The sequence below is a fragment of the Pseudotabrizicola sp. 4114 genome (assembly GCF_031457365.1).
Taxonomy (GTDB): Bacteria; Pseudomonadota; Alphaproteobacteria; order Rhodobacterales; family Rhodobacteraceae; genus Pseudotabrizicola.
The window spans coordinates 1-56394 of the sequence record NZ_JAVDWP010000006.1 but is presented as its reverse complement, the minus strand read 5'-3'; the positions used below and the strand labels follow the sequence as shown (position 1 = coordinate 56394).

At 64.0% G+C, this 56394-nt stretch carries 54 protein-coding genes, 1 pseudogene and 3 riboswitches (1 of these 58 only partly in view); of the genes and pseudogenes, 25 read left to right on the top strand and 30 right to left on the bottom strand.

What is annotated here, in order from left to right; genetic code table 11:
• The 8 genes from J2X53_RS14745 to J2X53_RS14710 all read right to left on the bottom strand — a co-directional run.
• Nucleotides 1-361, bottom strand: the beginning of a protein-coding gene (locus J2X53_RS14745; RefSeq protein ID WP_349038257.1) for an amidohydrolase. 491 nt of this gene lie to the left of the window's left edge; only the first 361 of its 852 coding nucleotides appear in the window; the start codon lies at nt 359-361; its stop codon lies beyond the left edge, outside the window.
• A gap of 15 nt (nt 362-376) precedes the next feature.
• The gene (locus tag J2X53_RS14740; RefSeq protein ID WP_349038256.1) at nt 377-1222 is read right to left on the bottom strand and encodes a fumarylacetoacetate hydrolase family protein; all 846 of its coding nucleotides are present in this window, start codon (nt 1220-1222) and stop codon (nt 377-379) included.
• 11 nt (nt 1223-1233) lie between these two features.
• The gene (locus tag J2X53_RS14735) at nt 1234-1971 is read right to left on the bottom strand and encodes an SDR family oxidoreductase (RefSeq protein WP_349038255.1); all 738 of its coding nucleotides are present in this window, start codon (nt 1969-1971) and stop codon (nt 1234-1236) included.
• Nucleotides 1972-2027: 56 nt separating this feature from the next.
• On the bottom strand, nt 2028-3536 hold the full coding sequence (locus J2X53_RS14730; protein ID WP_349038254.1) for an altronate dehydratase family protein: 1509 nt from the start codon (nt 3534-3536) through the stop codon (nt 2028-2030).
• Between the two features lie 7 nt (nt 3537-3543).
• On the bottom strand, nt 3544-4338 hold the full coding sequence (locus tag J2X53_RS14725; protein ID WP_349038253.1) for an SDR family oxidoreductase: 795 nt from the start codon (nt 4336-4338) through the stop codon (nt 3544-3546).
• Between the two features lie 71 nt (nt 4339-4409).
• Entirely contained in the window at nt 4410-5357 is a 948-nt protein-coding gene (locus J2X53_RS14720) for an ABC transporter substrate-binding protein (protein WP_349038252.1), read from the bottom strand.
• 67 nt (nt 5358-5424) lie between these two features.
• The gene (locus tag J2X53_RS14715; RefSeq protein WP_349038251.1) at nt 5425-6423 is read right to left on the bottom strand and encodes an ABC transporter permease; all 999 of its coding nucleotides are present in this window, start codon (nt 6421-6423) and stop codon (nt 5425-5427) included.
• Complete coding sequence (locus J2X53_RS14710; protein WP_349038250.1) at nt 6420-7940, bottom strand: sugar ABC transporter ATP-binding protein; 1521 nt, start codon at nt 7938-7940, stop codon at nt 6420-6422. The genes J2X53_RS14715 and J2X53_RS14710 overlap by 4 nt, the downstream gene beginning before the upstream one ends.
• Nucleotides 7941-8194: 254 nt before the next feature.
• On the opposite strand from J2X53_RS14710, the gene J2X53_RS14705 reads away from it, so the two are divergent.
• From J2X53_RS14705 to J2X53_RS14685, 5 genes are all read left to right on the top strand, one after another.
• On the top strand, nt 8195-9097 hold the full coding sequence (locus tag J2X53_RS14705; protein ID WP_349038249.1) for a GntR family transcriptional regulator: 903 nt from the start codon (nt 8195-8197) through the stop codon (nt 9095-9097).
• Between the two features lie 472 nt (nt 9098-9569).
• Nucleotides 9570-10658: an ABC transporter substrate-binding protein gene (locus J2X53_RS14700; protein WP_349038432.1), complete on the top strand. Its 1089-nt coding sequence runs from the start codon at nt 9570-9572 to the stop codon at nt 10656-10658.
• Between the two features lie 94 nt (nt 10659-10752).
• On the top strand, nt 10753-11625 hold the full coding sequence (locus J2X53_RS14695) for an ABC transporter permease subunit (protein WP_349038248.1): 873 nt from the start codon (nt 10753-10755) through the stop codon (nt 11623-11625).
• Complete coding sequence (locus J2X53_RS14690; RefSeq protein ID WP_349038247.1) at nt 11622-12404, top strand: ABC transporter permease; 783 nt, start codon at nt 11622-11624, stop codon at nt 12402-12404. Before J2X53_RS14695 ends, J2X53_RS14690 begins: the two co-directional genes overlap by 4 nt.
• A complete protein-coding gene (locus J2X53_RS14685; RefSeq protein WP_349038246.1) occupies nt 12404-13465 on the top strand; it encodes an ABC transporter ATP-binding protein in 1062 nt (353 codons plus the stop codon). Before J2X53_RS14690 ends, J2X53_RS14685 begins: the two co-directional genes overlap by 1 nt.
• A gap of 131 nt (nt 13466-13596) precedes the next feature.
• Here J2X53_RS14685 and J2X53_RS14680 read toward each other — a convergent pair whose 3' ends face one another.
• From J2X53_RS14680 to J2X53_RS14650, 7 genes are all read right to left on the bottom strand, one after another.
• The gene (locus J2X53_RS14680; protein ID WP_349038245.1) at nt 13597-14757 is read right to left on the bottom strand and encodes an iron-containing alcohol dehydrogenase; all 1161 of its coding nucleotides are present in this window, start codon (nt 14755-14757) and stop codon (nt 13597-13599) included.
• A gap of 4 nt (nt 14758-14761) precedes the next feature.
• The gene (locus tag J2X53_RS14675) at nt 14762-16141 is read right to left on the bottom strand and encodes an aldehyde dehydrogenase family protein (protein ID WP_349038244.1); all 1380 of its coding nucleotides are present in this window, start codon (nt 16139-16141) and stop codon (nt 14762-14764) included.
• A 96-nt stretch (nt 16142-16237) separates the two neighbouring features.
• Entirely contained in the window at nt 16238-17605 is a 1368-nt protein-coding gene (locus J2X53_RS14670; protein WP_349038243.1) for a glutamine synthetase family protein, read from the bottom strand.
• 90 nt (nt 17606-17695) lie between these two features.
• Nucleotides 17696-18748: a TRAP transporter substrate-binding protein gene (locus J2X53_RS14665; protein WP_349038242.1), complete on the bottom strand. Its 1053-nt coding sequence runs from the start codon at nt 18746-18748 to the stop codon at nt 17696-17698.
• Nucleotides 18749-18808: 60 nt separating this feature from the next.
• Nucleotides 18809-20152, bottom strand: coding sequence for a TRAP transporter large permease subunit (locus J2X53_RS14660; protein WP_349038241.1), 1344 nt, complete (start codon nt 20150-20152; stop codon nt 18809-18811).
• Complete coding sequence (locus J2X53_RS14655) at nt 20152-20658, bottom strand: TRAP transporter small permease subunit (protein ID WP_349038240.1); 507 nt, start codon at nt 20656-20658, stop codon at nt 20152-20154. The genes J2X53_RS14660 and J2X53_RS14655 overlap by 1 nt, the downstream gene beginning before the upstream one ends.
• Before the next feature lie 3 nt (nt 20659-20661).
• Nucleotides 20662-21429, bottom strand: coding sequence for an N-formylglutamate amidohydrolase (locus tag J2X53_RS14650; protein ID WP_349038239.1), 768 nt, complete (start codon nt 21427-21429; stop codon nt 20662-20664).
• A gap of 174 nt (nt 21430-21603) precedes the next feature.
• Between J2X53_RS14650 and J2X53_RS14645 the strand changes: the two genes are divergently transcribed.
• Nucleotides 21604-22473, top strand: a complete 870-nt coding sequence (locus tag J2X53_RS14645) for a MurR/RpiR family transcriptional regulator (protein WP_349038238.1) — start codon at nt 21604-21606, stop codon at nt 22471-22473.
• 43 nt (nt 22474-22516) lie between these two features.
• Here J2X53_RS14645 and J2X53_RS14640 read toward each other — a convergent pair whose 3' ends face one another.
• Entirely contained in the window at nt 22517-23014 is a 498-nt protein-coding gene (locus tag J2X53_RS14640) for a copper chaperone PCu(A)C (RefSeq protein ID WP_349038237.1), read from the bottom strand.
• Between the two features lie 72 nt (nt 23015-23086).
• Nucleotides 23087-23452 carry a hypothetical protein gene (locus J2X53_RS14635; protein ID WP_349038236.1) on the bottom strand — a complete coding sequence of 122 codons (366 nt, stop codon included), beginning with the start codon at nt 23450-23452 and terminating at the stop codon, nt 23087-23089.
• A gap of 175 nt (nt 23453-23627) precedes the next feature.
• Nucleotides 23628-23815: riboswitch (cobalamin riboswitch) on the top strand.
• A gap of 59 nt (nt 23816-23874) precedes the next feature.
• Here J2X53_RS14635 and bluB point away from each other — a divergent pair.
• The 3 genes from bluB to cobD are packed head-to-tail and all read left to right on the top strand — an operon-like array spanning nt 23875 to nt 26385.
• Nucleotides 23875-24564 (top strand): 5,6-dimethylbenzimidazole synthase, encoded by a 690-nt coding sequence (bluB, locus tag J2X53_RS14630; RefSeq protein ID WP_349038431.1) that lies wholly within the window; start codon nt 23875-23877, stop codon nt 24562-24564.
• Nucleotides 24561-25427: a propanediol utilization protein gene (locus tag J2X53_RS14625; RefSeq protein WP_349038235.1), complete on the top strand. Its 867-nt coding sequence runs from the start codon at nt 24561-24563 to the stop codon at nt 25425-25427. Before bluB ends, J2X53_RS14625 begins: the two co-directional genes overlap by 4 nt.
• The gene (gene cobD / locus J2X53_RS14620; protein WP_349038234.1) at nt 25420-26385 is read left to right on the top strand and encodes a threonine-phosphate decarboxylase CobD; all 966 of its coding nucleotides are present in this window, start codon (nt 25420-25422) and stop codon (nt 26383-26385) included. The genes J2X53_RS14625 and cobD overlap by 8 nt, the downstream gene beginning before the upstream one ends.
• A gap of 2 nt (nt 26386-26387) precedes the next feature.
• On the opposite strand, the gene J2X53_RS14615 is transcribed toward cobD, so the two are convergent.
• Entirely contained in the window at nt 26388-27833 is a 1446-nt protein-coding gene (locus J2X53_RS14615; RefSeq protein ID WP_349038233.1) for a cobyric acid synthase, read from the bottom strand.
• A 276-nt stretch (nt 27834-28109) separates the two neighbouring features.
• On the bottom strand, nt 28110-28751 hold the full coding sequence (gene cobO, locus J2X53_RS14610; RefSeq protein WP_349038232.1) for a cob(I)yrinic acid a,c-diamide adenosyltransferase: 642 nt from the start codon (nt 28749-28751) through the stop codon (nt 28110-28112).
• A gap of 46 nt (nt 28752-28797) precedes the next feature.
• Nucleotides 28798-29038, top strand: a riboswitch (cobalamin riboswitch).
• An 85-nt stretch (nt 29039-29123) separates the two neighbouring features.
• Between cobO and J2X53_RS14605 the strand changes: the two genes are divergently transcribed.
• From J2X53_RS14605 to cobJ, 7 genes are read left to right on the top strand one after another with little or no spacing between them, the layout of a single operon-like run.
• Nucleotides 29124-29480 carry a DUF1636 domain-containing protein gene (locus J2X53_RS14605; protein ID WP_349038231.1) on the top strand — a complete coding sequence of 119 codons (357 nt, stop codon included), beginning with the start codon at nt 29124-29126 and terminating at the stop codon, nt 29478-29480.
• A 1-nt stretch (nt 29481) separates the two neighbouring features.
• A complete protein-coding gene (gene cobW / locus J2X53_RS14600; protein ID WP_349038230.1) occupies nt 29482-30516 on the top strand; it encodes a cobalamin biosynthesis protein CobW in 1035 nt (344 codons plus the stop codon).
• A gap of 9 nt (nt 30517-30525) precedes the next feature.
• The gene (cobN, locus tag J2X53_RS14595; RefSeq protein ID WP_349038229.1) at nt 30526-33762 is read left to right on the top strand and encodes a cobaltochelatase subunit CobN; all 3237 of its coding nucleotides are present in this window, start codon (nt 30526-30528) and stop codon (nt 33760-33762) included.
• Nucleotides 33762-34904 carry a precorrin-3B synthase gene (gene cobG / locus J2X53_RS14590; protein ID WP_349038228.1) on the top strand — a complete coding sequence of 381 codons (1143 nt, stop codon included), beginning with the start codon at nt 33762-33764 and terminating at the stop codon, nt 34902-34904. Before cobN ends, cobG begins: the two co-directional genes overlap by 1 nt.
• Nucleotides 34904-35533: a precorrin-8X methylmutase gene (locus J2X53_RS14585; RefSeq protein WP_349038227.1), complete on the top strand. Its 630-nt coding sequence runs from the start codon at nt 34904-34906 to the stop codon at nt 35531-35533. Before cobG ends, J2X53_RS14585 begins: the two co-directional genes overlap by 1 nt.
• A gap of 14 nt (nt 35534-35547) precedes the next feature.
• Nucleotides 35548-36288: a precorrin-2 C(20)-methyltransferase gene (cobI, locus tag J2X53_RS14580; RefSeq protein ID WP_349038430.1), complete on the top strand. Its 741-nt coding sequence runs from the start codon at nt 35548-35550 to the stop codon at nt 36286-36288.
• Complete coding sequence (cobJ, locus tag J2X53_RS14575) at nt 36285-37022, top strand: precorrin-3B C(17)-methyltransferase (protein ID WP_349038226.1); 738 nt, start codon at nt 36285-36287, stop codon at nt 37020-37022. Before cobI ends, cobJ begins: the two co-directional genes overlap by 4 nt.
• Here the strand turns inward: cobJ and J2X53_RS14570 are convergent.
• The gene (locus J2X53_RS14570; RefSeq protein WP_349038429.1) at nt 36995-37744 is read right to left on the bottom strand and encodes a cobalt-precorrin-6A reductase; all 750 of its coding nucleotides are present in this window, start codon (nt 37742-37744) and stop codon (nt 36995-36997) included. The two genes, cobJ and J2X53_RS14570, sit on opposite strands and share 28 nt — an antisense overlap.
• A gap of 1 nt (nt 37745) precedes the next feature.
• On the opposite strand from J2X53_RS14570, the gene cbiT reads away from it, so the two are divergent.
• The 7 genes from cbiT to cobF all read left to right on the top strand — a co-directional run bounded on the left by cbiT (nt 37746) and on the right by cobF (nt 43960).
• Nucleotides 37746-38924, top strand: a complete 1179-nt coding sequence (cbiT, locus tag J2X53_RS14565; protein WP_349038225.1) for a precorrin-6Y C5,15-methyltransferase (decarboxylating) subunit CbiT — start codon at nt 37746-37748, stop codon at nt 38922-38924.
• Nucleotides 38921-39289, top strand: a complete 369-nt coding sequence (locus J2X53_RS14560) for a cobalamin biosynthesis protein (RefSeq protein WP_349038224.1) — start codon at nt 38921-38923, stop codon at nt 39287-39289. Before cbiT ends, J2X53_RS14560 begins: the two co-directional genes overlap by 4 nt.
• The gene (gene cobM, locus J2X53_RS14555) at nt 39286-40068 is read left to right on the top strand and encodes a precorrin-4 C(11)-methyltransferase (protein ID WP_349038223.1); all 783 of its coding nucleotides are present in this window, start codon (nt 39286-39288) and stop codon (nt 40066-40068) included. Before J2X53_RS14560 ends, cobM begins: the two co-directional genes overlap by 4 nt.
• Nucleotides 40065-41417 carry a cobyrinate a,c-diamide synthase gene (locus J2X53_RS14550; protein ID WP_349038222.1) on the top strand — a complete coding sequence of 451 codons (1353 nt, stop codon included), beginning with the start codon at nt 40065-40067 and terminating at the stop codon, nt 41415-41417. The genes cobM and J2X53_RS14550 overlap by 4 nt, the downstream gene beginning before the upstream one ends.
• The gene (cobA, locus tag J2X53_RS14545; protein WP_349038221.1) at nt 41414-42133 is read left to right on the top strand and encodes a uroporphyrinogen-III C-methyltransferase; all 720 of its coding nucleotides are present in this window, start codon (nt 41414-41416) and stop codon (nt 42131-42133) included. Before J2X53_RS14550 ends, cobA begins: the two co-directional genes overlap by 4 nt.
• Nucleotides 42134-42196: 63 nt before the next feature.
• A riboswitch (cobalamin riboswitch) is annotated at nt 42197-42418 on the top strand.
• A 32-nt stretch (nt 42419-42450) separates the two neighbouring features.
• Nucleotides 42451-43122 (top strand): energy-coupling factor ABC transporter permease, encoded by a 672-nt coding sequence (locus J2X53_RS14540; RefSeq protein WP_349038220.1) that lies wholly within the window; start codon nt 42451-42453, stop codon nt 43120-43122.
• Nucleotides 43123-43189: 67 nt separating this feature from the next.
• Entirely contained in the window at nt 43190-43960 is a 771-nt protein-coding gene (gene cobF, locus J2X53_RS14535; RefSeq protein ID WP_349038219.1) for a precorrin-6A synthase (deacetylating), read from the top strand.
• A gap of 66 nt (nt 43961-44026) precedes the next feature.
• Here the strand turns inward: cobF and J2X53_RS14530 are convergent, their stop codons facing one another.
• Genes J2X53_RS14530 through J2X53_RS14495 form a run of 8 tightly spaced genes read right to left on the bottom strand, consistent with a single transcriptional unit; the run spans nt 44027 to nt 52028 of the window.
• Nucleotides 44027-45106, bottom strand: a complete 1080-nt coding sequence (locus J2X53_RS14530) for a chemotaxis response regulator protein-glutamate methylesterase (RefSeq protein WP_349038218.1) — start codon at nt 45104-45106, stop codon at nt 44027-44029.
• Nucleotides 45107-45113: 7 nt separating this feature from the next.
• Nucleotides 45114-45965, bottom strand: coding sequence for a CheR family methyltransferase (locus J2X53_RS14525; RefSeq protein ID WP_349038217.1), 852 nt, complete (start codon nt 45963-45965; stop codon nt 45114-45116).
• Nucleotides 45962-46477 carry a chemotaxis protein CheW gene (locus J2X53_RS14520; protein WP_349038216.1) on the bottom strand — a complete coding sequence of 172 codons (516 nt, stop codon included), beginning with the start codon at nt 46475-46477 and terminating at the stop codon, nt 45962-45964. Before J2X53_RS14520 ends, J2X53_RS14525 begins: the two co-directional genes overlap by 4 nt.
• A 55-nt stretch (nt 46478-46532) precedes the next feature.
• Nucleotides 46533-48764, bottom strand: a complete 2232-nt coding sequence (locus J2X53_RS14515; protein ID WP_349038215.1) for a methyl-accepting chemotaxis protein — start codon at nt 48762-48764, stop codon at nt 46533-46535.
• A 13-nt stretch (nt 48765-48777) separates the two neighbouring features.
• On the bottom strand, nt 48778-49284 hold the full coding sequence (locus tag J2X53_RS14510) for a chemotaxis protein CheW (RefSeq protein ID WP_349038214.1): 507 nt from the start codon (nt 49282-49284) through the stop codon (nt 48778-48780).
• A gap of 12 nt (nt 49285-49296) precedes the next feature.
• The gene (locus J2X53_RS14505) at nt 49297-51291 is read right to left on the bottom strand and encodes a chemotaxis protein CheA (protein WP_349038213.1); all 1995 of its coding nucleotides are present in this window, start codon (nt 51289-51291) and stop codon (nt 49297-49299) included.
• On the bottom strand, nt 51292-51657 hold the full coding sequence (locus tag J2X53_RS14500; protein ID WP_349038212.1) for a response regulator: 366 nt from the start codon (nt 51655-51657) through the stop codon (nt 51292-51294).
• 8 nt (nt 51658-51665) lie between these two features.
• On the bottom strand, nt 51666-52028 hold the full coding sequence (locus J2X53_RS14495; protein WP_349038211.1) for a hypothetical protein: 363 nt from the start codon (nt 52026-52028) through the stop codon (nt 51666-51668).
• Between the two features lie 99 nt (nt 52029-52127).
• Here J2X53_RS14495 and J2X53_RS14490 point away from each other — a divergent pair, with 99 nt between their 5' ends.
• Both J2X53_RS14490 and J2X53_RS14485 read left to right on the top strand, forming a co-directional pair.
• Nucleotides 52128-53705, top strand: coding sequence for a hypothetical protein (locus tag J2X53_RS14490; protein ID WP_349038210.1), 1578 nt, complete (start codon nt 52128-52130; stop codon nt 53703-53705).
• Nucleotides 53706-53821: 116 nt separating this feature from the next.
• On the top strand, nt 53822-54334 hold the full coding sequence (locus tag J2X53_RS14485) for a heme-degrading domain-containing protein (RefSeq protein ID WP_349038209.1): 513 nt from the start codon (nt 53822-53824) through the stop codon (nt 54332-54334).
• Between the two features lie 12 nt (nt 54335-54346).
• Here the strand turns inward: J2X53_RS14485 and iolB are convergent, their stop codons facing one another.
• Together iolB and iolE are read right to left on the bottom strand one after the other, a co-directional pair.
• Nucleotides 54347-55153 carry a 5-deoxy-glucuronate isomerase gene (gene iolB / locus J2X53_RS14480; RefSeq protein WP_349038428.1) on the bottom strand — a complete coding sequence of 269 codons (807 nt, stop codon included), beginning with the start codon at nt 55151-55153 and terminating at the stop codon, nt 54347-54349.
• A gap of 75 nt (nt 55154-55228) precedes the next feature.
• Nucleotides 55229-56083 (bottom strand): annotated as a pseudogene (gene iolE, locus J2X53_RS14475) (myo-inosose-2 dehydratase); the annotation flags it as partial.
• Nucleotides 56084-56394: the final 311 nt, after the last annotated feature.

The following is a 56394-nucleotide window of genomic DNA, read 5'->3' as shown; positions in this document are numbered from 1 at the left end:
CCTCCATCACATGCAGAATACGGCGGAAGCCTTTGACGTGGAGCGTTTCGCATTCGTCGAGCCACGCCTCAAAGGCCGCGTCATGTTCGGGGCGGCACGAGGCAACCTGCCCCAACAAACCGCCCGAACCCGCAACAGCTGGGCCGACAAGGCCCGCAATGATGCGGGCCTCGGTCTTGTAATCCGCGTCATCGACGCCGGTTTCCATGAACAGACTGCCGATCACCCCTTTGCCCGCCGTCCGCGCGGCATAATCGGCCGGGCTGAAATCGCGATCAGCCAGCGCGGGAATGGCGCTGGTCCAGCCATAGCCCAGCTGATCCCGCAGGATCAGGTGCTGGTGGGTGTCGATCAGGTCCATCCGTGGTCTCCCGGTTCAGGTGTCGGCGATGACATCCTGGCGCTGCTGGCCCAGCCCCTCGATCCCCAGTTCCACCACATCGCCGGCCTTCAGATAGCGCGGTGGTTTCTGCCCCATACCCACGCCGGGCGGCGTGCCGGTCGAGATCACATCGCCGGGGTGCAGGGTCATGAACTGCGACAGGTAGCTGACCACATGGGCCACGCTGTAGACCATGGTCTTGGTGGAACCGTCCTGCACGGTCTGGCCATTGACCGTCAGCCACATTGACAGGTTCTGCGGGTCGGCAACTTCGTCGCGGGTCACCAGCCAGGGGCCGAGCTGGCCAAAGTTGTCGCAGCTTTTGCCCTTGGTCCACTGACCCGCGCGTTCGGTCTGAAACGCGCGCTCGCTGACATCATTGGTCACGGCGTAACCAGCAACGTGGTTCAGCGCGTCAGCCTCCGAGACATACTTCGCCTTCGTCCCGATGATGACAGCCAGTTCCACCTCCCAATCGGTTTTCTCGGAGGTGCGGGGGATGACGATCGGGTCATTCGGGCCGACGATGGCGCTGGTGGCCTTCATGAAGATCACCGGCTCTGGCGGGACCGGCATGCCGGATTCGGCGGCGTGGTCGGCGTAGTTCAGGCCGATGCAGATGAATTTGCCGGTGCCTGCGACGCAGGGGCCAAGGCGGGCGTCGGCAGAGACGACCGGCAGGCTGCCCACGTCGATGCCGCGCAGGGCGGACAGGCCGACATCAGACAGCACGGCGCCCGCAATATCGGGCACGATGCCGGTCAGGTCGCGGATGGTGCCATCGACATGCAGCAGACCGGGACGTTCAGCGCCGGGAGCGCCATGACGGAGAAGTTTCATATCAGATCCTTTCAGGTATTCGACCAGCCGCCGTCGATGACATTGGCTGTGCCGGTGACGAAAGCCGATTCGTCAGAGGCGAGGAAGAGAACAAGGGCCGCGATATCTTCGGCCTGTGCGAGTTTGCCCGAAGGCTGGCGTGCGAGAAAGGCCTTGCGCCCGGCCTCATAGTCGCCTGTTGCGGCCATGCGCTCTTGCAGCGACGGGGTGTCGACCGTGCCGGGGCAGACCGCATTGCAGCGGATGCCCTTGGTGATGAAATCGGCGGCGATGCTTTTGGTCATGCCGATCACGGCGGCCTTTGTGCTGGAATAGACAAAGCGGTTGGGCACCGCGATGACCGACGACGCGACCGAGGCCATGTTGATGATCGAGCCGCCGCCGCCGTCGATCATGGCGGGCAGGAAGGCGCGGCACATGCGATAGGCGGCGGTCACGTTCAGATCAAAGCTGAATGCCCACTGATCCTCGTCGCTGTCCAGAATGCTACCGTTTGCGACAAAGCCCGCGCAGTTGAACAGCACATCGACCCGGCCAATCTCGGCGGCAATGGCGGCGATGGCAGCGGGATCGCGCACGTTCAGCACGCGGGTTTCAATACCTTGCCCCGCCAGCGTGGCCAGTGCATCCGCGTTGATATCGGTCGCGATGACCTTGGCGCCTTCGCGCGCCATGGCAAGCGCCGAGGCGCGGCCAATGCCCTGCCCCGCTGCCGTGACCAATGCGGTTTTTCCGTTCAGCCGTCCCATGAAATTCCCTGTCTTTTACCCGTCGTATCGCTGGCGCTGTCGTGCCGACAGCACTGTCACATCACCGCGCCGATCTGCCAAGGCACGAATTCCGCGCCGCCAAAGCCAAGAGCTTCGGATTTGGTGACCTCGCCGCTGGCGACGCGGAGGAACAGCTCGAACATCTCGCGGCCCTTGTCGGCCAGCGTGACCCCACCGTCGATGATGTCGCCGGTGTTCAGGTCCATGTCTTCTTCCATGTGCCGGAACATCTCGGAGTTGGTGGCGACCTTGATGCAGGGCACAGGTTTGTAGCCCGAAACCGAACCGCGCCCGGTGGTGAACACGATCAGGTTGGCCCCGGATGCGATCTGGCCGGTGACAGAGCACGGGTCATAGCCGGGGCTGTCCATGAAGACGAAGCCCTTTTTGGTGATCGGTTCGGCGAACAGGTACACATCTTCCATCGGCGCGGTGCCGCCCTTGGCGACGGCGCCGAGGGATTTTTCCAGAATGGTGGTCAGCCCGCCACGCTTGTTGCCGGGGCTGGGGTTGTTGTTCATCTCGCCCTTGTTGCGGGCGGTGTAATCCTCCCACCAGCGGATACGCTCGATCAGCTTTTCGCCGACCTCGACGCTGACGGCGCGGCGGGTCAGCAGGTGTTCAGCCCCGTAGATTTCCGAGGTTTCCGACAGAACCGTGGTACCGCCATGCTGCACCAGCAGGTCCGAGGCCACGCCAAGCGCCGGGTTGGCGGTGATGCCGGAATAGCCATCCGAGCCACCGCATTGCATGCCGATCACCAGTTCCGACACCGGAATCGGCTCGCGGGTGTAGGCGTTCGCAATATCCGCCATCTCGCGCAGCGCCTCGACCCCGCGTTCGACAGTTTTGCGGGTGCCGCCCATCTGCTGGATGGTCATGTGGCGGAAGTTGTTGTCGGCGCGCATCCGGCCTTTGCCCACCAGATCAGGAATCTGGAGGACTTCGCAGCCCAACCCCACCAGCAGGATGCCGCCAAAATTCGGGTTCTGCGCATAGCCCTGCAACGTGCGCATCAGGGTGGCATAGCCCTCATCCGACCCGGACATGCCGCAGCCGGAGGCATGGGCGATCGGCACGATGCCATCGACATTGCCAAGCGCCTTGAACCAGTCGGATTTCTCGGCCTCCTCGGCGATGAAACGGGCGACCGAGCCGGAGCAGTTCACCGAGGTCAGCACGCCAAGGTAGTTGCGGGTGCCGGCCTTGCCGTCGGGGCGGCGAAAGCCCATGAAGGTGCGGGTTTCATTGGCCGGGGGCAGCGGCCTTGCCTCGGCGGCAAAGGCATAATCCTGCGCGTGGTCGGACATGGCGATGTTGTGGACATGCGCATGCGCGCCCGCAGGAATATCCTGCGTCGCGGCCCCGATGATCTGGCCATAGCGGCGGATGTTTTCGCCAGTGGGAATCGCGCGGTTGGCGATCTTGTGCCCGCGCGCGACGGGCGTGGTGATGGTCACCCCAAGCGCCTCGGCCCCCGGCAAAAGATCGGTCAGGGCGATATCGACATTGTCATCGGGGTTCAGACGGATGCTGATCGGCATAGGGGCCTCAGGTCGTTGGAGCAAGGGTAGAGAGGGCGCGGTCAAGGTGGGTATAGCCCCCATCGACAAACAGCCACTGTCCGGTGGTATGGGCAGACCGTTCCGACAGCGCAAACACGGTGGTTGCGGCCATTTCGGTATCCAAAGTCATGCGTTGGCCCAGTGGAATGCGGGCGGTGATCTCGGCCAGTTGCGCCTCGGGGTCATCCATCGAGTCGAGCCAGCGACGATAGAGCGGGGTCATCACCTCGGCCGGGATCACGGCATTGACGCGCACGCCATCACCGGCAAGGGCTGCGGCCCATTCGCGGGTCAACCCCAGTTGCGCCGCCTTGGCCGCGACATAGGCAGAGGTGCCGCCCTGTCCGGTGACAGCGGTTTTGGAGCTGATGTTCACAATCGCGCCCTTCAGTGCTTTCAGATCCGCCATCAGCAGATGCACAAGCGTATAATAGTGGATCAGGTTCTGGTTCAGCGAGGCGCGGAACGCCTCTGGCCCGGCGTCTAAGCCCACGCCATCATTGGCCCCGGCATTGTTGACCAGACCGTAAACCTGCCCCCAGCGTTCATGCGTCTGCGCCACCGCGCGGCGGCAGTCCTCATCCAGCGACAGATCGGCCTTGATCCAGCCCGCACGGGGTGATTTCGCGGTAAGGGCGGCCAGAAAGCCATCATCCGGCGCGCGGCGGGCGTAGATCACCGGGATCGCGCCCTCTTCGGCCAGCGTCATGCTGATCGCGGCCCCAATGCCGGAGCCACCGCCGGTGACGACCACGATTTTGTCTTTCAGCCCCAGATCCATATTCTCTTCCTTACAGAATTGGGTGGCCCCGCGCACGGCGGAGCCACCCGGTCTTTCCCTGTGGTCAGGGATCAGTCGTAGAGCACGGCGGCGATTTCCGGCGCGTCCATGTTGCTGGCGTCATACCATGCAAAGCCCGAGTCGATGGTCTTTGGCAAGGTTTCGCCCTTGGTCGCGGCAATCGCGGCCTTGACCGTTTCGTAACCCATGCCGACCGGGCTTTGGGTGATCGCACCGGCCATCAGACCTTCCTTGATCGCGGCCTTTTGTGCCGCGCCCGAGTCGTAGCCGATCACGATCAGCCCTTGGGTATTGGTTTCGCGCACCGCGTTGATCACGCCCAAAGCCGAGCCTTCATTTGCGCCAAAGATCCCCTTCATGTCGGGATGCGCGGTCAGCATGGCCTTGGTGATCTCGGTCGACATCAGCTGATCGCCGCCGCCATACTGGATATCGACGATTTCGATATCAGGATAGGCCTCTGCCACCCGGTTCACAAAGCCATCGCGGCGGTCGATCCCGGTGCGCGAGGTCTGGTCGTGGACCACCAGCGCCACCTTGCCCGCACCCCCGATCAGTTCGGCCATCTTGTCGGCGGCCATTGCGGCGGCGGCAAGGTTGTTGGTGGTGACGGTGGTTGCCGGAATATCGCTGTCGACGCCGGAGTCAAAGGCGATGACGGGGATGCCCGCCTCTTGCGCCTGACGCAGCAAGGGGGTTGCGGCCTGACTGTCGAGCGCGGCAAAGCCCAAGGCGGCAGGCTTTTTGGCCAGAGCGGCCGAGAGCATATCCATCTGCTTGTCGACCTGAGCCTCGGTATCGGGGCCCTCGAACGTGACTTCGACACCGAATTCTGCGGCGGCCTTGTCGGCGCCTGCCTTCACGGCCTGCCAGAACTGATGCTGAAAGCCTTTGGAAATCAGCGGAATGTAGATCTTGTCCTGCGCCGAGGCGAGGCTGGCAGACAGCATCAGCGCGGTGGCGGATGCGGCGGCAAGCAGGGTGCGTCTGGTAAACATCGGGTATCCTCCCATGGTGTCGATGTTGATGGCTGCGGGGCGTTCGTCGCCCTTCGGTTGGTGTTGGTCAGCTGGCCGCGCGGCGGCGGCGCAGCATGTCGGCATAGACGGCGGCGATGATGATGCCGCCGGTCACGACGGTCTGCCATTCCTGTGCCACCGACATGACGCGCAGCCCGTTCAGCAGCACCGCCATGATCAGCGCGCCAATCATGGTGCCAAGGATCGACCCGCGCCCCCCGGCCAGCGAGGTGCCGCCGATGACCACAGCGGCGATGGCGTCCAGCTCATACCCAAGGCCAAGAGCGGGCTGGGCGGAGTTGAGGCGCGAGGCGATGATCAGCCCCGCAATGCCGCAGATGCTGCCTGCCAGAGCGTAGATCGCGATTTTCCACGCATCGGTGTTCACGCCGGACAGCCGCACCGCCTCTTCATTCGAGCCGAGGGCAAAGCAATAGCGCCCCAACACGGTGCGGTTCAGCACATAGCCGATCACCAGCGCCAGCACGAACAGGATCAGCACGCCATTGGGCACCGGCACCGACGGGATGATCCTGCCGATCAGCGAGCCGGTGGAGATCTGGGAAAATCCGGGGGTGTCGTTGAAGTAAATCGGCTTGGTGCCGGAAATGACCAGCGACAGCCCCTTGAGGATCAGCATCATGCCCAGCGTGGCAATGAACGGCGGGATCTTCATCTTGGCGACCAGCGTACCGGAAATGGTGCCGCAGATGGCGCCAACCGCGATGGCCCCGACAATACCAAGCGGCAGCGGCATGCCCGCATTGGTCAGAATCACCCCCGCCATGACGGCGCAAAACGTCATCAGCGTGCCAACCGACAGGTCAATGCCGCCGGTGATGATGACCAGCGTGGCGGCAATGGCCAGCACGCCATTGACCGACGTGGCCTGCAGAATGGCAAGGATGTTCGAGGTTTGCAGAAAGTTCGGTGAGGCCACCGAAAAGAACACCAGCAGCGCGATCAGGCTGGCAAAGGCCAGCAGCTTTTGCTGCGCGCCAGAGGCGGGTTTGCGGGCCGGAGTTGCGGCGGGCAGGGTCGTCATGCAAAAACCTCCTCGGTTGCGCTGTGCTTCAGGGTGGCAAGGCGCATGATTTCTTCCTGACTGGTGCCCGGACCGCCGGGCAGAATGCCGGTCAACCGGCCTTCGCACATCACGGCAATGCGGTGTGACAGGCGCAGCACCTCGGGCAATTCGGAACTGATGACGATGATGGCTTTGCCATCCGCAGCAAGCGCCTGCATCAGACGGTAGATTTCCGCCTTTGCCCCCACATCGATGCCGCGTGTCGGCTCATCAAAGATGAGGATGTCACAGTTGCGCAGCAGCCATTTGGCGATGACGATCTTTTGCTGGTTGCCGCCCGACAAAAGGCGCACCTCCTGCCGGTCCGACGGGGTACGGATCGCCAGTTGCGCGATGTAGTCACGCGCGGTCTTTTCCAGCGCCGCCTCGTTCAGCACGCCGATGGCGTTGGAGAACCGGGCCAGGCTGGTCATGCCGACATTGGCGCGCACATCCAGACCAAGCGCGAGGCCAAAATGTTTGCGGTCTTCGGACAGATAGCCGATGCCTGCGTCTACGGCGTCTTTCGGGCTGCGAATGGTCGCGGCCTTGCCGTGCACGATGATCTCACCGCTGTCGCGCGGATCGGCACCAAAGATTGCCCGCGCAACTTCGGTGCGCCCTGCCCCCATCAGCCCGGCAAAGCCAAGGATTTCGCCCTGCCGCACGCTGAAGCCCACATCGCGGATGACCCGCCCCCGGTTCAGACCGCGCACCTCCAGCGCCACGGGGGCGGCCGACAGATCGGGGATCTCGACATGCACGCTTTCCAGATCGCGCCCGACCATCATGCTGATGATCGTCCCGATCGGCGTATCAGCGGCATGCACGGTGCCGACATAGGCTCCGTCGCGCATGATGGTCACGCGGTCAGAGATGCGGCGGATCTCGTCCATCTTGTGGCTGATATAGACCACGCCCACACCTTCGGCTTTCAGGCCCCGGATAATGGCGAACAGCTCGTTGGTCTCGGCCTCGTTCAGCGCGGCGGTGGGTTCGTCCATGATCAGGATGCGCGAGCGGAACGACAGCGCCTTGGCGATTTCCACCATCTGCTGGCGCGCGACCGACAGGCTGCGCACCTCGGCGCGCGGGTCGATGTGCACCTTCATCTGGGCAAAGATCGTCTGCGCATCAGCGTTCAGTTTGTGCTCGTCCAGACGGCCAAAGCTGCGGCGCGGTTCGCGGCCGATAAAGATGTTCTGCGCCACGGTCAGGTCATTCATCAGGGCCAGTTCCTGATGAATAATGCCGATCCCCAGCGCCTGCGCCGCGCGCGGGCCGTTGATGCTGACCGCCTGCCCCGAGACTTCGACTGTGCCACCATCGGGCTGATAGATGCCCGACAGCACCTTCATCAACGTGGATTTGCCCGCGCCATTCTCGCCCATCAGCGCATGCACCTCGCCCGGCATCAGGTCGAACTGCGCCGAACGCAACGCGTGCACACCGGGAAAATGCTTGTCGATACCGGTCATGCGCACAAGCTGGGTCATGCCAGCCCTACGGTGCCAGGGCCGGTCAGACCTGCCCGGCCGACACATGCGCAAACCATGCGCCACGAGGCGGCACTGGCAGCGCAATACCTGGTCAGAGCGACCGGACCATCCATGATCAAGAACCCCTCCCAAGGCCACCGACTCAGCCGGTGATTTTTATCATAAAAGACACCATGACCGGACGATTCCGGCTTGCCAACTGTTTTTAATTTTTTAATGCATAGAAACAGGGACCGAGGGGGAATGACCCGATGGCACGCACCGACACCCGCTTTCGCCAGTCGCATAATGCAATGCTGGATATGCTGTACGGCATGGCCGTCGGGGCGGGTTTGCCCTCCGAGGTGCAGATGGCGGCAAAGCTGGGGGTGTCGCGGACGGTGATCCGCGCCGTGGTGCAAAAACTGGGCGCCGATGGCATCTTGCAGGGGACCGGGCGCGACAAGCGGCTGGTGCGGGTGCCAAAGGCCAAAGACCGGCTGCCGCTGCGCGAGGAGTATATCCGGCGCGACGAGCTGGAAGCGCGGTTTCTGGATTGGGTGCTGCGCTTTGACGTGCCCGCCGGGACGGCCCTGAACATCACCCAGCTGGCGCGGCAGTTTATGGTTCCCCCGCATGCCTTGCAGGAGTTTCTGGCCAGTCTGGGGCAATCGGGGCTGATCGAGCGACGGGCGCGCGGCGGTTGGCGACTGCTCGGCTTCACCGCCGACTATGCGGTGGAGCTGTCAGAGTTCCGGCAGGTGCTGGAGCTGAACGCGGTGCGGGTCTTTACCGCGCTGCCCGAAGATCATCCGGCATGGGCAGCGCTCGCCGCGATCCGCGACGAACATCTGGACCTGCTGGACCGGATCGAGCGAGATTTCCACGATTTTTCCCGGCTGGACGGGCGGTTTCATGCGCTGATCAACTCGGTGGTCAGCAACCGTTTTGTTGCCGAGTTCCAGAAGGTGATCTCGTTGATTTTTCACTACCATTATCAATGGGACAAAACCATGGAGCGTTATCGCAATGAAGCTGCGATCCGCGAGCATCTGACCATCATCGCTGCCTTGCAGGTCCGCGATGCAAGTGCGGCCAAGGCGCGGTTGCGTGCGCATCTGGCAACGTCGAAAGAAACGCTGTTGTCGTCAATGCGCGGGCATCATCTGGTCTAGACAGCCGCGGCCGCCATTCTGTGCAAGCATCGCGCCCCGGACAGAGCCCGCCAGATTATGCCACCCGCCGCGAGTGTCACGGCTGCGGTTGGTCACTTCGCAACCGTATCCATCGACGGAAACAGCGGCCCGCCATCACCGGCGCAGACTGACCGCTCTTGTGGGGTGCGCGCGAATGATGACCAACTTGCTCTCAACCCGGTCATTCAGCACAGGCAATGGGCGCTTGCGGCAGTTTATGTCCATCGGCTGGGCAAGAAAGCTGATGAAATATCGGTATAATTGTTTCAGACAGCGATCTTGTGAAAAAATTGTCACAAGACGACGATAGACGACTTGTCTGACTCGCAGGCGCACCTTTAACCTTCACCGATAAACCGCGAATCCGTTCCGGTTGGCCGAGCAGAGGGAACGGGATGGCAAGCGGGAGTGAAATGATCAACCGGGAGAGACTTCAATGATGACAAAGAAAATGCTGGGGCTGACCACCAGCCTCGCCATGATGATGACGGCTCCGCTGGCATCGGCACAGTCGATGGCCGAACTGGAAGCCGCCGCGAAAGCCGAAGGCATGCTGACCACCATCGCCCTGCCGCATTCGTGGTGCGGATACGGCGACGTGATCGCCGGCTTCAAAGCCAAGTATCCCGAAATCACCGTCAATGAACTGAACCCCGATGCGGGTTCGGCTGACGAGATCGAAGCCGTGAAGGCCAACAAGGACAACAAAGGCCCACAAGCCCCTGACGTGCTGGACGTGGGTCTGTCCTTCGGCCCGGCAGCACAGGCCGAAGGCCTTCTGCAGCCCTACAAGGTTTCGACCTGGGACTCGATCCCCGCTGATGCCAAGGATGCTGACGGCCATTGGTATGGCGACTATTACGGCGTGATGTCTTTCACCGTGAACACCGATCTGGTGCCAAATCCTCCGATGTCCTTCGCTGACCTGCTGAAGCCGGAATATGCCGGTCAGGTGGCCCTTGCGGGCGATCCGCGCGCATCGAACCAGGCCATCCTGGCTGTGCTGGCCGCCGGCATGGCGCGCGGTGCCGAACCGGGTGCGGCCGCTGCCGAAGCAGGGCTTGCGTTCTTCAAAGAGCTGAACGATGCGGGCAACTTCGTTCCGGTCATCGGCAAGGCCGGCACGCTGGCGCAAGGCACCACGCCAATCGTCATCCAGTGGGACTACAACGCCCTGTCGAACCGCGACTCGCTGGCCGGCAACCCGCCGGTTGAAGTGATCGTGCCATCGGACGTGACGCTGGCCGGTGTCTATGTGCAGGCGATCAGCGCCTATGCGCCGCAGCCGAATGCCGCAAAACTGTGGATGGAATACCTGTATTCCGACGAAGGCCAACTGGGCTGGCTGGCTGGCTACTGCCACCCGATTCGCTTCAACGATCTGGTCGCACGCGGTGTCGTGCCGCAAGAGCTGATGGACGCCCTGCCACCCGCAGACGCCTATGAGCGCGCCGTGTTCCCGTCGATCGACGCAGTGAACGCCAACTCCGACGCCGTGAAGGCGGGTTGGGATACCGTCGTCGGCGCCAACGTCCAGTAACATCTGACACACGCCTGCCCGGCTTGCATTTTGCCGGGCAGGCGTCACACTTTGAAAAGGGGCCGCAAAGTGCCCCGTGCAACAGGGGACTGTGATGCCAAAGCAACCGGGGGGCCAGCGCCTTCGCCTGCCGCTTGAGTGGTTGGGCATTTTGCCGTTCATGATCTTTGCCGTGCTGTTCCTGATCCTGCCGACGATGAAAATCGTGATCGGCGCGTTTCAGACCCCTGACGGCAGCTTTACCCTGCAAAACCTGATCGACCTGAACACCGATTCAATCCGCAACGCCTATTGGACCTCTATCAAGCTGTCATTTGCCACCGCATTGCTGGGGTGCGCCATCGGCTTTGCCATGGCGTCTGCGGTGGTGTTTGGCGGCCTGCCAAAGGGTGTGCGCAACCCGCTGGTGACGTTCTCCGGCGTGGCGTCAAACTTTGCCGGGGTGCCGCTGGCCTTTGCCTTTATCGCGACGCTGGGCCCGGTGGGGCTGGTGACGGTCTGGCTGCGCACCGAATTCGGCATCAACCTGCGCGCGATGGGGTTCAACCTGTTGTCGTTCTGGGGGCTGGTGGTCACCTATCTGTTCTTCCAGATCCCGCTGATGATCCTGATTATCATCCCGGCACTCGACGGGTTGAAGCGCGAGTGGCGCGAGGCGGCGGCGGTGCTGGGGGCCACGGGCGCGCAGTATTGGCGCATGGTGGCCTTGCCCATTCTGTTCCCATCGCTGCTGGGCACCTTTGCGCTGCTGTTTGCTAATGCCTTTGGCGCGGTCGCCACCGCCTTTGCCCTGACGGGGCCGCAGCTGAACATCGTGCCGATCAAGCTGTTTGCGCAGATCCGGGGCGATGTGCTGGGCAACCCGAACCTGGGCTATGCGCTGGCGTTCGGGATGATCGTCATCACCGCGCTGGCCAATTTCCTGTATATCTGGCTGCGCGTCCGGTCTGAAAGGTGGCTGAAATGACCCGTTTTTTCGCATGGGGCGCGTTCCTGTTCGGCTGCCTGTATTTCCTGCTGCCGCTGGTCGGGATGACCGAATTCAGCCTCAAGATGCGGCGGGGGGAGTATTCGTTTGATGCCTACCGCCGGGTGTTCGAGGATCAGCGGTTCTGGGACACGTTCAGCTATTCGCTGATCCTGTCTGCGGCGACCATCGTGGTCGGTGTGCTGCTGGTGGTGCCGACCGCCTATTGGGTGCGGCTGAAATTGCCACAGGCCCGCCCGGTGATCGAGTTCATCACCCTGCTGCCGCTTGTCATTCCGGCCATCGTGATCGTGTTCGGCTATATCCGGCTGTACAACACCTCCAGCTTTCTGCCGCTGACCGGCTCTGCCTTTGGCACCGATATTCTGCTGACCATGGGCTATACCACGCTGGCCCTGCCCTACATGTACCGCTCGGTCGATACCGGGCTGCGCACCATTGATGTGACCACCCTGACCGAGGCCGCGCAAAGCCTTGGCGCCGGATGGTTCACCATTCTGGCGCGGATCATCCTGCCCAATGTGATGGTGGCCGTACTGTCGGGGGCGTTCCTGACGCTGGCCATCGTGCTGGGCGAATTCACCATGGCGGCGCTGCTGAACCGCCCGGCGTTTGGCCCGTTCATGCAATTGCTCGGCGCGAACCGCGCTTATGAGCCGCCCGCGCTGGCGGTCATCGCCTTTGCCATCACCTGGGGCTGCATGGGGTTGATGCAGCTTGTCACCCGGTTCTCAAAACACGAAAGGGCGAAAGCCTGATGTCCTTCCTCACCATGACCCATCTTGAAAAGACCTTTGGCCAGAACCGTGTGGTCAAGGATTTCAGCCTGTCGGTTGAAAAGGGCGAGTTCATTTCGCTGCTCGGGCCATCAGGCTGTGGCAAGACCACAGTGCTGCGGATGGTGGCGGGGTTTGAATCCCCCTCGGCCGGCGGGATCACGATTGACGGCAAGGACGTGACCGGGCTCAAGGCCAATTCGCGCAACATCGGCATGATGTTTCAGGCCTATGCGCTGTTCCCCAACATGACCGTGGCCGACAATGTGGCCTTTGGCCTGAAGGTCAAGGGCGCGCCAAAGGCCGAACGTGAGGCGCGGGTGGCCGAGATGCTGGCGCTGATCGGGCTGTCCGATCTGGGCGGGCGGTTTCCGTTCCAGCTGTCGGGCGGCCAGCAACAGCGGGTGGCGCTGGCGCGGGCGCTGGCGCCGCGCCCGTCGGTGCTGCTGCTGGACGAGCCGTTGTCGGCGCTCGATGCCAAGGTGCGGGTGTCTTTGCGCAACCAGATCCGGCAGATCCAGCAGGAGCTGGGGATCACCACGATTTTCGTGACCCACGATCAGGAAGAAGCGATGAGCATTTCCGACCGGATCGTGGTGATGAATGGCGGCGTGGCTGATCAGGTCGGCGCGCCATTTGAAATCTACAACCGCCCCCGCACCAAGTTTGTCGCAAACTTCGTCGGCACGCTGAACACGTTCGAGGTAGAGGTGGCCGATGCAGCCTCGGGCCGCGTCATGCTGGCCGGTCAGGGGTTGACGCTGCCTGACGCGCCGCTTGCGGCACGGGCGGGGGAAAAGCTGTCGGTGGCGCTGCGCCCCGAGGCCTTGCGTCTGGGTCGCCTGCCCGATGCCGAGGCGCTCTTGACCGCAAAGGTGACGGATGTGCATTTCCTGGGCTCGGTGATCCGGCTCAAGGCCGATCTGGCCGGAGCTGCCGTGTCGCTTGACACGTTCAACCGGCCGGACACGCCGCCGCCCGTGGTGGGCAGCGAGGTGGAGGTCAGCCTGTCTGGCCGCGATTTCATTCTGTTGCAGGCCTGAGGCATAGGCGGCATCCCACCACCCTGTGCCAGAATAGGGGCGGGGTTCACCCCGCCCTACACCTTTGTACACATCGGGCCGATTTCCATGTTTTGGGTAGGGCGGGGTTCACCCCGCCGCCCCCTTTCGTCTCACATACAGGCGTCGAACAGCGCGCGGGTGTTCTCGCGCGTCATCTCAATCGGGTTGCCGCCGCAGGACGGATCTTCCAGCGCCATATCGGTCAGCATGTCCAGATCCTCGGGCTTCACGCCCATAGCGGTCAGGTTGGCCGGAATCGCCAGCGTCTCGCGCAACTCCATGACCTTGGCGCGGAAGCCATCAAACCCGCCCGCAATGCCCAGATAGGCGGCAGCGGCGTTGATCCGGTCTTCAATGGCCGAACGGTTGTAATCCAGCACCATCGGCATCACGACGGCGTTGGTGGTGCCGTGATGGGTGCCGTAGACCGCGCCCACCGGGTGGCTGAGCGAGTGGATCGCGCCAAGCCCCTTCTGGAACGCCACAGCGCCCATGGCCGCCGCGCTCATCATATGGCCGCGCGCCATCAGGTTGGTGGGGTCTTTGTAGACGACTGGCAGGTTTTCAAACACCAGCCGCATGCCCTCCAGCGCGATCCCTTGCGACATCGGGTGGTAGAACGGGCTGCAATAGGCCTCCAGACAATGGGCCAGCGCGTCCATCCCGGTGCCCGCAGTGATGAATTTGGGCATGCCGACAGTCAGCGCCGGATCACACAGCGTGACGGCGGGCATCAGCTTGGGGTGGAAGATGATCTTTTTCTTGTGGGTGTCAGAATTGGTCAAAACGCCCGCGCGCCCCACCTCGGACCCGGTGCCGGCGGTGGTCGGCACGGCGAGGATCGGCGCGATCTTGTCGGCGTCGGCGCGGGTATACCAGTCGTCGATATCCTCCAGATCCCAGACGCTCAGATCTTTGCGCTGATGCGCCATCAGCGCGATCATCTTGCCCAGATCCAGCGCCGAACCGCCGCCGAAACAGATTACCCCGTCATGCCCGCCCGCCAGATAGACGGCGATGCCGTCGGCCATGTTCGTCTCGTTCGGGTTGGGGTCCACCTCGGAGAACACCGCGCGGCCCAGACCGGCGGCGTCAAGCACCGCCAGCGCCTCGGCGGTGATCGGCAGGCTGGCCAGCGCCTTGTCGGTCACCAGCAGCGGCTTGGTCAGGCCGATGCTCTTGGCATGATCGGCCAGTTCGGAAATCCGGCCAACGCCGAATTTGATGGCGGTCGGGTACGACCAGTTGCGGGAGGGCACGCCGTGCGACATGGGGTCAAGCTTTCTTGAGGTGATAGGATTTCGGGCGGGTGACCGAATGGAAACCCAGATAAGACAGCGAATTGCCGCGCCCGGTGTTCTTGCACCCGGTCCAGCACAGCGCCGGGTCAAGGTAGTCGGCCCGGTTCATGAACACGGTGCCGGTCTCGATCTGCGCGCCAATGGCGGCGGCGGTGTCATAGTCTTCGGTCCAGATGCTGGCGGTCAGGCCATATTGGCTGTCGTTCATCAAGGCGATGGCTTCGGCGTCATCCTTGACCTTCATGATGCCGACCACGGGGCCAAAGGATTCCTCGGTCATCACCCGCATCGAATGGTCCACATTCACCAGCACCTGCGGCGCGAGATAGGCACCGCCATCATCGGCGGGGAAGTTGGCAGGGTCGATCAGCGGTTTCGCCCCGGCGGCAATCGCCTCGGCGATCTGGTCGCGCACCACGCGTGCAAAGCGGGCATGGGCCATCGGCCCCATGGTGCTGTCTGCCTCAAACGGGTTGCCCAGCTTCAGCGTATTGGTCCAGGCGACGGCCTTTTCGACAAAGGCATCGTAGAGCTGTTCATGCACATAAATTCGCTCGATCCCACAGCAGCATTGCCCCGCGTTAAACAGCGCGCCATCCATCAGCGTATCCACCGCAGCCTCCAGATTGGCATCGGCGCGGACATAGCCCGGATCCTTGCCGCCCAGTTCCAGCCCCAGCGGCGTAAAGGTGCCCGCCGCCGCACGCTCCATCGCCTGCCCCCCGGCGACCGAGCCGGTGAAGTTGATGAAGTCGAACGACTTGGCCTTGATCAGGCCCTCGGTCGTGGCATGGTCCAGCACGATGTTCTGGAACACGTCTTCGGGCACGCCTGCGGCGTGGAACGCCTCGGCCAGCCGCTCGCCGACCAGCAGGGTCTGGCTGGCGTGTTTCAGCACCACGGTATTCCCGGCGATCAGGGCGGGCACCAGCGTGTTGATCGTGGTCAGGTAGGGATAGTTCCACGGGGCAATGATGAACACCACGCCCAGCGCCTCGCGCGCCAGATAGCGGCGGAAGCTGTCGCTGTCTTCGACCACCTTCGGCGCCAGCGTTTCTGCCGCGATCTCCGACATGTAATCGGTACGGGCATTCACGCCACCGAACTCACCGCCAAAGCGGGTGGGGCGGCCCATTTGCCACGCCAGTTCTTCGACGATCACATCTTTCATCTCGTTCAGACGGGCAACGCCCGCCTTGACCAGAGCAATACGCTCCTCCAGCGGCCGCGCCGCCCAAGGTTTTTGGGCAGCGCGGGCGCGGGCAACGACCGCTTGTGCGGCATCCGGTGTCAGCGGCGTGCGCTCGGCGTAGACCCGGCCATCGACCGGGGAAATCAGTTGGATCGGCTTCATATCATCTCCGTAGGGCGGGGGTCTCCCCGCCAATCCGTTGCATCAGAGGCGGGGAGACCCCCGCCCTACCTCATTATGCGGGGCGTGCCCCTGCTTTCAGGCCCGCTCCAGCAGGCGCTGCAATTCGAAATCGGTCACCACCCGGTCCGTTTCGGCGATTTCCCACCGGGCCGCGTGGGTGTAGTGGTCCACCACATCATCGCCAAGGGCCGCGCGCAGCATGGCCGATCCCTCCAGCAGATCCGCCGCCTCGCGCAGGTTGTGCGGGATTTCGCGGATGCCTTTGGCGGCGTACATGTCGCCCTTCATCTCCGCCTCCAGCTCCAGCTTGCCCTCGATCCCGGCCAGACCGGCGGCCAGCAGGGCGGCGCAGGCGAGGTAAGGGTTCACGTCGCTGCCGGGAATACGGCATTCGACCCGCACCGCTTTTGTATGTCCGCCACAGACGCGGAAGCCTGCGGTGCGGTTGTCGGCGCTCCACACCGCTTTGGTGGGCGCGAACATGCCGATGGTAAAGCGTTTGTAGCTGTTGACGTAGGGCGCGAGGAATGCGGTGATTTCCTGCGCATGGGCCAGTTGCCCGGCGAGGAAATGCTTCATCGTTTCCGACATGCCATGCGTGTCATCATGATCATAGAACACCGGCTTGCCGTCTTTGGTCCACAGGCTTTGGTGAACATGGCTGGAAGACCCGGCCTTGCGGTGATCGTATTTGGCCATGAAAGTCACCGACTTGCCCTTGGCATGGGCAATATCCTTGACCGCCTGTTTGACGATGATGTGGTTGTCCGCCGTGTCGAGCGCGTCGGAGTAGCGATAGTTCACCTCGTGCTGGCCGGCATCGGCCTCGCCCTTGGTGTTCTCTACCGGAATACCGGCGGCATAGAGGCCATTGCGCACATCGCGCATCACCGACTCTTCCTTGGTGGTCTGGAAGATGTGGTAATCCTCATTATAGCCCGAGATCGGTTTCAGCCGCGCCAGCCCGCCATCGCGCAGATCGTCATAGGCGTTCTCGAAAATGTAGAACTCCAGCTCGGTCGCCATCATCGGCTCAAAGCCCATGTCGCGGGCGCGGGCGACCTGACGTTTCAGAATGGCGCGCGGGCTGACGGTAATGTCTTCCTTGCCCGCATGATCCATCAGATCGGCCAGCACCAGCGCCGTGCCGGGCAGCCACGGCAGCAGACGCATCGTGTCCAGATCGGGCTTCATCATGTAATCGCCGTAGCCCTGCTCCCACCCGGCGGATTTGTAGCCGGGCACGGTGGTCATCTCCATATCGACGGCCAGCAGGTAGTTGCAGCAATGGGTCTCTTTATACCCGCCGTTCAGGAAAAACGCCGCGTGAAAGCGTTTGCCCATCAGACGCCCCTGCATGTCGACGGCGGCCACCAGAACCGTGTCAACAGTGCCCGCGTCCACCATTTCGCGCAAAGCGTTCAGCGTCAGATTGCCCGGCATTTTCCATCCCCGTCGGTCAGTTTTTTTGATCATATTCTTTGAAAGAAAGGGGCGCAACGAATGCGCCCCCGATGTTCCGAGGCAAAATAATCAGCCGTAGCGATACGGACGCCCGGCTTTTTTCTGCACTTCGTTATATTCCTTGAAGATCGCCACAACCTTGGCTTTCACCTCGGATTCTGCCGCGATTTCATCCCAGAACGTCACCGCAGCCGCCTCGACCGTTGCCCATTCCTCATCGGGAATCGTGGTCAGTTGCAGCTTGCCGCCATTCAGGCGCAGGTCAGCCTCACCGGCCCAGTACCAGTGCTGGCGGTAGTAATGCGACTGCTCGAAACAGGTGGCGAGCATTTCCTGCAGATGCGGCGGCAGGGCGTCCCATTTCTCCATGTTGGCGAAGAAGTGGCCGATCCAGGCGCCCGAGATGTTGTTGGTCAGGAAGTAGTTGGTCACGTTCGACCAGCCCACGGTATAGACCTCGGTGATGCCCGACCATGCGATGCCATCCAGCTCACCGGTCTGAACCGCGACTTCGATGTCTTCCCATGGCAGCGTGACCGGCACCACGCCGAACTGGGTCAGGAAGCGGCCGGCGGTCGGGAAGGTAAAGATGCGCTTGCCTTGCAGGTCGGCCAGAGAGTTGATCGGATCTTTGGTGGCAAAGTGACACGGATCCCAGGCCCCGGCCGAGATGTGCTTGACCCCGACCTTGGCGTATTCCTCTTCCCAGATCGCCTTGAGCCCGTATTTGTTGAACAGCGCGGGCACGTCGAGGCTGTAGCGCAGCGCCATCGGGAAGTAGCCGCCGAACACGGTGACTTCGGTAGGTGAGGCCATCGAGTCGTCATCGGATTGCACGCAGTCAATCGTGCCGCGCTGCATCGCCTGAAACAGCTCGCCCGTTGGCACCAGCTGATCGGCGTAAAACAGTTCAATCTCCATCTGACCCGCCGCCATCCGGTTAAAGGCGTCGATGGCGGGTTTCACCACCTCTTCGCCCAGAGCGGCCCCGGCATAGGTCTGCATGCGCCATTTGATCACCTCTTGCGCGCGGGTCACGGCAGGCGTGGCAAGCGTGGCGGCCCCGGCCCCGACGGCGAGGGTCGCGGTTTTGGTCAGAAAGGAACGTCTGGATGTTGTCATCAGGGATACCTCTTGTTGGTGAATGGGCGGGCGCGGTGTGGCCGCGCCTCAATTCAGGTCTCAGTTTCGGTAGATCAGGTGCGGCAGCCAAAGCGCGATCTGCGGAAAGGCCATGATCAGGCCGAGCGTCACGATCATCACCCCGACAAAAGGCGTCACCGAGCGATAAATATCGCCCATCGTGATCTCTTTCGGCGCAAAGGCCCGCATCAGGAACAGGTTGTAGCCAAAAGGCGGCGTCAGATAGGCGATCTGACAGGTGATGGTATAAAGCACCCCATACCAGATCAGCACGTCTTCGCGCGGCAGGCCAAGGTCCAGCGTGGCCACCAGCGGCACGTACAAGGGCGCCACGATGACCAGCATGGCGGTGTCATCCAGAAACATCCCCATCAGCAGGAACGACAGCTGCATCAGGATCAGGATGGTCCACGGCCCCATGTGCAGCCGGTCGACGAACAGCGCCTCGACCGCCTTGACCGCACCAAGCCCGTCAAACACCGCGCCAAACGACAGCGCAGCCAGGATCACCCACATGAACATGCAGGTGATGCCAAGCGTGCTGCGGGTCGCCACTTCGAACACCTTGCGGGTAAAGGTGCCCTTGATCACCGCGCCGAAGACCGTGGCCGCCACCCCGATCACGCTGCTTTCCACCAGGCTGGTCCAGCCATAAATGAACGGCAGCATCATCGCGCCGAAGATGATGAAGGGCAACAACCCGGCCCGCAGGCTGTGCAGCTTGTCAGCCAGGGTGATCTGCGCCCGCTCCTCGACGCTCAGCTCCGGCCCCAGATGCGGCTGAAACCGGCAACGCAGGGTGATATACAGAATGAACATCGACGCCATCAGCAGCCCCGGCATCAGCCCCGCCAGCCACAGCTCTGACACCGGCGCGCGGGCGATCATGGCGTAGAGCACCAGCACGACCGAGGGCGGGATCAGGATGCCAAGGCTCGACCCGGCCTGAATGACGCCCGTCACCATGCGCTTGTCATAGCCGCGCTTGAGCAGTTCCGGCAAAGCGATGGTCGATCCGATCGCCATGCCCGCCACCGACAGCCCGTTCATCGCCGAAATCAAAACCATCAGCAGGATGGTGCCCACCGCCAACCCGCCCCGCACCCGCCCGAACCACATGTGGAACATGCGGTACAGATCATCGGCCAGCCGTGTTTCCGACATCACATAGCCCATGAACACGAACATCGGCAGCGACAGCAGCGGATACCATTTCATCAGCTTCATGGTGGCGGAAAAGCCCATCTGCTCGCCGCCTTGCCCCCACAGCGCCATCGCCGACACCACGGCGACAAAGCCGATGATGCCGAACACCCGTTGCCCGCTCATCATCATCAACAGCATGGTCGAAAACATCAGGGCCGCGATCATCTCATAGGGCATCAGATGGTTTCCCCACGGATGGTGGCCACGTCACGGATCAATGCGGCAAGCGCTTGCAGCAGCATCAGAAAAAAGCCAGTGCACAGGATGACCTTGATCGGCCACAGATAGGGCCGCCAGGCGGTCGGGCTGCGTTCGTTGTATTGTAGCGAATACAGCGTGGAATCGACCGCACCCCACAGCATGACGCCAAGATAGAAGATCAGCGCCAACACAGTGATGGCATCCCACCACGCCTGCCGCACCGGGCTTTGCTGGGCATAGAACAGATCCATCCGCACATGGCTGCCCATCTGCATGGCATAGGGTCCGCCCAGCACGAAATACGCCACCATTATAAACTGCGCCATTTCCAGCGTCCACAGTGACGGCGCACCGGACGCTTTGCTGATGGTCGACCACATCAGGATGCCCATCAGCACGAACAGCAGATACATCGCCATCCGTCCCACGCCGTAATTCAGCCGGTCGACCAGACGCACAAAACCTGTGGCAACGCGCGGCATCGCCTAACCCTCCGCCAGTGTGGCAAGTGCCTGCTGCAGCACCGGGGCCAGACGGTCGGCCATCGCCGCAGCCTGTTCGGGCGTAGCAATCAGGTCATTGCGGATTTCCAGCATCGCATTGGCCAACCCGTAAGGCGTGGCCTGCAAGCGCAGGGTGTGGGTAACGCCATCGGCGGCGGAATAGGGTTCGTTCAGCGCGCAGGCCAGATCGGTTCCGGCCTGTGCTGCCGCCAGAATGGCCCGCGCCAGCCGGTCATCGGCATCGTGGATCACGCCAAACTCCACCGCGCGGGGCTGGCCATGATAAACGGGTGTAAAGGAATGGATGGTGATCACCACCGTCGCCCGCCCCAAGGCCAGACGGCGCACAATCTCGGCATGCAGCGCAGTGTGAAACGGCAGATACAGCGATTCTGCCCGGTGCAGACGGTCCTGCGGCGTCAGGTCCAGATTGCCGGGAATATCATGCAGCTCGGACCGCGCCGCCATGGCGTCGGGGCGGTCGGGGCCACGGTTCAGATCATAGATCAACCGGCTGGCGGGGGCGTGCACCAAGGCGGCATCCAGCCGCTGCGCCAGCGCGCGCGACAGCGCCAGCGCGCCCGGGTCCCACGCGACATGGGCGCATTGCTGCGCCTCTGTCAGCCCCAGATTGCCCCAAGGGTCGGGAAAAGCATTGCTCGCATGTTCGCAGACCAGCAGAATGGCACCAGCGGCGTCGCGGTTTTCGACGGTGGCGGCAAAATCTGTCTGGGTGGAATGCAGGCTCATCGGTGACTCGGCCCCCTCGCAATGGCGCTAGGGTTCCTGATCCGACACGGTTCTGTCAAGATTTTTTCTTCTGCACAATTTCTGTTACAATAGTTTCGGAAACTTGGCAGAGTGGTTTGCAATCAGCCCTTTGCCCCGCGAAATCAGGGCACCACCGGCAGGAAAGGCGTGGATATGGATCTTCCCCCCGGCGTCGAAGACAGGATGCGCGCCGCGCTGCCCGACCTGACCCGGGCCGAGCGGCAGGTGGCAACCCATATCCTGCGGCATTATCCGGTCGCGGCACTTGGCTCGATCACCGCTCTGGCACGGGCGGCAGAGGTCTCGACCCCGACGGTGGTGCGCCTGTGCCAGAAACTGGGCTATCGCGGCTACCCCGATTACCAGTCCGCCCTGCGCGGCGAGGTGGGGGCGATGCTGGAATCGCCCTTGGTCAAGCATGACCGCTGGGCAGGTGGCGTGCCTGACACCCATATCCTCAACCGCTTTGCCGATGCGGTGGTGGCCAATCTGCAGGCCACGCTCAGCCAGATCGACCATGCGGTGTTTGATGAGGTGGTGGCGCTGCTGGCCGATCCGTCGCGGCGGATCTTTGCGATGGGCGGCCGCATCACCCATGCCCATGCCGATTATCTGGTCTCGCTGATGAAGGTGGTCCGGCCCGAGGTGACGCTGCTGTCGGACATGTCGAACACCTGGCCCCCGGCTCTGCTGGATATGAAGGCAGGCGATGTGCTGGTGGCGTTTGATATCAGGCGCTATGAAAACTCGGTGCTGCAACTGGTAGAGCTGGCGGTGGAACAGGGGGCCGAGGTGGTGGTGATCACCGACCGCTGGGTCAGCCCCGCCGCCGCCCACGCCCGCCACACGCTGACCTGCCATATCGAAGCACCTTCGGCCTGGGACTCGACCGTGTCGATCCTCGTGCTGGTCGAAACGCTGCTGGCAAGTGTGCAAAGCCGGACCTGGGGAGAGACCGAAGGCCGGATGAAACGGCTGGAAACGCTGTACGACCGCTCGCGGTTTTTCCGGCGCTATCGCTAGGAAACCCGTGGCGCGCGAACGCCACGGGCCTTTGTTTCAGGCCTCAGTGCCCCATGGCGGAATGGTCAGCACCATCCGACGGATCGACGCTGAACTCCACCTCGACGCGGCCAGCCTGTTCAAAGATCAGGGTGGCGGGCACCATCTGCCCCTCAGTCATCGGCTCGGTCAGGCCCATCAGCATGATGTGCATGCCGCCGCGTTCCAAGAGCACCGTCTCGCCCGCCGGAATGTCGATGGCATCCACATGCATCATGCGCGCAACGCCATCGGCGCTGTGTTCGGTGGTGTGCAGTTCGGAATGCTGGACCGAAGGCATCTCGATGCCGATCAGCCGGTCAGCGGTTGTGCCCTCATTGGCGATGCCCATATAGCCCGCAGCCGATTTTGCCGAAGCGGCAGGTGCCAGGATATTGGGGTGAATGATCTCAAGATCACCCACGGTCACGCCATGGGCCTGTGCGCTGGTTGCCAGCGCAAGTGCGGCACAAAAGGCCAGAAGCGGGGTTTTGACGCGGTTCAGAGAAGACGAAAGATACATTACGATTGCCTTTTGGCTTGAGCACGGCGCGCGGCCGGCTGTCAGGACTGGATGGATTTCAGACAGACAGGTTCAGGCCAGCGGCGGGGCACGCGGCGCGCGGGCGGGGTCGTGAACGGCAGGCACAGTCTGGCGCGCACGCGGGGCAAAAACGGCGGCAATGATCTGCATATCCGCATCGCGGATCACGCAAGGGCTGGCCGGGATCAGCGCCGGGCCGGTGACTGTGCAGGCGAGGCAGGACAGCGGCGCCGCTGCATCGCCGGACCCCGATGATCCGCACAGATCGGCCATTGCAAAACCGGACAGCAAGAATGCCTCGATCGTCGCATCCTGCTGCATCGGCGCACGATGGCCAAAGCCAGCGACGCCAAGGGCAGTCGCCAGAAGCGCAACCAAAGCCACGCCACGCAGCCATATGATCAGAGACAGGACCATAAGGCGCGGAATGCCGCAAATCGCGCGGCAAAGCAACGGGTCACTCTGTCACTCCGGCTTGATCCAAGGGTTCCCAACGCACCAGCCCGCAGGCTGCTGAGGCCGCGCAGTGGCTCAGGCAAGCCTGTCCCGGTCATACGCACAACCAACCCCATTGTGAACCAGCGGCTGAGCCGCTAGGCATCAGGTGTCTGGTGCTCGATGCGATTGCCGTCGGGATAATCGGGAACGCGGTGAGACTCCGCGACGTGCCCAACGCTGTAAGGTGGACGGGGCCGCAACAGCCACTGGTCCGACTGACCGGGAAGGCGCGGCACCGGGTGAAACCAAGTCAGAAGACCGGCCAGACGAAACCGGGGTGCCCGATGGTCAGCGGGGGCCTTGTTTCTGATGACAGGGGTTTTGTCGTGACGAAAGACCAGATGCAGCCGCAACCCGTTCAGGCATTTTCACCCACCGAGCGTGATGCCGTCTACCGCGCCATCTTTACCCGCCGCGATGTCCGCAGCCAGTTTACGCCGCGCGCCGTTGATGAGGATGTCCTGCTCCGCCTGCTGACCGCAGCGCATCATGCGCCTTCGGTCGGGTTCATGCAGCCGTGGAATTTCATCGTGATCCGCAGCGCAGAGGTGAAAGCCGAAATCCATGATGCGTTTGAGCGGGCCAATGCCGAAGCGGCCGGAATGTTCAGTGCAGACCGTCAACCTCTGTATTCCACGCTGAAATTGCAGGGCATCCGTGAGGCCCCGGTGAACATCTGCATCACCTGTGACCGCACCCGCGGCGGGCAGGTGGTGCTGGGGCGGACCCATAACCGCGATATGGATCTGTACTCGACCGTCTGTGCCGCGCAGAATCTGTGGCTTGCGGCCCGTGCCGAAGGCATTGGCGTCGGCTGGGTCAGCATTTTTCATGACAGTGATCTGCGCCGGATTCTGAACCTGCCCGATCCGGTCGTGCCGGTGGCGTACCTTTGCCTCGGCCATGTTGATGCGCTGTATTCCGAACCCGAATTGCAGGTCAAAGGCTGGCAAAACCGGTTGGATCTGGCCGATCTGGTGTTTCAGGACCGCTGGCCGGAGGCTTTGGCACAGGATGATCACCGGCCATGAACTCTGCCTTTGCCGACCGCCGTTCTGGGGGCATCCTGCGACAAGCCTGCCACTTCGGCGAATGGCTCCAAGGCCGGATGGGCGCGCAGGGGCCCGTTGTTCTGGTCACCTTGCGCCCTGATGGCATGTTTTTGCGGGCCGGGCGCCGGGCCTGTTCTGGCCTGACTGTCAAAACGCCCCATGCGCCCGCAGGCTTTCCCGTGCCACCTCCGGTGCTGCGCCGGTTTTTGTCAGCGCTGGGCCTGCCCCTGACCGGCGCCTATCACCTGCATCCGGCCTTTCCGCCGGGGCTTGGCACCGGGGCCAGCACGGCGGCGCTGGTCGCCATCGCCCGGCTGGCCGGGTTTTGCGGACCGCCCGCCCTGCTGGCACGCGCCTGTGTTGCTGCCGAAGGGGCCAGCGACCCCCTGATGTTCGGCCACCCCGACCGGCTGATCTGGTCCTCCCGCGAGGGCAGAGTGCTGGCGCAAGGGCCAGCCCTGCCCCGCGCGCATCTTCTGGGCGGCTTCTTTGGCCCGCCGCTGCCGACCCGCGCCACGGACAGCGCATATGACGATGTCAGCGATCTGGTGACAGCATGGCAGCGCGGCGCGGCGCTTGCCGGTTTCGCCGCCATTGCCACGGAAAGTGCCGCCCGTTGCCTGACCCGTCGCGGCCCGCCCGATGACCCGACCGCACAACTTGCCAAAGACCTTGGCGCTCTGGGCTGGTCGGCGTCGCATTCCGGTGCCGCCCGCGCGCTGATTTTTGCGCCGGGTCAGGTTCCCAGCCATGCTGTCGCCCAGATGCGCGAGGCGGGATTGCGCAACGTGCAGCCGCTGTTTACCGGGGATGTGCAGCAAGGGGTGGGCAAGCATGCGTGATCACGGCGGAAACCTCGACGCGGCCATGGCGCGGTATGGCGGGCAGGACTGGATTGATCTGTCGACCGGCATCAACCGCCGCCCCTATCCGCTGCCCGCCATTCCCGACATCGCGTGGACAGCGCTGCCGACGCAGACCGCCAAGGCCCGGCTGATCGAAGCGGCGCGGTTGGCATGGCATGTCGCCGCGCCGACCAAAGCCCTGTCGCTGGCCGGGGCGCAAGCCGCGATCCAGCTGGTGCCGCTGTTGCGCCCGACCGGGCGGGCTGTGGTTCTGACGCCGACCTATAATGAACATGCCGCCTGCCTGTCCGCCCACGGCTGGCACCTGACCGAAGCAGCAGGGCTGGATGCGCTTCACGGGGCCGATCTGGCGGTCGTGGTCAACCCCAACAACCCGGACGGGCGAAGATGGCTGCCGGAACGCCTGCTGGCCCTTGCCGAAGCCGTTGGCTTTCTGGTGGTTGATGAAAGCTTTGCCGATGCCACGCCAGAGCTGTCCCTGCTGTCCCGCGCGCTGCCCCCGAATGTGCTGGTGCTGCGGTCCTTTGGCAAGTTCTACGGCCTTGCCGGGGTGCGCCTTGGCTTTGCCTTTGGCGCCGCAGCGGTCATCGACCGGCTGGAGGCGATGGCCGGCCCATGGCCCGTGCCCGGTCCGGCCCTGCACATCGGCGCGCTGGCCCTCGCGGATACCGCATGGGCCGAGGCAATGCGCCATCAGCTCGCCGCCGATGCCGCGCGCGCCGACAGGCTGGCCACCGCCGCAGGCTGGCCGCTGACCGGCGGCACCCCTCTGTTCCGCACCTATCACACCCCCGACGCTGCCGCCGCGCAGCACCATCTGGCCCGTCACCGGATCTGGAGCCGGATTTTTCCCTATTCCCGCCACTGGCTGCGCCTTGGCCTGCCGGGACCAGAGGCCGAATGGGATAGGCTGGCCGCCGCCTTGCGCGCCTGACGCTACCGCGCCAGAGCCAGCAACCCCGTCACGTCCAGATGGGCCTCGACATGATCGGCCAGCGCATCCAGCGCATCCTCTACCACCCCGGCATGGGAGCGCAGGGGCGCGGCTATGCCAAGTTCGGCCAGATAGGCCGCACGAAAGCTGTCAGAGCTGAACAACCCGTGCAGATAGCTTCCCGCCACCTGCCCGCCCACGCTGACCGCCCCCTCAGCCCGTTCCTCGACATGGGCAAAGGGCCGGGCGCAATCGGGGCCAGAGGTCCGGCCGATGTGGATCTCATACCCGTCAACCGTCAACGCGCTCGCGGCATGCACCGCCTGCACCCGTGCCAGCCGTTTGTCAGGGGTCATGACGGTAGAGACATCGAGCAGACCCAGCCCCTCGGTGCTGCCCGCCGGCCCCTCGATGCCCTGCGGGTCGGCAATCTCATGGCCCAGCATCTGATAGCCGCCACAGATCCCCAACACATGCCCGCCCCGGCGGACATGCGCCTTCAGGTCAATATCCCAGCCCTGCGCCCGCAGAAACGCCAGATCGCCGCGTGTCGATTTCGAGCCGGGGATGATCACCAGACGCGCCTCGGCCGGGATCGGCTGACCGGGCCGGACCATGACCAGCCGCACCGATGGTTCAGATTTCAGCGGGTCCAGATCATCAAAGTTGGCGATGCGCGACAGGGTCAGACAGGCAATGGTCACGCCGCTGCCCGACGGCTCTGACCGGATGTCCAGCGCATCCTCGGCAGGCAGCAGATGCGCCTTGTCGAACCACGGCAGCACGCCAAAACCGGGCCATCCGGTGCGGGCCGCGATCAAGGCATAGCCATCATCAAACAGCCGGGGGTCGCCACGGAACTTGTTGATCAGAAATCCCGCGACCATGGCGTTATCGGCGGGGTCCATCACCGCTTGCGTGCCGATGATCTGCGCGATCACCCCGCCCCGGTCGATATCGCCGGTCAGCACCACCGGCACATTTGCGGCGCGGGCAAAGCCCATGTTGGCAATGTCGCCCGCCCGCAGATTGACCTCTGCCGGGCTGCCCGCCCCCTCGACGATCACCAGATCATGTGCGGCCCGCAGCCGGTGGAAGCTGTCCAGCACCGACACCATCAGCTTTGGTTTGAGGTCGGCATAGTCGCGTGCCCGCACCGTCGCCACCCGCCGCCCCTGAACGATGACCTGCGCGCCGACATCGGTTTCGGGCTTGAGCAACACCGGGTTCATATCCGTCACCGGCTCCAGCCCGCAGGCCTGCGCCTGCAATGCCTGTGCCCGGCCGATCTCGCCGCCATCGACCGTGACCGCGGCGTTGTTCGACATGTTCTGTGGCTTGAAAGGGGCCACCGAAAGCCCCCTGCGCCGCGCCGCCCGGCACAAGCCGGCCACCAGCATCGACTTGCCGACATTGGAGCCGCAGCCCTGTATCATCAGCGCTGTCATCTTATCTTTCACCCCCAGCGCCACGTCGCCTGCGGGAGCCTCCGGCGGGGATATTTAATGCCAAGATAAAAGCATGCGCAGGACCAGACATCAGCAGCCGCGCCCCGGACCGCTTGCACGACCGGGACGCGGCGCCTTTACCTTGGGCGGCCATCGGGATCCCTCCCTGTTCCGCTCCCCCAGAGTCGCTGGCAAAGGTTAAGGAACGATTGCTTTTGTCCTGGCAGGAATATTTCAGCGGCAGAGCCCCGGCAGATGCCGCGCAGAGCACGCTCATCAGAACTCAACCCCGGGCTGCCCCTTGATACCAGAGCGGAACGGATGCTTGATCAGCGTCATTTCCGTTACCAGATCCGCCGCTTCGATCAGCGTCTCTTTGGCATTGCGCCCGGTCAGGCACACATGGGTCAGCGGCGGCTTTTCGTCGCGCAGAAAGGCAAGCACCTCGTCGATATCCAGGTAGTCGTAGCGCAGGGCGATATTGATTTCGTCCAGCAGCACAAAGCGGATGTCAGGGTTGCGGATCAGGTCTTTTGCCTTTTCCCAGCCCTTGCGTGCCGCCGCAATGTCGCGGGCCTTGTCCTGGGTTTCCCAGGTAAAGCCTTCGCCCATCGCATGAAACTGGCACAAATGCGGGAAATGCCCTTCGATCATGCGGCGCTCGCCGGTATCCCAGGCGCCCTTGATGAACTGGACCACAGCGCAGGGCATCTCGTGCGCGATACAGCGCAGGATCATGCCGAAACCAGACGAGGATTTACCCTTGCCCGCCCCGGTATGAACGATGATCAGGCCCTTTTCGCCTTCTTTCCCGCTCATCATCCGGTCGCGGGCGGCCTTTTTCTTGGCCATCTTGGATGCGTGGCGGGCAAGCTCTGCGTCTGTGTTTTCTGCATCCGGGTCGTTTACGTCCGTCATCGTGCCGGTCCTTTTCCTTGACACCGCCCCCCGCTGTGGCAAAGGAGTCGGAAGACTAAGCGCTGGTGCCTGTCCTACGGCAGGCCAAGAGGGAATGCGACAGGTTTTGCGGTCCACCGGGCCACCAAGCCAAAGCGCAGCCGCCCCCGCGACCGTGACCGGAAAGGTCTGTTCATGCCACTGGCCATCAGGCTGGGAAGGCGAACAGAGCGCCGGACCCCGACGCCATCTGGCACAGGGTCCGATATCCGCAAGCCGGGAGACCTGCCAGCGCCTGAACTGAAACACGGACGGGGTGTGCCGTGACCTTCGGAATGGGGCCCTCTGCCCTTGCCGTCGGCCATTCCCCGTTTGTCTGACCAAGAGGGTTGTATGACCGCTGTCTTACACATCTGCATGACCTGCCGGGCCGGGCAGCCGGTGCCCGAGGGCGAGGTCTGCCCCGGTGCCCGCTTGTTCACCGCCATCCGCTCTGCCGACATTCCTGACGGGGTGGCGGTCCGTCCGGTAGAGTGCCTGTCCGCCTGCGACCACGGGTGCGGCATCGCGCTGAGCAAACCGGGCAGCTGGTCTTACGTCTATGGGCGGATGACTGAGGCGGATGTGCCGGAAATCCTGCGCGGTGCCGCACTGTATGCGGCCACACCTGACGGTCTGGTGCCCTGGCGCGACCGGCCCGTGATCTTCCGCAAGCAAAGCCTTGCCCGTCTTCCCCCCCTGGAGAGCTGAAATGACCAACCTGACCAAAGTTCCCGTCACCGTCATCACCGGCTTTCTTGGCGCGGGAAAGACCACGCTGATCCGGCATCTGATGCAGAACCCGCAGGGCAAGCGGCTGGCCATTCTGGTCAACGAATTCGGAACCGTGGGCGTCGATGGCGACATCCTGAAATCCTGCGCCGACGAAAGCTGCCCGGTCGAGAACATCGTCGAGCTGGCGAATGGCTGCATCTGCTGCACCGTGGCCGATGATTTCATCCCGACGATCGAGGCACTGATGGCCCTGCCACAGCCGCCCGACCATATTCTGATCGAAACCTCTGGTCTGGCGCTGCCAAAACCGTTGCTCAAGGCGTTTGACTGGCCCGCGATCCGGTCACGGATCACGGTTGATGGCGTCATCGCGCTGGCCGATGCCGAAGCGGTTGCGGCAGGCCGGTTTGCGCCCGATGTGGCCGCGGTAGATGCCCAGCGCCTGGCCGATGATGCGGTTGACCATGAAACCCCGCTGTCAGAGGTGTTTGAGGATCAGATCGCCTGTGCCGATGTCGTGTTGCTGTCCAAGGCCGATCTGGCCGGGGAAGCCGGGCTCGCCAGGGCCCGCGCGATGATCGAGGCAGAGGCCCCGCGCCGCCTGCCGATTCTGGCGATGACCGATGGTGTCATCGACCCCCGCGTGATCCTGGGCCTGAACGCGGCCGCCGAAGATGATCTTGCCGCCCGTCCCAGCCATCACGATGGCCATGACGATCACGAGCATGATGATTTTGCCTCGGTCGTGATTGATCTGCCAGAGATCACCGATCCGGATGATCTGGTCGCCCGCATCCAGCGCCTTGCACGCGAGCAGCATATCCTGCGGATCAAGGGCTATGTCGCGGTTCAGGGCAAGCCGATGCGCCTGCTGGTGCAGGCGGTGGGCGAGCGGGTGCGCCAGCAGTTTGACCGCCCATGGGGCACCGAGCCGCGCCGGTCGCGGCTGGTGGTCATTGCCGAACACCATGACATCGACGAAACTGCACTCCTCAGCGTATTGAGGGGCTGAAACCGCATCATGCATGTCGTTTTCCGCGAGACCCATGGTCTGGATCAGACCGAAGCCCCTTTTGATCCGGGTCAGGACCCGGCAGAGCTGGTGGTGCTGTCGTTTTCCGACAGCGACCTTGGGGCCTTTGCGGCAGGCTGGCACCGCGCGGCAGGGGCGCTGCCCTCGCTGCGCTTGCAGAACATTGTTGCGCTGAAACATCCGGTCTCGGTCGATACCTATGTCGAGCAGACCCTTGCCGGGGCCAAGGCCATTCTGATCCGCCTGATCGGCGGCGAGGCGTATTGGCCCTATGGCATTGCGTCGGTGCAGGATCTGGCCCGGCGGCACGGGATTGCGCTGGCGATCCTGCCCGCTGACGGGCGGCCCGATCCGGCGCTGGATGCGGCGTCAACCTTGCCGGTCTCGACCCTGCGCCGGTTGCAGGCGCTGTGTGACGCCGGGGGCGCGGTGGCGGCGCAGGCGGCTCTGGCGCAGCTTTGCCTTGCGGCCGGGCTCTATGCCGGTCCGGTGCCGGGCGACAAGCGGGTGCCGGATTTCGGGTTCTATGACCCCGGGCGCGGGGTGATCGCTGCCCCGCCAGAGGGGCCGCTGGTGCTGGTCAGCCTGTATCGCAGCTATCTGACCGCTGCCGATACCGCCCCGGTTGATGCGCTGATCCTCGCGTTGCGTCAGGCCGGGTTCGCAGCATGCGGCGTGTTTGCGCCGTCGCTCAAGGCCCCCGGTTTGGCTGATTGGCTGCGACCCCGGCTCAGCGCTGCTCCGCCGGTTGCCATCGTCAACGCCACAGCCTTTTCAGCGCGGGCCGAGGATGGCTCCACGCCGTTTGACGGCATGGACTGCCCGGTGTTTCAGGTGGCGCTGTCGACGGCCCGCAAGCGCGACTGGCGCGGGTCGGACCGGGGGTTGTCGCCCGCCGATCTGGCGATGCATGTGGTACTGCCCGAGGTCGATGGCCGGCTGTTTGCCGGGGTGGTCTCGTTCAAGTCGCCGGGGCAACGTGACCCGGATCTGCAGTTCTCGCGGTTTGCGCACCGGGCCGACCCCGAGCAGGTCGCGCGGGTGGTGGCGCGGGTGCAGGCGTGGCACCGGCTGTCTGTCACCGCAGCGGCGGACCGGGCTTTGGCAGTGGTCCTGTCCACCTACCCCGGTCGCCCGCATCAGATGGCGCATGCGGTCGGGCTGGATGCCCTCGCCTCGACCGAGGCGCTTTTGGCTGACCTTGCCGCTGAGGGGTACGACGCCCCGACACGTGACGCGCTGAGCGACGGCCTGATGCAAACCCGGCTGGCGTGGCCTCTCGCGGACTACCTTACTGCCCTCGACACGCTGACGCCTGACCTGCGCGCTTCGCTTTACGCAGCATGGGGCCAGCCCGAGGATGACCCGGCTTTTGCCAATGCAACCTTTCAGTTTGCCGCCCTGCGCCGGGGCAAGATCCTGATCGCCTTGCAGCCAGAACGGGGCGAGGTTGGCGCACGCGATGCGCACTATCACGATCTGTCGCGCACTCCGCGTCATGGCTATGTCGCGTTCTACCTCTGGCTCCGGTCACTGGGTCTGCATGCGATGGTGCATATGGGCGCGCATGGCACGCTGGAATGGCTGCCCGGCAAATCCGTCGCCCTGTCCGGCGATTGCTGGCCCGAGGCGCTGACCGGGGCCTTGCCGGTGATCTACCCGTTCATCGTCAACGATCCGGGTGAGGCAGCACAGGCAAAACGCCGGATCGGCGCTGTCACCATCGGCCATCTGCCGCCGCCGCTGGCGCCATCTTCCGTGCCACAGACGATGCACCGGCTGGAACGGCTGCTGGATGAATACTCCACCGCCGATGGGCTTGACCCCGGCCGCCGTGACCGCCTGATCACCGACATCCGCACCGAAGCCCGCTCCACCGGGGTCGAGGATGACCTTGGCCTGCCTGCCAGCGCAAGCATGGCCGAGGCGATCACACGGATCGACCGTTTTGTCTGCGACATCAAGGAAAGCCAGTATGGTCAGGGGCTGCACACCTTTGGCCGGGGCGCGTACGGCGATGACGAGCGCACCGGGCTGATGACCGCACTTGCGGGTCGTCGTGTCGCGCCCGGCCCCTCCGGCTCGCCCGCGCGGGGGCGCAGCGATGTGCTGCCGACCGGGCGCAATCTGTTCTCCGTCGATCCGCGCGCCGTGCCCACCCGGTCTGCCCATGCGCAGGGGGTAAAGCTGGCCGAAGAGCTGTTGCGCAAGCATTTGCAGGATCACGGCGACTGGCCGCGTGGTCTGGTGGTCGACCTGTGGGGCAGCGCCACCATGCGCACGGCGGGCGAGGAATTTGCGATGGCGCTGCATCTGGCCGGGCTGGCCCCGGTCTGGGATGCGGGCTCTGGCCGGGTGTCGGGGGTCGAGGTGGTGCCGCTGGCCCTGCTGGCCCGCCCGCGTATCAGCGTCACCTTACGCGTCTCGGGCCTGTTCCGCGACGTGTTTCCGGGGCTGGCCGCGCTGTTTGAAACCGGGGCCGCAGCCTTGGCCGCCCGCGACGAGGCGGCAGAGGACAATCCCTACCGCGACCCGTCGGCGCGGGTGTTCGGCCCGCGTCCGGGGCAATATGGCCTTGGGATGGGCGTGGCGATGGATGATTTCACCGATCAGGCCCGCGCGGCGGCGGGCGAGGCGTGGCTGGCATCCTCGTCCTGGGCGATTGGCGCGGATGGCATCAGCCGCGATGACCGCGCCGGGCTGGAGGCGCGGCTGCGCGCGGCCGATGCCTTTGTCCATGCGCAGGACCTGCCGGAAAGTGACCTGCTGCTGGCCGCCGATTACGCCGCACACGAGGCCGGGTTTGCCGCCGCGATGGCGCGGTTGGGCGCAGAACGCCCTGCTCTCTATCATCTGGATGCCACGCAGCCCGACCGCCCGCGCGCCCGCAGCCTGACCGAGGAAATCGCCCGAGTGGTGCGCGCCCGTGCCGCCAATCCCGACTGGGCGGACGGGATGATGGCGCATGGCTTTCGGGGTGCTGCGGAAATTACGGCGACGCTGGACCATATGGCCGCCTTTGCCCATCTGGCCGGGGTGGTGCCGCCACATCTGTTCGACCTGTATCACGAGGCGACACTGGGCCGCGACGATGTGGTGGCCTTTATGGCGCAGGCAAATCCGGGTGCGTTGGCCGCGCTGCAGGATCTGTTCCGCCGTCTGAACGAAGCGGGGCTATGGATCACACGGCGCAACTCCATCGCCGCGGCCATGGGGGATCTGTGATGGCCGGCGCGGGGTTCGTGGTGCAAGGCTGGTGCCCCGGCGCGCTGCGCCCGATGATGTCGGGCGACGGGCTGGTGGTGCGGGTGCGCCCCGATGCCGGGCGGCTGAGCAAGATGCAGGCGGCGGGCATTGCAGCGGCGGCACAGGCGCATGGCAACGGGGTGATTGATCTGTCAGGCCGGGGCAATGTGCAACTGCGCGGCGTGACAGAGGCCAGCCACCCGGCCCTGATCGCCGATCTGCGCGCGCTTGGCCTGATCGACGCCGATGCCGCACAAGAGGCGCAGCGCAACCTGCTGGTCACGCCGTTTGCCGATGCTGCGACCGAGGCACTGGCGCAGACCCTTGCTGCGGCACTCGGCGATATGCCAATTCTGCCGGGCAAGTTCGGCTTTGCCATCGACACCGGCCCTGCCCCGGTGCTGCACTCCGTTTCCGCCGATATCCGGCTGGAGCGTGACAGCGCGGGCGGGCTGATCTTGCGGTGTGACGGCCTGCCTATGGGCGCGCCGGTCTCAAGGGCGAATGTGGGCCAGCATGCGGTCGCCCTGGCACAATGGTTTATCGCCTCTGGCGGGGTGACCGATGGCCGGGGCCGCATGGCCGGTCTGATCGCGCGCGGGGTGCGGCCCAAGGGTCCGCTTGCGGGCACGGTGGCCCCTGCTCCCGCAGCATCCCCCCCCGCGCCGGGTCTGTCTCCGCAGGGCGCGATGGTGGGGTTTGAGTTTGGCCAGATGCAGGCCGGAACACTGGCCGCATTGGCACAGCTGGGCGATCTGCGGGTGACGCCGTGGCGGATGCTGCTGATCCGGGGCCTGACCCGGCTTCCCGGTCTGCCGGGGCTTGTCCTGTCAGCGGATGATCCGCTGCGGCGCGTGGCGGCCTGCACCGGTGCCCCCGGTTGCCTGCAGGCGCATGCGCCTGTCCGCCCGCTGGCCCGCCGCCTTGCACCCTTGATCCCCGACGGGAAAGTGTTGCATGTCTCCGGCTGCGCAAAGGGCTGCGCCCATCCTGCGGTGGCAGATGTGACACTGGTTGCAACGCCACGCGGGTTTGACCGCATCCTGCACGGCACAGCGCAGGGCACGTCCGACGCACAGGGCCTGTCCGCGCCCGACATCGACCTGAAAGGTTTGTTCTGATGCCCCATGTCTACGAGACCAACGGGCCCGCGATCTATCTGCAGTCTTTTGCCACCATCCGGGCAGAGGCAGAGCTTGCGCGCTTTACCCCCGAAGAAGAGGTGGTGGTGGTGCGAATGATCCACGCGGCGGGCATGGTCGGGCTGGAGCATTCGGTGCGGTTTACGCCCGGCATGGCTGTGGCTGCGCGCGCAGCGCTGGAGGCGGGCGCGCCGATCCTGTGCGATGTTCGCATGGTCAGCGAAGGCATCACCCGCCCCCGGTTGCCTGCCAATAATGCGGTGATCTGCACCTTGCAGGACCCCGCTGTGCCCGCCCTTGCCGCGCAGATGGGCAACACCCGTTCGGCAGCGGCGGTGGAATTGTGGCGGCCGCATCTGGCGGGTGCGGTGGTGGCCATCGGCAATGCGCCGACGGCGCTGTTTCATCTGCTGAACATGCTCGAAGACCCCGATTGCCCCCGTCCCGCCGCCATCATCGGCTGCCCGGTCGGCTTTGTCGGCGCGTTGGAGTCGAAAGCCGCGCTGATTGCCGCGCCCCCGGTGCCCGCGATGATTGTCGAAGGGCGGTTGGGCGGATCGGCCATCACCGTTGCGGCGGTCAACGCGCTGGCCTGTCGCAAGGAATGACACAGAAAATGAACGTGGGACGCATCATCTGCGCAGGGCTTGGCCCCGGCGATCCCGATCTGATCTCGGTCCGCTCGGACCGGGTGATCCGGGGGGCCGCGCATATCGCCTATTTCCGCAAGGCCGGGCGTCAGGGTCAGGCCCGTCGCATTGTCGAGGGCATGCTGGCAGCGGATGTGCGCGAACATGCGATGGAATATCCGGTGACCACCGAACTGCCGTTCGACAGCCCCGGCTATATCAGCCTGTTGTCCGGGTTTTACGAAGACTGGGCCGCGCGGCTCAAGGCGCTGGTTGCGACCGGGGTTGATGTGGTGGTGCTGTGCGAAGGCGACCCGTTTCTCTACGGGTCGTTCATGCACCTGTATGTGCGGCTGAAAGATCACGTGCCGGTCGAGGTCATTCCCGGCATTCCCGGCATGGTGGGCTGCTGGCATGCCAGCGGCGTGCCCATGACTTGGGGCGATGATGTGCTGACCGTGCTGATGGGCACCCTGCCCGAGGCAGAGCTGATCCGCCACATGCAGGGGGCCGATGCGCTGGCGATCATGAAAACCGGGCGCAACTTGCCGCGTGTGCGGCGCGCGCTGGCGGCGGCGGGGCGGCTGGATGAGGCCTGGCTGATCGAACGCGGCACGATGCCGGGTCAGCGCATCGCGCGGCTGGCCGAGGTAGAGGCGGCGGATTGCCCCTACTTCGCCATCGTTCTGGTGCATGGTCAGGGCCGCCGGCCAACCGCTGGGGGCGATGAATGACCGGCTGGATCGCGGTTGCCGGGCTAGGCCCCGGCGCTGACACTCTGGTCACCCCCGAGGTGACGCAGGCACTGGCCGACGCGACCGACGTGATCGGCTATATTCCCTATGTCGCCCGCGTGGCCCCCCGCCCCGGACTGGTGCTGCACCCGTCCGACAACCGGGTCGAGCTGGACCGGGCGACACTGGCGCTGAAGCTTGCGGCGGCGGGTCGGCGGGTGGTGATCGTATCCTCCGGTGACCCGGGCGTGTTCGCCATGGCCTCGGCCCTGTTCGAGGTGCTGGAGACGCGACCGCAGGATCATGATGCCGATATCCGCATTCTGCCCGGCATCACCGCCATGCTGGCCGCGGCCGCTCGGGCGGGGGCGCCGTTGGGCCATGATTTCTGCGCCATCAACCTGAGCGACAATCTGAAACCCGCCGCCGAGGTCGAACGCCGCCTGCGCCACGCGGCACGCGGCGGCTTTGCGATGGCGTTTTACAACCCGCGCTCAAAATCCCGCCCGCATCAGTTTGCCCGCGTGCTCGACATCCTGCGCGAGGAATGTGAGCCGGGCCGCCTGATCCTGTTCGCCCGCGCGGTCTCGACAGCGCATGAGGCGCTGACCACCGTGACGCTGGCCGAGGCTTTGCCCGAAATGGCCGATATGCGCACCGTTGTCATCGTCGGAAACCCGGCAACCCGGCGCGTCGGGCGCTGGCTTTATACGCCACGTTCGGTGTCGCCATGATGCAGCCAGCGCATCACCTCGGGCACCGAGCCCAGCACCAGACGCGGCGGCAGGGCTGGCCGGTCGATCAGGATCACCGGCAGACCCAACCGGCGCGCGGCGATCAGCTTGGCCCCCGCCCCGCTGCCGCCCGCGTTCTTGGCGACGATATGGCTGATGCGATGGTCGCGCAGCAGCGCCAGATCGCCCTCCACCGCAAACGGGCCCCGCGCAACGACCGCAGTGGCGTCCGGCAGCGGCAACGGCTGCTCGGGTGGGTCCACCAGACGCAGCAGGTAATGATGCTGGGGCTTTGCGGCAAAGGGCGCGAGGGTTTGCTTGCCGATCGCCAGAAACACCCGTGCGGGCGTATCTGGCAGGGCCTGAACTGCGGCCTGAACATCCGGCACATGGCACCAGTCGTCACCGGGCTCTGCCTGCCACTGCGGGCGTTCCAGCGCTGCCAGCGGCACTTTGTGTACCGCGCTGGCGGCGATGGCATTGCGGCTGATCTGCGCGGCAAAGGGGTGGGTGACATCGACGACATGGGTGATGCCTTCGGCGACAAGGTAATCCGCCAGCCCCTCCGCCCCGCCAAAACCGCCCGTGCGCAGCGGCACCGGCTGGGCCACCGGGGCCGCCGTGCGCCCGGCGTAGGAGAACACCGCTTTGACCCCCGCCACGGCAAGGGCGCGGGCCAGCAGGCTGGCTTCGGTCGTGCCGCCGAGCAAAAGGACGCGCATCATGTCTGAACCCTGGGTGTCTGTCATCGGTCTGGGCGAAGATGGCCTGTCCGGCCTGTCAGAGGCAAGCCGTGCCGCACTTGACGGGGCGGAAATCGTCTTTGGCGCACCGCGCCATCTGGCTCTGGCGGCTGTCGGCACGCGTGGACGGGAATGGCCGGTGCCGTTTGATCTGGCCCCGGTGCTGGCGTTGCGCGGGCGCAAGGTGGCGATGCTGGTGTCGGGCGATCCGTTCTGGTTTGGCGCCGGCGGCACGTTGGCCGCGCAATTGACGCTGCAAGACTGGCAGGCGTTTCCTGTGGCAGGCACGTTCTCGCTGATCGCTGCGCGTCTTGGCTGGCGGCTGGAGGACGTGGCCTGCATTGGCCTGCATGCCGCGCCCTTTGCCCGGCTGCGCCCGGTTCTGGCGCGCGGGGTGCGGGCGATCTGCACGCTGCGCGACGCGGCAGCGGTGGCAGAACTGGCGGACTGGCTGGCCGCAAACGGCTTTGGCACTGTGCGCCTGACCGTGTGTGAGGCCATGGGCGGCCCGCGTGAGCGGCTGCGCCAAGGGGCGGGTTGGCCCGACATCAGCGCACCGGTGGCGGTGGCGTTGGAGGGGGCTGACCTGCCGCGTCATGCTGGCCTGTCGCGCGCCTCTGGCCTGCCGGATGACAGCTTTGCCCATGACGGCCAGATCACCAAGCGCCCGGTGCGGGCGCTGACGCTTTCGGCCCTTGCCCCCCGTCCGGGCGAGGTGCTCTGGGATATCGGCGCAGGGTCCGGCTCGATCTCGGTCGAGTGGTGTCTGGCCGGCGGGCACGCTGTGGCCATTGAGGCGCGGGGGAATCGTGCCGCGAATATCCGTCTGAACGCCGACGCCTTTGGCCTCGCGCACCGGATGCGTGTGGTGGAGGGCAAGGCCCCGGAGGCGCTGCAAGATCTGCCGTCACCGGATGCGGTTTTCATCGGTGGCGGCGGTGATGCGACCTTGCATGATGCGGTCTGGTCGCGGCTGCCCGAAGGCACCCGGCTGGTGGCCAATGCGGTGACGCTGGAGGGCGAGGGTGTGCTGGCCGCGCGTCATGCCAGCTATGGCGGCACGCTGCTGCGGATTGATCTGGCCGAAGCGGCCCCGCTTGGCGGCTTTCGCGGCTGGCAGGCCAGCCGCCCGGTTGTGCAGTGGAGCGTCACACGATGAAGGTCGCCGGGTTCGGGTTCCGCAAGGATGCGCCTTACGAGTCGTTCCGCACCGCCCTGCAACAGGCAGAGGGGGTCGGTGGCCCGGTCGCGCTGCTTGCAACTGTCGCGGCCAAGGCCAAAGCGCCCGCCCTGCAGCGGCTGGCGGCAGAGCGCGGTCTGGCTGTGCTGGGCGTCGCGGTTGCAGGCATCGACACACCCACCCGGTCGGAGCGGGTACAGGCGCTGTACGGCACCGGATCGGTGGCCGAAGCCGCAGCGCTGGCAGCTGCGGGGGCAGAGTCCACGCTCATCGTCGGGCGGATGGATGCGCCAGACGGAACGGTAACCTGCGCCATGGCGCTTGGCAAAGGAGCCATCGAATGACTGTCCATTTCATCGGTGCGGGGCCGGGGGCCGCCGATCTGATCACCCTGCGCGGGCGCGACCTGATCGCGGCCTGCCCGGTTTGTCTTTATGCGGGCAGTCTGGTGCCCGAGGCGCTGTTGGCGCATTGCCCGCCGGGGGCAAGGGTGGTGAACACCGCGTCGCTCAGCCTGGATGACATCATTGCCGAGATCGTCGCCGCCCACGGCGCAGGACATGACGTGGCGCGGCTGCATTCCGGCGATCTGTCGGTCTGGTCGGCGATGGGGGAGCAGTTGCGCCGCCTGCGGGCGCTGGATATTCCCTATGACATCACCCCCGGCGTGCCCGCCTTTGCCGCCGCCGCGGCGGTGCTGGGGGCTGAACTCACCCTGCCGGGCGTTGCGCAATCGCTGGTGCTGACCCGCACCTCGGGCCGTGCGTCAGCCATGCCCGAAGGCGAAAGCCTTGAAAACTTTGCGCGCACCGGGGCGACGCTGGCGATTCACCTGTCGGTGCATGTGCTGGGCGATGTGCAGACGCGGCTGATGCCGCATTACGGCGCCGATTGCCCGGTGGCCGTGGTGTTCCGCGCGTCCTGGCCAGACCAGCGGGTGGTGCGCGCCACGTTGGCGACGCTGGATGCCAGCATCGGCGACGGCGAGCGCACGGCGCTGATCCTGGTGGGCCGGGCGCTTGCGGCCAGCGATTTTGACGAAAGCAGGCTTTATGCCGGGGATTACGACCGGCGCTATCGCCCGGTCGGCACCGCCCCACGTTTTCCCGAAGGCCGCGAATGACGCAGCCATTGCCCCCCGGACTGCTGATTTCGGCTCCCGCCTCGGGCACGGGCAAAACCACGGTGACGCTGGGGTTGCTGGCCGCGTTCCGCGCGCAGGGGCTGCAGGTACAGCCGTTCAAGAGCGGGCCGGATTACATTGATCCCGCCTTTCACACGGCGGCGGCGGGCCGGGTCTCGGTCAACCTTGACACCTGGGCGATGCCCCGGGAACGGATCGCGGCTTTGGCGAGAGCCTCCGAAGGGGCCGATCTGGTGCTGGCCGAAGGCTCGATGGGGCTGTTTGACGGCGTGGCACGACCGGGGGAATGCGGGGCCGGGGCCAGCGCGGATCTGGCGGCGCTGATGGGCTGGCCGGTTATTCTGGTGCTGGATGTGTCGGGGCAGGCGCAGACGGCGGCGGCTGTCGCCATGGGCCTTGCCCGGTTCAGACCTGATGTGCGGGTCGCGGGGGTGATCCTGAACAAGGTCGCCTCGCCCCGCCATCAGGCGCTGGTGCGCGCCGGGATGGAAGCCGCGGGCCTGACCGTGCTGGGGGCGCTGCCGCGCAGCGCGCATGTGGCGCTGCCAGAGCGGCATCTTGGTCTGGTGCAGGCCGAAGAGTTGCCCCGGCTAAGACAGATCCTGTCGGATGCGGCCAGTTTTGTGACCGACAACTGTGATCTGACCGCGATCCGCACCGCGGCACAGGGCGGCCATGTGCAGGATGCCCGGGGCGCAGGCCGGGTTCCGGCACCGGGCGAGCGGGTGGCACTGGCCCGCGATGCGGCGTTTTCCTTTGTGTATCCCCACCTTTTGACCAGCTGGCGTGAACAGGGCGCAACGATCCTGCCGTTTTCGCCACTGGCGGATGAAGGGCCGGACCCGTCCGCAACCGCCTGCTGGCTGCCGGGGGGCTACCCCGAGTTGCACGCCCCGCGCCTTGCCGCCTGTGACGGTTTTCGCAATAGTCTTGCCGATTTTGCCCGGACCCGGCCAGTGCATGGCGAATGCGGCGGCTACATGGCCCTGGGTCAGGGACTGGTCGCGGCGGATGGAACCCGGCACCGGATGGCGGGGCTGCTGGGGCTGGAAACCAGCTTTGCCAAGCGCCGCATGCATCTGGGCTACCGGCTGGCGCGGCTGGCGCAGCCCTGTGCCGGGTTTACCGCCGGCACCCTGCTGCGCGGCCATGAGTTTCACTATGCGTCCATCCTGTCGCAGCCAGACGCGCCTCTGGCGACAGTGGTGGATGCCAATGGCCAGACGGTGGAAGAGACCGGATCAGTCCGCCATTTCACGGGCGGGGGAATGGCAAGCGGCAGCTTCTTCCATCTGATCGGCCCGGCCAGCTCCGGGGATCTGTCATGACGGGCCTTGTCTCTTTCGTCTCCTCCGGGCCCGGTGACCCGGAATTGCTGACGCTCAAGGCCGCCCGCCGCTTGGCCGAGGCCGATGTGGTGCTGTTTGACGATCTGGCCTCTGGCCCGGTGCTGTCGCATGCCGGACCGCAGGCCGAGCTGGTGGCGGTGGGAAAACGCGCCGGTCGCGCCTCGCCCAAGCAGGATCACGTCAGCCGTTTGCTGGTCGATCATGCCCGGACGGGCGCGCGGGTGGTGCGGCTGAAATCCGGCGACAGTGGTATTTTCGGGCGGCTGGAGGAAGAGATCCTCGCCCTGACCGAGGCCGGTATCCGGTTCGAGATCATCCCCGGTGTGCCCTCAGCCTGCGCGGCGGCGGCGGCGGCGGGCATCCCGCTGACGCGGCGGCTGACCGCCCGGCGTGTGCAGTTCATCACCGGGGCCGATGTGACGGGCGATCTGCCACAAGGGCTGAACTGGGCGGCATTGGCCGATCCGTTGGCGACCACGGTGGTCTTTATGGGCAAGCGCACATTTCCCGCACTGGCGCAGGCGTTGATGACGCATGGATTGCCGCCAGAGACCCCTGCCCTGCTGGCCGAAGCCGTGGGACACCCGCAGCAGGTGCTGACCCGGTCCACTCTGGCGGCGCTGGCGGCACAGCTGGCACAGGGCAGCGGTGACCAGCCGGCGCTGATTTTGTACGGCCCGCTGGCAGGCGGATGACGCAAACGGCGCAAGCGTCCTCAAAGCGGTCGCTTGCCAGCTTGACCTGCCCCCGGTGAGGGCGCAAGAAAGTAACCTCAAGGTGCCCGAAGTGACAATATGCTGAGGGCTCAAACGGGAATGGGGAAGGGCGGACCAAATCGCGGCGCCCCCACCCCAGCCGCCCCCGCGACTGTCAGCGGTGAGCGGTCATCCGGAATGCCACTGGCCGTTGCAAAGGCTGGGAAGGCGGATGACCGTTGCGACCCGCAAGCCAGGAGACCGGCCTTGCAAACGCAACCTGTTCAACCGTCGGGTGTGACGGCAAGGAGACTGACATGCATATCGAACCCGGCCTCGTCGATGGGGCCAAAATTACGCTGAGCTACGCCACCGCAGCGGCCGCTGGGGCCACTGGCCTCTGGTTTGCCCGTGAAACGCTCAAAGAACGCGGGCTGATGTCGCTGGCGGTACGCAGCGTGATTGCCGCCGTGCTGACCTTTGTGTTCTTCGAAATTCTGCCGACATTCCCGGTCGGCGTGTCCGAGGTGCACTTTATCCTGGGGTCCACCTTGTTCCTGATCCTGGGCGCGGGGCCTTCGGCGATTGGTCTGGCCCTTGGCCTGCTGGTGCAGGGCCTGTTCTTTGCCCCGGCCGATCTGCCGCAGTTCGCGATGAACGTGACCACGCTGCTGGTGCCGCTCTTCGCCCTTACCGCATTGGCCCGCCGTCTGATCGCACCGGGCACCGCCTATATTGATCTGAAGTACACGCAGGTGCTGGCCCTGTCGGCGTGCTATCAGGGCGGCGTTGTCGCCTGGGTGGCATTCTGGGCCATTTACGGCATGGGAACCGAGGCGTTTGCCCCGGTCGGCACCTTTGCCGTGGCCTATCTGGCGGTGATCATTCTGGAGCCGCTGGCCGACCTTGCCGTTCTGGCCGCGGCCAAGGCTTTGCGTGGCAAGACCCCGCCCACCATGGTCGAACCGCGCCTCTACGCCCCGGCCTGAACGCCACGTGTACACCATCAGGGCGCGGTTCACCGGAACCGCGCCCTTTTCCTCCCAAGAGGCGGCAATGATCACCCTGTTCCTGATCGGCATCGGCACTGGCAACCCGGACCATCTGACCGCCGAGGCGGCAAAGGCAATCGGCGAGGCCGATCTGATCCTCATTCCGCTGAAAGGCGAGGACAAGGCCGATCTGGCCGGACTGCGGCTGGACATCTGCGAGCGCTGGGTCACACGACCAGAGGCCCGGATCGAGACCTTTGCCCTGCCGGTGCGGAACCCCGCAACGCCGGATTATCTGACCCGGGTGAGCGACTGGCATGATGCAATCGCGCAGATCTGGCAGGACCGCATTCAGGCCCATCTGGATGCTGGCGGCGGGCCGCGTGTTGCACTTCTGGTCTGGGGTGACCCATCTCTTTATGACAGCACCTTGCGCATCGCCGAACGGGTGTCGCACGCCCTGCCCCTGCGCCTTCGGGTGATCCCCGGCATCACCGCGATACAGGCGCTTTGCGCCGCCCATGCGATTCCGCTGAACGACCTTGCATCCGCGGTTGTCATCACCACCGGTCGCAATCTGCGGCGTGATGGCTGGCCACCGGGGGCGCAAACCGTGGTTGTGATGCTCGACAGCGGCGGGGCCTTTTGTACGCTCGGGGCTGCTGATGTGTCGATCTGGTGGGGTGCCTATCTTGGTCTGCCGGAAGAGATGCTGATTGCTGGCCCCCTGAGCGAGGTATCGGCGCAAATTGTGGCGGAGCGGGCCAGAGCGCGGGAACAGCATGGCTGGATCATGGACATTTACCTGCTGCGTCGGCCTTTGGCAGCGCCCTGAGCTCCGGGGTTTGGCACCCGGTGCCCCAGTGCCCGACCATACAAGCCGTTTTAAACCTGCGGGCCCTTACATCCGGCCCAACCTGAGCGCTGCGGCTGCCATCCGCCCCAGCGGCATCTCTTCTTCCACCCCGCCATGGCGCATCGCCTCCTTCGGCATGCCATAGACCACGGAACTCGCCTCATCCTGCCCAATGGTCCGCGCCCCGGCGTCGCGCATTTCCTTTAGACCACGCGCGCCATCGTCGCCCATGCCGGTCATGATCACGCCAATTGCATTCGGCCCCGCATAGCGGGCAACAGAGCGGAACAGCACATCAACCGAAGGGCGATGGCGCAACACAAGCGGCCCGTCGCGCACATCGACCGTATAGGTGGCCCCACTGCGGTTGAGCAGGCTGTGCCGGTTTCCCGGTGCAATCAACGCATGGCCACGCAAGAGCCGGTCGCCCTGTGCCGCTTCCTTCACCGAGACCGCACAGATGCTGTCTAATCTGCGCGCAAAAGCAGCGGTAAAGCCTTCGGGCATGTGCTGAACGATGATGATCGGGGGGCAATCGACCGGCATCGCCTCCAGAAAGATCCGCACCGCTTCGGTGCCCCCGGTCGACGCGCCCACCGCGATGACCCGTTCCGTGGTTTTTGCCATCGCCCGGTTCGATGGGGCGGGCAGCATCACATCTGCGGTCAGTTTGGCAGCCGGCGCGCTTTCCCGAAGCCGGCCCAGACGGGCCTGCGCCGCCGCCTTGACGACATCACAGATCCGGATCCGGCTTTCTTCCAGAAAGTCGCGGATGCCGACCTGCGGCTTGCAAATGATGTCCACTGCACCGGCATCCAGCACACGCGTCAGGGTTTCGGTATTCGCGCCGACCAGTGAAGAACACATGACCACCGGAATCGGATGCTGCGACATGATCTTGCGCAGAAAGGTAATGCCATCCATGCGCGGCATCTCGACATCGAGGGTGATGACATCAGGCCGTTGCAGGCGAATCTGCTGTGCAGCGGCAAAAGGGTCACCCGCCGTGCCCATCACCTCCAGCTCAGGGTCTGATGAAAGGAGGTCGGCCATGACCTGACGCACAACAGCGCTGTCATCGACCACAAGAACCCGGTACTTCCGGCCGCCTGGCAATAGCGTCACAACGGTCTCACTCCTTTCGATAGATTGATGGGGCCACCGGCGTCATGCCGGGGGGCGGGCTGGCAAGCCCCTCGGAATGTCCGGTCAGGAGATAGCCACCTGGCCTGATCCGCCGCGCGACATTTGCGGCAGCGCGGAGTTGATCTTCTGCATCAAAGTAAATGAGCACATTGCGCAGAAAGGTGATGTCAGCCGTAAGCGCCATGGCAGAGGGCAGATCAAGCAGGTTTGCCCAGCCCAGCCGGGCCCGGCTTCGCAATTCCGGCGCGATCCGGTATCGCGGCTTTGCACCTGAGGGGCTGCGTGAGCGCAACAGATAGCGTTTGCGCATATCTTCCGGGATCGGCAGGATATCTTCCTCTTGAAAGATCGCCTGCGCTGCTTTGACCAGAATTTTCTGCGATACATCTGTTCCGACAAGGTCCCAGCGCAGAGTCCGGTTGCGGGCAAAGCCATCGACAACCATACCGGCGGACCAGAGTTCCGCGCCTGTCGAACAGGCCGCGCTCCAGATGACAAGCGGCCTGTCCAGCCCTGCCCCTTCCGCAACCACCGCAGGCAGGCCCACGGCCAACAGCCAGTCATAATGGGCACGTTCGCGGAAAAATGACGTTGTATGCGTTGCCAACGCTTCCACCAGACGCAAAGCGGCAGGGCCGGTCGGGTTGAGGCGCAGATGGTTCACATATTCCACGACGTTGGCAACGCCGGAAGCCTGCAGCAGGCGATTGATACGATGCTCGAGAAAGTCGGTTTTTGTCGGGGCAATCGAGATCCCACTAAGACGATGCACAGCCTCAACAAGGATTTGAGACTGCTCTGCACCAATCCACCCACGCTCCGGGAAAGGTCCGCTCATCCGAAATCAAATGCGCCGGGAAGGTTGGCCCGGAAGACGGTGTCGAGCGCAAGGATCTGCACAAGCCGCCCGTTGATGCGCGTGACCCCCCGCAGAACGGAAGCATCCCAACTTGTCATGGCGCTTGGTGCGGAACCGATTTCGCCCTCCGGGATCTCAATCACACCAAGCACGCGGTCGGCGATCACACCGATCGGGGTTCTGGGATTGGTGCCGAACTCCAGAATGATGATCCGACCATTGGTCTCGGGATCGCTGCCGTGCAGGCAGAGCCGCCCCGGCAGATCGATAAGCGCGACATTCTCACCGCGGATGTCAATCATTCCGAGCAGATCGCCAGGAGCATTCGGCAATCGTGTGATCGTCTGCATATCCAGAATTTCCCGGACCATGCCGACATCCACAGCAAGAGTTTGTTGCGCCAGCACAAAAGTTACATACGTGCGGTGATCATCGACGATCCGCAGATCATCGTCTGTCCATGCCTCTTCAGCCAGGGCGGTTGCCGTCATATCAAGTCACCTGCATGTGAGTGCCAGGGCAGCGGCGGCTGCCCCGGAGGGTCAATCAATAGCGCTGGAAGTCTTCATCGCCGCCGCTCGCGGCATCGCTCCCCAGATCAAGCATGACGCCGTTCTGGAACGGCTGGGGTGAACCATTGGCCTTTGACTTTACGGTAATCTGACCATTGTTGCGCGGACGCTGGGTTGTAAACGTCGGGCGTTGGGCCTGTACCGTGGACCGCGGATGCTCCCCTGCCGGAGACGAACGTTGCACGCGCTCATCACCAAGCCGGAAGAACCCGATGACACCCCGCAATTGCTCGGACTGAGTCGCGAGCTTCTCAGAGACGCTGGCCGCCTCGGTAGAGGCTGAAGCGTTCTGCTGGATCACAGAGTCAAGCTGACGGATCGCCTCGTTGATCTGTTCGGCACCGACATTTTGTTCCCGCGTGGCCGCGCTGATTTCCTGCACCAGATCGGCGGTGCGCTTGATCGAAGGAACAAGCGACTGAAGCATTTCCCCCGCACGCTGGCTGACTTCGACGGTTTTGCCAGACAACTGACTGATCTCGCCTGCCGCTTGCTGGCTGCGTTCGGCAAGCTTGCGGACCTCGGAGGCGACGACCGCAAAACCCTTGCCATGCTGACCGGCACGGGCCGCCTCAACCGCGGCGTTCAGCGCCAGGAGATCAGTTTGCCGGGCAATTTCCTGAATGATGTTGATCTTTTCGGCAATGGTCTTCATGGCACGCACCGCCTCGTCCACAGCCTTGCCGCTGTCTTCCGCCTCCTGAGCCGATTTGGTTGCGATCTTTTCAGTCTGGGCCGCGTTATCCGCCGACTGACGGATATTGGCTGACATCTGTTCCATCGAGGACGAGGCCTGTTCTGCTGCCGCCGCCTGCTCAGTCGCACCCTGGCTCAGTTGCTCTGCCGTTGCCGACATTGCCTGTGCGCCCTCGGCCACACCGGCGGCGCTGTGATTGGCGTTGGAGATCACATCGCGCAGTTTTTCAAGCATGGTTTCCAGCGCAATGCCAAGCCCGTCCACATCAGACCGGCGCTTTGTGGTTACGCCCAGGTCGCCCTGGCTGATCTTTTCCGCGACAGTAGTCATCTCGCGCAGCGACCCCGACATCCGGTTCATCGCAGACAGAAGGTCGCCGATTTCGTCGCGGGTTGTCGCCGTTGCATCCACCGTCAGATCGCCCATTTCAACGGCGCGGGCGACTGTTACGGCACGGTTCAGACCGCGTGAGATAGAAATCGAGAGCCAGAACGCCGCTGCAATGCCGATGCCGGCAGCGACCAGCCCCAGCGTGATCAGCACGGCCTTGGATGTCTCATAGACCCCCAGTGCGTTTTCTTTGCCTTGCGCGACGCGGTCTGCGGCGAAAGTCGTCACCGCACGTGACGCCGCAAGCACCTCCTCGAAAGCGGGATCAAGGCGTTCCTGCAGGATTCTGGCAGCGTGTTCATTGCTGTTTTCCGCCGACGTGGCCGTGCCGCGCATCAGCGCGTCCCGCCAGGTTTCCCATCCTGCCATGATCGCTTCGACAGCACGGGTGTCAGTGACGCCCGCAAAACCTCGCGCCTGGACCAGATCTTGCGTAAGCGCACTTTCCAGAGGCTCAAGCCGCGCCATAAGATCGGCAAGCTCTGAATCGACCGCAGTCATCAGCATGTCACGCTCGATTTCCCTCAGGAGGCGCATCTTATCGATCGCCCCGTCAACCGATTGTTCGAGCGAGACCAGCCGCGGATCACGGACTTCTGCGTCGGCAATGCGCTGCCTTGCGCTGCCGATCAGCGCCTCGGCGGCATTGTAAAGGGCTTCATATGAGGGAATGCTCTCATCATGATAGATCTCGAACGCCCTTTCAGCGGTTTTTGCGACGCCCATCACGCGCAACTCGGCCTCAATCGCGCGAAACGCATCCCATTTGGCACCGAAGACCGCGTACATGGCTTTGGCCTCCTCAGCGACTATAACCTCGCCCAGGGCGGTGTGCAGATCTTCAACGGTGGTCAGATATTCCTCCGCCTGAAGGGCAGCCTCATTGGCATCTGAGTGAGAATCTGCCGCCAGATAATCCTGAATGAGATTCATACTCCGAAGCGCCGTTGCCTGCTTGGTCTGCGCTATCTCCAGCTGTCGCGCGAAGCGATCAACGATCAGGTCAATTTCCGCTTTCATGTCTGACGTTTTCTTCAACGCCATGAAGCTGGAGACGCCGAGCAGAGTGATCAGGACGGCAAAGACCGTGATCAGTTTTGTTTTTATGGTCACACGCATATCTGGTCCTTGCTCAAGCTTGAATGGATGGACCGGAGTCCGGCCGGAAGAGGGTGTCAGTATCCAGAAGAACGACGAGGGTATCGCCGTGACGAGCCACCCCGATGACAAAGTGTTCGGGCCAGCGGGCACCGAGTTCCGGCACCGGTTTAACCATGGCGCGGTCGGTCTCAATCACCTCTTCGACCGCATCGGCGAGTATGGCGAGACGGGTCGCCACGCCATCGACGGGCAGTTCCAGAACGATGATCCGGGCCTGGTCATCTGCGGGCACCGTTGGCATGCGTAACCGCTGCCGGATATCGATCAACGGAGCGATTGCGCCGCGGACATTGATCAGGGCCGGCGCGAACGCGGGCGCGTTGGGGACCGATGTCGTCGGCAAGGGGTCAAGGATTTCGTGAACCTCCCCGACCGGCAAAGCAAAAACATTTCCCGACAATCGGAAAATCAGCATCATCTCGGGCTCGGCCGTGCCAGGCTGGCCAGGCTTCTGCGTGATCTGGTTTACAATCTGCAAAGGCGGAACTCCTCAGGCACTTTGCCGATGCGCAATGCGCGCGCGGCGGGCCAATGTGACGACATCAATGATCAGGGCCACCGCGCCATCGCCCAGAATGGTTGCACCCGCGAGACCCGCGATATTGCGGTGATAGATGCTCAGTGTTTTGATGACTGTCTGGTTCTGACCCAGGATATCATCCACCACGAGCCCGAGGCGCTGACCGTCTGCCTTGACGATCACAACGCGGCGACGGGTTTCGGTGCTGGGCGGACGTCCGAACACATCATCAAGGTCAAGGAACGGCACCAGATGCTCACGGATCTGGAGCATTGTACGGCCACTTTCGCGTTGTCTTTCAGCCTCTTCAAGCTCCACACATTCTTCAACGGCTGCCAGCGGGATCACAAAGGCCGAGGTACCAAGCCGGACAAGAAAGCCATCAATGATCGCAAGCGTGACCGGCAGGCGCAGTGTGACGCGTGTGCCCCGGCCGGGCATTGTTGCAATTTCGGTCTGGCCCCGGAGACCTTCCACTGCACTGCGCACGGCGTCCATGCCAACGCCGCGGCCTGACACACTTGACAAGGCAGAAGCTGTCGAAAAGCCGGGCGCAAAGATCAGTCGATGGATTTCGCTGGCACTTTGCGTGCCATCGGCTTGCAAAAGGCCACGCTCGACCGCTCTGGCCCGGATCGCCTCGGTGTTCAGGCCAGCGCCATCATCTTCAATCGCGATCAATACCTCGCCACCCTCCTGCCGGGCCGAGAGCGTGACCTTGCCACGGGCAGGTTTGCCGGACGCCAGACGCCGCGCAGCATCTTCAAGACCATGATCCATACTGTTGCGGATCATGTGGACCAACGGCTCGGACAGCCGGTCGATCACATTCTTGTCGAGTTCAGTCTCTCCGCCTTCTACGGCCAGCATGACATCCTTGCCAAGCTCCAGCGAAAGGTCCCGAACCACCCTCCGGAACTTGCCGAAAACAGATTCAATCGGCAGCATCCGGACCGAAAGTGTTGCATCACGCAGGCCCGTCACCAGACGTTCCACCTCTTCGACGACTGCCTCAAGGTCCGAATTCTGACTGGCTGAAGCGATCTGATGCAGCCGCGCCTGAGCGATGACGAGTTCACCCAGCTGATCCATGATATCGTCCAGCTTGCCGGCCGGTACTCGGACACTTTCACTCGTCCCGGGCAGCGCCGTCTGTGGGGTGCGTGGCAGCGGCAGTTGCGAAGTATTCCCCCGTGCCCCTGCATCCGCCACAGGTCCGGTCGTTGATCCGGCCGGGGACACCAGCTCTGCAATGTCCAGTGCGGCATCGTCGGCAAACAGGAAAACCGCCTCAATCGCGTCGCGGGGATGAGGGGTGGAAAGTCCGATTTCCCAGGTCAGATAAGAGCGTTCCGGATCCAGTTCAGCCAAGGGTGGCAGATCGGACGCATCCAGCCGGAATTCAGCCTGCCCAAGGGCAGCAATTTCGGCCATCAGCAGATCCGGGCGCATACCGTTGCGCAATGCCGTGGCATCCGGGTGAAAGCGGATCGACCAGCGGCGCATCAGAGGTTCGCGCGCTGGCAGGGGAGTCACAGCCGCGGCATTGCCCGACGTTTGGGACGGTTCCTTGCCGCCGACGATGGAGGCCAGCGTCGTCAGAAGTTGCGTGGCTTCCTCAGACGTTTCAAGCCGGGCAGCCTCTGGGCTGTCGCCACCGCAATCCAGCAGGGCCGTCATGTGATCACGCGCACGCAACGATACGTCAATCAGCCGTGCATCTATCTGGAGCCGCCCTTCGCGGACACCATCGAAAGCATCTTCAAAATGGTGGGTAAACCGCGCCAACGACCCGAACCCGAACATTGAGCCGGATCCCTTGACGGTATGGAGGACGCGGAAAATGGCATCAACACGGTCACGATCCGCGCCGGTTTCAAGATCCAGCAGCATTTCTTCCAGCCCTTCGAGCTGGTCGCGGGCTTCCAGAACAAAGGCGTCGACGGCAGCGCTGAGGTCAGTCATTTAGCCCGCCAATCTTTTTGCAACGCTGATGAGGTTTTCGGGTGTGAAAGGTTTGGTGATCCAGCCGGTCGCACCCGCCGCCTTGCCCTCAGCCTTGGCTTCGGGTTTTGATTCTGTGGTCAACATGATGATCGGCACCCCTGCCCCCTTTGGCACGCGGCGCAGGGCACGGATGAATTCAAACCCGTTCATCACCGGCATGTTCAGATCGGTGATGACCAGCGAAACGGGTTCGGTCATGAACTTATCCATCCCGCTCTGACCGTTATCGCCTTCGATGACCCGGTAGCCGAGCGGCGCGAGCGTCAGCTTGATCATGTCCCGGATCGACTTGCTGTCGTCGACCGCAAGAATTGTATGCGCCATAGCGAACCTTATCCCCGTCCTGGAATATCAATGGAGAGCGCACCCAGCGCCCGGGACGCACATGCACCAAACCCCGAAAAGGCCCCCGGACCAGCAAGCCCGCGCGCTGCCGCAATCAGAAGCTGCAGCGCAGGAGCTGTCGGTGTGTCGCCGGACAGCTCAAGCCCGAGCGGAGAATCGGGTGTCGCGGTATCAACAGCGGCCACCAGGGCAGCCAGTGCAGCCCTGCTGTCCGCGACCGCAAGGGCCTGGTCGATAAGATGAACCGTGCCGTTTCCAGACCCGACAATACTGACCATTCTGCGACTCGTTCCGTTGTTGACCTGCTGGAACCATGCGGCGCAAAACTTAAGAAAAAGCTTCACCGTCAATTTTCATCCGTTCATTCCCGCGAAAGGACATCCGGCTAATCTGAGCAGACCAAATGGTGAGGAGTGCGATCAGACAGCATGGGTTCTCTTGCGGCAACCATGCCGGAAACATCCGGCAACTCCCTGTCAGAGGCTGGCATTGCCTGCCGTGAATCTTTCGCGGAGCTTGCGGTGCAACTCGCCGACGTACAGAGCGCGGTTCTGGCGCTTCTCGACCTGTTTTCTGCTCTGGCAGAACATATTGCCACACAGGGCGAAGGGTCAGACCCGGCGGATGAGGCCGACAGCGCAGCGCGGACTTTGCTCACGGCATTGCCGGCAACCTCGGGCGAGGCGTATGGCCGCGCGCTTTCTGCAACCCGTGCGGCATTACAGGAAATTGCGCAGGAAGCCCGCTCGCTCAAGGCCTATGCGTCGCTGACGCGACTGACGGCAGCTTCGCTGCGCGTCGATGTGCTGGAGGCCTATGTCGCTGAGGTACAACAAATTGCCGAGGCGGTGCACGAAAATGCACAGTCGCTGCATGATTGCGTTGAGGTGATCAACAAAGAGCGGGTGCCCGCCATTGCCTCACAACGGGCCGCGCGGTCCGGATTGCATCATATGCTGGAAGATCTTGCCCCCGCACGGGCGGCAAGCGCAGATCTGGCGGCCGAAGACCGGGCGTTCCGCACCGATCTCGGGCGTCGGGTTGACCGGCTGGCTCGCGGTGGGCGTACCGAGATTTCCGAACTGATCTCGATGGTACAATTCGCAGATCAGTTTGCCCAGCGGCTGGAACATATCGAAACGATCCTCGGGTCTGATGTGGATCGCACCGCCACGGCTCCCCTTGCGGCAGCGCTGGAAGCGGCGCTGGTGGCGGATGCTGAGGTGGTTTGTGCTGCGGCGGTGGGGGCACTGAGCAGGCTTGGCAACCTTGCCCGGCGCTCCGCCCTTGTAGAAGGGGAGGCGCTTGCCGCAAGCCCGCTTGGCCGCCTGCTGCAAGCCCGCCGGGAAGCGCTTGATTTTGTTCAGCGCTGCAACCACACGACGGCAGCCTCACTTTCTGCGGCGGCGACAGCGGCGCGGCAGATCGCTGCGGCGATTGCCGGGGCACAGCAACAATTTGATGCGCTTCGCGCCAGCGCCGCCAGCGTCAGCATCGCGGCGACCAATGCGCTTTTGCTGCCGGGCCGCACCGGGGAAGCCCGCATGCCGCTCAGCGTGCTGGCAAAGGCGGTCCAGGAAAGCTCTGTTGCCTTCCGCGACAAGACCGCCGCGGCCAGTCTGTCCATCGGCGGGCTGTCAGACAGCTTTGATGCCGCTGTCATCACCGCCCTGGAGGAGGGGCTTGCCGGGTTTGATGCTTCCGTCCAGTTGTCGTCTGTCCGGATCGGGGCGGCCGACGAAAGCCAGCGAAAAATAGGCGCTTTGCTCTCGGAAATTGGCCTTGCTCTGGCGGAACTCGACAGAGCAGCCCGCGACAGTCGCGCGGCGATGGGTGACTTGCAGCGCAGGCTGCGCGCCTTGCGCAAAAACGCTGTCCCACCTCGCGTCGGGCTATCGGATCCGCACCCGCTGGAGCGGTTCATCGCCATCTACACGATGGCAAGGGAACGCGAGGTTCATGCCGCCCTTACCGGGATTGCTCTGACCGAACCAGACTCCGTTGCCGATGAGGTTGAGTTTTTCTGAACACCCTGTCACCAGTTGTGGGCAGCCTGACATCGACACGGCTGCGCCCTGTCGGCAGCCTTGCAGATACCACCCACCCTGATAGAGTATTTCATCCCCTGACACCCGAGGCCAAGATGACCGAACACGAGCTTCTGGCCGAAATCGCCGCCTGTGAGGCGCGACTGATTTTTCCTTATTTCGACGAAAATGTCGCCTGGTCCATTGGTCAGGCGCTGGTCGAAAAAGGCCGCGCCAGCAGTTTGCCGATTGTCATCAACATCCGCACCCCGGATGCGACCTTGTTTCACGCGGCTTTGCCCGGATCCGCCCCTGACAATGATGAATGGATCCGGCGCAAGTCTAACACCACGCTACGCTGCCACCGGTCATCCTATGCGGTCGGACTGGCGTTCAAGGCGCGGGGAATCGGCACGCCGGGCGCGGATGAGGGGCTGCCAATCGCCGATTTCGCAACCCACGGTGGCAGTGTGCCGGTGCGGCTGCTGGGCGGTCGTGTGGTGGCTGCGGTCACTGTATCCGGCCTGCCGCAGGCCGAGGATCATGCCATGGTCGTCGCCGCGATGTCAGCAGAACTCAACCGGATCAACCCGGCACAGGCCAGACAAGACACTATTGCAGGCGGCTGATAGCGCCGGCCGTCAGGCGTCGCGCGCGAGGATTGCTTCGACTTCGGGCGCAGGCACAAAGCGCCAGTTGCGCCGGGGACCGGCCATAACGTTGAGATAATACAGCTCAAATCCATACGGCGCGCCGCAGGGGTGATGGCCCCGCGGCACCAGCACCACATCATGATTGCGGACTGCCATCACCTCATCCAGACTGCCATCATCGGTATAAACCCGCTGCACCGCCCAACCGTCGGCGGGATTCAGGCGATGGTAATAGGTTTCCTCCAGATAAGTGATGCGGGGGAAATCGTCTTCATCGTGACGGTGGCTTGGATAAGATGACCAGTGGCCCGCAGGGGTAAACACTTCGGTCACCAGCAGGCTGTCGCAATAATCCTCCGCCTCCATCGCGATGTTGTTGATGTGGCGGGTGTTGGTGCCTTTGCCGCGCGGGGTCAGCGAGATGCCATCCGGCCCGATCCGCCGTGCAGGGTGGCCCCCCCGTCCCGGTGCGGAACACACTGCGATGGTGCAATCGGTCACCGCTTCGGCGGCCCAGTCCTGCCCGTTGGGAACGTAAAGGCAATGTGGCGGCGTCTTTTCAAACACATCCATCCGATCCCCCAGCACACCCCAATCCTGCCCGGCGGCAGTAAAGGCAGCCTTGCCTTCAACCATGACCACAATCACCTCGCGGTCGCCGGTGGCCTCAGCGATCTGCTCGCCAGGTCGCAAACGATGCAGCGCATAGCCGACATAGCGCCACCCCGCATCGCCCGGCGTGATCCGGTGAGTCTCACCATGGGTGCCAAAGGGTCTGCGCAGAAGGTGTGGCATCGGTGTTCCTTTCGTCTTTGGACAGGCCGTAGCGGAACGGTCCAGCCCGGCCTCGCGCGCGGCAGCTTTCAAGGCGTGCAGACCCATGGACTGATAGGTCAACGGGTTGCGCAGGACCGGGTCCTGTTCCGCCTCGATCACCAGCCATCCATCGTACCCCGCACCGGCAAGCAACCGCAACAACGGCACGAAATCAACCGCCCCCTCCGGATCACCCGGCACAGTAAAGGCCCCGGCGAGGACACCTTCAATGAACGACAGCCCTTCAGTGCGCACCCGGTCGCAAATATCGCGGCGGATGTTCTTGGCGTGAAAATGCGCAACACGGCCCACATGCCGCGCCAGCACAGCCGCAGGATCGCCGCCGCCAAAGGTGCAGTGCCCGGCATCGAACAACAGATGCGTGGCCGGGCCGGTTGCGGCCATAAAGGCGTCAATCTCTTCCGGGGTCTCGACCACGGTGCCCATATGGTGGTGATAGGCCAGCGTGATGCCTTCCCCCGCCAGATAGGCGGCAAACGCCTCGATCTTCGCGCCAAAGGCGGCCATCTCTGCGGGCGTCAGACGCGCGCGGTCATTGACCGGCACGTCACTGCCATGAACCGCGTTCGAGGTTTCGCAGACAATGCAGACCTTGCAATCATTCGCCTTCAGCTTCGCCAGATGGGGCTGCACCGCAGCAATCTCTGCCTCGACCGAGCGCACCAGCAATTCGGTAGAATACCAGCCGGAAATAAAGCGCAGCCCGTAGTCCGCGAGCAACGTTTTCAACGCCTGCGGATCTTCGGGCCAGCGATGGCCATTCTCGATACCGTCGAAACCAATGATCCGGCCCGCTTCAGTCAGGATCTGTTCCGTCGGGATATGGGCGCCGATCGACTGGTCGTCATCATTGGCCCAGGCAATCGGGTTGGTGCCGTAAAGGATCATGCTTTCCTCAGTTGATCAGGGTCTGTACCGCGCGCGCATCCGGAGTGCGCGCGAAGGCCGGTTTAAAGCTGCAGGCATCTCTTCTGCCAGTCACACCGCCACCCGACCCCACCGCGCCAAGCCCCTGGCGTGAGTGGTTTCATCATGATCACAGTGACACTGTACCGGTCAAGTGCGGCAGCAATCCACCGCGCCCGACACATCGCCGCTCTGCCTTAGCAGGCTGCTGAAGAAGTCGGCTCTCGACCTGTTTTGCGGAACATGATTCACCCTGCGCACGGCAACGGCGGGGGTGATGATGCGTGGTGCGG

Coding starts and splice junctions, on each gene's coding strand:
- J2X53_RS14740 (WP_349038256.1), bottom strand. CDS start 1,222: ATGAAACTTCTCCGTCATGGCGCTCCCGGCGCTGAACGTCCCGGTCTG.
- J2X53_RS14735 (WP_349038255.1), bottom strand. CDS start 1,971: ATGGGACGGCTGAACGGAAAAACCGCATTGGTCACGGCAGCGGGGCAG.
- J2X53_RS14730 (WP_349038254.1), bottom strand. CDS start 3,536: ATGCCGATCAGCATCCGTCTGAACCCCGATGACAATGTCGATATCGCC.
- J2X53_RS14725 (WP_349038253.1), bottom strand. CDS start 4,338: ATGGATCTGGGGCTGAAAGACAAAATCGTGGTCGTCACCGGCGGTGGC.
- J2X53_RS14720 (WP_349038252.1), bottom strand. CDS start 5,357: ATGTTTACCAGACGCACCCTGCTTGCCGCCGCATCCGCCACCGCGCTG.
- J2X53_RS14715 (WP_349038251.1), bottom strand. CDS start 6,423: ATGACGACCCTGCCCGCCGCAACTCCGGCCCGCAAACCCGCCTCTGGC.
- J2X53_RS14710 (WP_349038250.1), bottom strand. CDS start 7,940: ATGACCCAGCTTGTGCGCATGACCGGTATCGACAAGCATTTTCCCGGT.
- J2X53_RS14705 (WP_349038249.1), top strand. CDS start 8,195: ATGGCACGCACCGACACCCGCTTTCGCCAGTCGCATAATGCAATGCTG.
- J2X53_RS14700 (WP_349038432.1), top strand. CDS start 9,570: ATGCTGGGGCTGACCACCAGCCTCGCCATGATGATGACGGCTCCGCTG.
- J2X53_RS14695 (WP_349038248.1), top strand. CDS start 10,753: ATGCCAAAGCAACCGGGGGGCCAGCGCCTTCGCCTGCCGCTTGAGTGG.
- J2X53_RS14690 (WP_349038247.1), top strand. CDS start 11,622: ATGACCCGTTTTTTCGCATGGGGCGCGTTCCTGTTCGGCTGCCTGTAT.
- J2X53_RS14685 (WP_349038246.1), top strand. CDS start 12,404: ATGTCCTTCCTCACCATGACCCATCTTGAAAAGACCTTTGGCCAGAAC.
- J2X53_RS14680 (WP_349038245.1), bottom strand. CDS start 14,757: ATGTCGCACGGCGTGCCCTCCCGCAACTGGTCGTACCCGACCGCCATC.
- J2X53_RS14675 (WP_349038244.1), bottom strand. CDS start 16,141: ATGAAGCCGATCCAACTGATTTCCCCGGTCGATGGCCGGGTCTACGCC.
- J2X53_RS14670 (WP_349038243.1), bottom strand. CDS start 17,605: ATGCCGGGCAATCTGACGCTGAACGCTTTGCGCGAAATGGTGGACGCG.
- J2X53_RS14665 (WP_349038242.1), bottom strand. CDS start 18,748: ATGACAACATCCAGACGTTCCTTTCTGACCAAAACCGCGACCCTCGCC.
- J2X53_RS14660 (WP_349038241.1), bottom strand. CDS start 20,152: ATGCCCTATGAGATGATCGCGGCCCTGATGTTTTCGACCATGCTGTTG.
- J2X53_RS14655 (WP_349038240.1), bottom strand. CDS start 20,658: ATGCCGCGCGTTGCCACAGGTTTTGTGCGTCTGGTCGACCGGCTGAAT.
- J2X53_RS14650 (WP_349038239.1), bottom strand. CDS start 21,429: ATGAGCCTGCATTCCACCCAGACAGATTTTGCCGCCACCGTCGAAAAC.
- J2X53_RS14645 (WP_349038238.1), top strand. CDS start 21,604: ATGGATCTTCCCCCCGGCGTCGAAGACAGGATGCGCGCCGCGCTGCCC.
- J2X53_RS14640 (WP_349038237.1), bottom strand. CDS start 23,014: ATGTATCTTTCGTCTTCTCTGAACCGCGTCAAAACCCCGCTTCTGGCC.
- J2X53_RS14635 (WP_349038236.1), bottom strand. CDS start 23,452: ATGGTCCTGTCTCTGATCATATGGCTGCGTGGCGTGGCTTTGGTTGCG.
- bluB (WP_349038431.1), top strand. CDS start 23,875: ATGCAGCCGCAACCCGTTCAGGCATTTTCACCCACCGAGCGTGATGCC.
- J2X53_RS14625 (WP_349038235.1), top strand. CDS start 24,561: ATGAACTCTGCCTTTGCCGACCGCCGTTCTGGGGGCATCCTGCGACAA.
- cobD (WP_349038234.1), top strand. CDS start 25,420: ATGCGTGATCACGGCGGAAACCTCGACGCGGCCATGGCGCGGTATGGC.
- J2X53_RS14615 (WP_349038233.1), bottom strand. CDS start 27,833: ATGACAGCGCTGATGATACAGGGCTGCGGCTCCAATGTCGGCAAGTCG.
- cobO (WP_349038232.1), bottom strand. CDS start 28,751: ATGACGGACGTAAACGACCCGGATGCAGAAAACACAGACGCAGAGCTT.
- J2X53_RS14605 (WP_349038231.1), top strand. CDS start 29,124: ATGACCGCTGTCTTACACATCTGCATGACCTGCCGGGCCGGGCAGCCG.
- cobW (WP_349038230.1), top strand. CDS start 29,482: ATGACCAACCTGACCAAAGTTCCCGTCACCGTCATCACCGGCTTTCTT.
- cobN (WP_349038229.1), top strand. CDS start 30,526: ATGCATGTCGTTTTCCGCGAGACCCATGGTCTGGATCAGACCGAAGCC.
- cobG (WP_349038228.1), top strand. CDS start 33,762: ATGGCCGGCGCGGGGTTCGTGGTGCAAGGCTGGTGCCCCGGCGCGCTG.
- J2X53_RS14585 (WP_349038227.1), top strand. CDS start 34,904: ATGCCCCATGTCTACGAGACCAACGGGCCCGCGATCTATCTGCAGTCT.
- cobJ (WP_349038226.1), top strand. CDS start 36,285: ATGACCGGCTGGATCGCGGTTGCCGGGCTAGGCCCCGGCGCTGACACT.
- J2X53_RS14570 (WP_349038429.1), bottom strand. CDS start 37,744: ATGCGCGTCCTTTTGCTCGGCGGCACGACCGAAGCCAGCCTGCTGGCC.
- cbiT (WP_349038225.1), top strand. CDS start 37,746: ATGTCTGAACCCTGGGTGTCTGTCATCGGTCTGGGCGAAGATGGCCTG.
- J2X53_RS14560 (WP_349038224.1), top strand. CDS start 38,921: ATGAAGGTCGCCGGGTTCGGGTTCCGCAAGGATGCGCCTTACGAGTCG.
- cobM (WP_349038223.1), top strand. CDS start 39,286: ATGACTGTCCATTTCATCGGTGCGGGGCCGGGGGCCGCCGATCTGATC.
- J2X53_RS14550 (WP_349038222.1), top strand. CDS start 40,065: ATGACGCAGCCATTGCCCCCCGGACTGCTGATTTCGGCTCCCGCCTCG.
- cobA (WP_349038221.1), top strand. CDS start 41,414: ATGACGGGCCTTGTCTCTTTCGTCTCCTCCGGGCCCGGTGACCCGGAA.
- J2X53_RS14540 (WP_349038220.1), top strand. CDS start 42,451: ATGCATATCGAACCCGGCCTCGTCGATGGGGCCAAAATTACGCTGAGC.
- cobF (WP_349038219.1), top strand. CDS start 43,190: ATGATCACCCTGTTCCTGATCGGCATCGGCACTGGCAACCCGGACCAT.
- J2X53_RS14525 (WP_349038217.1), bottom strand. CDS start 45,965: ATGAGCGGACCTTTCCCGGAGCGTGGGTGGATTGGTGCAGAGCAGTCT.
- J2X53_RS14520 (WP_349038216.1), bottom strand. CDS start 46,477: ATGACGGCAACCGCCCTGGCTGAAGAGGCATGGACAGACGATGATCTG.
- J2X53_RS14515 (WP_349038215.1), bottom strand. CDS start 48,764: ATGCGTGTGACCATAAAAACAAAACTGATCACGGTCTTTGCCGTCCTG.
- J2X53_RS14505 (WP_349038213.1), bottom strand. CDS start 51,291: ATGACTGACCTCAGCGCTGCCGTCGACGCCTTTGTTCTGGAAGCCCGC.
- J2X53_RS14500 (WP_349038212.1), bottom strand. CDS start 51,657: ATGGCGCATACAATTCTTGCGGTCGACGACAGCAAGTCGATCCGGGAC.
- J2X53_RS14490 (WP_349038210.1), top strand. CDS start 52,128: ATGCCGGAAACATCCGGCAACTCCCTGTCAGAGGCTGGCATTGCCTGC.
- J2X53_RS14485 (WP_349038209.1), top strand. CDS start 53,822: ATGACCGAACACGAGCTTCTGGCCGAAATCGCCGCCTGTGAGGCGCGA.
- iolB (WP_349038428.1), bottom strand. CDS start 55,153: ATGCCACACCTTCTGCGCAGACCCTTTGGCACCCATGGTGAGACTCAC.